General features: G+C 40.2%; 60 protein-coding genes and 1 riboswitch (1 of these 61 running past the window's edge). Of the genes, 10 read left to right on the top strand and 50 right to left on the bottom strand.

What is annotated here, in order from left to right; all coding sequences use genetic code 11:
* A protein-coding gene (locus tag J7E52_RS20695; protein ID WP_286197964.1) for a pyridoxal phosphate-dependent aminotransferase crosses the window boundary here: on the bottom strand, positions 1-593 show its 5' portion. The gene continues 580 nt to the left of window position 1, outside the view; only the first 593 of its 1173 coding nucleotides appear in the window; it begins with the start codon at positions 591-593; the stop codon falls past the left edge of the window.
* 98 nt (positions 594-691) lie between these two features.
* Between J7E52_RS20695 and J7E52_RS20690 the strand changes: the two genes are divergently transcribed.
* The 3 genes from J7E52_RS20690 to mtnA all read left to right on the top strand — a co-directional run bounded on the left by J7E52_RS20690 (position 692) and on the right by mtnA (position 4041).
* Positions 692-1474 carry a carbon-nitrogen family hydrolase gene (locus J7E52_RS20690; RefSeq protein WP_214750327.1) on the top strand — a complete coding sequence of 261 codons (783 nt, stop codon included), beginning with the start codon at positions 692-694 and terminating at the stop codon, positions 1472-1474.
* Between the two features lie 71 nt (positions 1475-1545).
* Positions 1546-1699, top strand: a riboswitch (SAM riboswitch).
* A gap of 78 nt (positions 1700-1777) precedes the next feature.
* Positions 1778-2980: an S-methyl-5-thioribose kinase gene (gene mtnK, locus J7E52_RS20685; protein WP_214750326.1), complete on the top strand. Its 1203-nt coding sequence runs from the start codon at positions 1778-1780 to the stop codon at positions 2978-2980.
* A 14-nt stretch (positions 2981-2994) separates the two neighbouring features.
* Complete coding sequence (gene mtnA / locus J7E52_RS20680) at positions 2995-4041, top strand: S-methyl-5-thioribose-1-phosphate isomerase (RefSeq protein ID WP_214750325.1); 1047 nt, start codon at positions 2995-2997, stop codon at positions 4039-4041.
* A gap of 161 nt (positions 4042-4202) precedes the next feature.
* Here mtnA and J7E52_RS20675 read toward each other — a convergent pair whose 3' ends face one another.
* The 18 genes from J7E52_RS20675 to J7E52_RS20590 all read right to left on the bottom strand — a co-directional run bounded on the left by J7E52_RS20675 (position 4203) and on the right by J7E52_RS20590 (position 21911).
* Positions 4203-5090 carry an LCP family protein gene (locus J7E52_RS20675; protein ID WP_214750324.1) on the bottom strand — a complete coding sequence of 296 codons (888 nt, stop codon included), beginning with the start codon at positions 5088-5090 and terminating at the stop codon, positions 4203-4205.
* Between the two features lie 113 nt (positions 5091-5203).
* The gene (locus tag J7E52_RS20670) at positions 5204-6664 is read right to left on the bottom strand and encodes a lmo1851 family serine protease (protein WP_309476916.1); all 1461 of its coding nucleotides are present in this window, start codon (positions 6662-6664) and stop codon (positions 5204-5206) included.
* 286 nt (positions 6665-6950) lie between these two features.
* The gene (gene deoD / locus J7E52_RS20665) at positions 6951-7655 is read right to left on the bottom strand and encodes a purine-nucleoside phosphorylase (protein WP_214750322.1); all 705 of its coding nucleotides are present in this window, start codon (positions 7653-7655) and stop codon (positions 6951-6953) included.
* A 241-nt stretch (positions 7656-7896) separates the two neighbouring features.
* Positions 7897-8067, bottom strand: a complete 171-nt coding sequence (locus J7E52_RS20660) for a YozD family protein (protein WP_064505166.1) — start codon at positions 8065-8067, stop codon at positions 7897-7899.
* Positions 8068-8245: 178 nt separating this feature from the next.
* A complete protein-coding gene (locus J7E52_RS20655; RefSeq protein ID WP_214750321.1) occupies positions 8246-8953 on the bottom strand; it encodes a hypothetical protein in 708 nt (235 codons plus the stop codon).
* 150 nt (positions 8954-9103) lie between these two features.
* Positions 9104-10870 carry an ATP-binding protein gene (locus tag J7E52_RS20650; RefSeq protein WP_214750320.1) on the bottom strand — a complete coding sequence of 589 codons (1767 nt, stop codon included), beginning with the start codon at positions 10868-10870 and terminating at the stop codon, positions 9104-9106.
* A 14-nt stretch (positions 10871-10884) separates the two neighbouring features.
* The gene (locus J7E52_RS20645) at positions 10885-11127 is read right to left on the bottom strand and encodes a YozE family protein (protein WP_214750319.1); all 243 of its coding nucleotides are present in this window, start codon (positions 11125-11127) and stop codon (positions 10885-10887) included.
* A 435-nt stretch (positions 11128-11562) separates the two neighbouring features.
* A complete protein-coding gene (locus tag J7E52_RS20640; protein ID WP_214750318.1) occupies positions 11563-11838 on the bottom strand; it encodes a YokU family protein in 276 nt (91 codons plus the stop codon).
* 1 nt (position 11839) lies between these two features.
* Positions 11840-13243, bottom strand: coding sequence for a lysine 2,3-aminomutase (gene kamA / locus J7E52_RS20635; protein ID WP_214750317.1), 1404 nt, complete (start codon positions 13241-13243; stop codon positions 11840-11842).
* 118 nt (positions 13244-13361) lie between these two features.
* Entirely contained in the window at positions 13362-14741 is a 1380-nt protein-coding gene (locus J7E52_RS20630; RefSeq protein ID WP_214750316.1) for a sigma-54 interaction domain-containing protein, read from the bottom strand.
* An 82-nt stretch (positions 14742-14823) separates the two neighbouring features.
* Complete coding sequence (gene ablB, locus J7E52_RS20625; RefSeq protein ID WP_214750315.1) at positions 14824-15672, bottom strand: putative beta-lysine N-acetyltransferase; 849 nt, start codon at positions 15670-15672, stop codon at positions 14824-14826.
* A 79-nt stretch (positions 15673-15751) separates the two neighbouring features.
* A complete protein-coding gene (locus tag J7E52_RS20620; protein WP_214750314.1) occupies positions 15752-17023 on the bottom strand; it encodes a peptidase in 1272 nt (423 codons plus the stop codon).
* Positions 17024-17032: 9 nt separating this feature from the next.
* Entirely contained in the window at positions 17033-17698 is a 666-nt protein-coding gene (locus J7E52_RS20615; RefSeq protein WP_214750313.1) for a 3-oxoacid CoA-transferase subunit B, read from the bottom strand.
* Positions 17665-18354, bottom strand: coding sequence for a CoA transferase subunit A (locus tag J7E52_RS20610; protein WP_309476919.1), 690 nt, complete (start codon positions 18352-18354; stop codon positions 17665-17667). The genes J7E52_RS20615 and J7E52_RS20610 overlap by 34 nt, the downstream gene beginning before the upstream one ends.
* Before the next feature lie 23 nt (positions 18355-18377).
* Complete coding sequence (locus J7E52_RS20605; protein WP_214750312.1) at positions 18378-19742, bottom strand: aspartate aminotransferase family protein; 1365 nt, start codon at positions 19740-19742, stop codon at positions 18378-18380.
* Positions 19743-19924: 182 nt separating this feature from the next.
* Positions 19925-20254, bottom strand: a complete 330-nt coding sequence (locus J7E52_RS20600; protein ID WP_214750311.1) for a hypothetical protein — start codon at positions 20252-20254, stop codon at positions 19925-19927.
* 223 nt (positions 20255-20477) lie between these two features.
* Complete coding sequence (locus J7E52_RS20595; protein ID WP_214750310.1) at positions 20478-21452, bottom strand: S66 peptidase family protein; 975 nt, start codon at positions 21450-21452, stop codon at positions 20478-20480.
* A 294-nt stretch (positions 21453-21746) separates the two neighbouring features.
* Complete coding sequence (locus J7E52_RS20590; RefSeq protein WP_214750309.1) at positions 21747-21911, bottom strand: YjcZ family sporulation protein; 165 nt, start codon at positions 21909-21911, stop codon at positions 21747-21749.
* Positions 21912-22214: 303 nt separating this feature from the next.
* Between J7E52_RS20590 and J7E52_RS20585 the strand changes: the two genes are divergently transcribed.
* A complete protein-coding gene (locus tag J7E52_RS20585; RefSeq protein ID WP_214750308.1) occupies positions 22215-23303 on the top strand; it encodes an SGNH/GDSL hydrolase family protein in 1089 nt (362 codons plus the stop codon).
* Positions 23304-23354: 51 nt separating this feature from the next.
* On the opposite strand, the gene msrB is transcribed toward J7E52_RS20585, so the two are convergent.
* Both msrB and msrA read right to left on the bottom strand, forming a co-directional pair.
* Positions 23355-23783: a peptide-methionine (R)-S-oxide reductase MsrB gene (gene msrB / locus J7E52_RS20580; protein WP_214750307.1), complete on the bottom strand. Its 429-nt coding sequence runs from the start codon at positions 23781-23783 to the stop codon at positions 23355-23357.
* Positions 23773-24315 (bottom strand): peptide-methionine (S)-S-oxide reductase MsrA, encoded by a 543-nt coding sequence (gene msrA, locus J7E52_RS20575; RefSeq protein WP_214750306.1) that lies wholly within the window; start codon positions 24313-24315, stop codon positions 23773-23775. Before msrA ends, msrB begins: the two co-directional genes overlap by 11 nt.
* 186 nt (positions 24316-24501) lie before the next feature.
* Here msrA and J7E52_RS20570 point away from each other — a divergent pair, with 186 nt between their 5' ends.
* Positions 24502-25251, top strand: coding sequence for a DUF4397 domain-containing protein (locus J7E52_RS20570; protein ID WP_214750305.1), 750 nt, complete (start codon positions 24502-24504; stop codon positions 25249-25251).
* A gap of 51 nt (positions 25252-25302) precedes the next feature.
* Here J7E52_RS20570 and J7E52_RS20565 read toward each other — a convergent pair whose 3' ends face one another.
* From J7E52_RS20565 to J7E52_RS20515, 11 genes are all read right to left on the bottom strand, one after another.
* Positions 25303-25887 (bottom strand): YpmS family protein, encoded by a 585-nt coding sequence (locus J7E52_RS20565; RefSeq protein WP_214750304.1) that lies wholly within the window; start codon positions 25885-25887, stop codon positions 25303-25305.
* Positions 25884-26726 carry an SGNH/GDSL hydrolase family protein gene (locus J7E52_RS20560; protein ID WP_214750303.1) on the bottom strand — a complete coding sequence of 281 codons (843 nt, stop codon included), beginning with the start codon at positions 26724-26726 and terminating at the stop codon, positions 25884-25886. The genes J7E52_RS20565 and J7E52_RS20560 overlap by 4 nt, the downstream gene beginning before the upstream one ends.
* A 287-nt stretch (positions 26727-27013) precedes the next feature.
* Positions 27014-27604 (bottom strand): SCO family protein, encoded by a 591-nt coding sequence (locus J7E52_RS20555; protein ID WP_214750302.1) that lies wholly within the window; start codon positions 27602-27604, stop codon positions 27014-27016.
* Positions 27605-27757: 153 nt separating this feature from the next.
* On the bottom strand, positions 27758-28600 hold the full coding sequence (locus tag J7E52_RS20550) for a DegV family protein (protein ID WP_214750390.1): 843 nt from the start codon (positions 28598-28600) through the stop codon (positions 27758-27760).
* A gap of 226 nt (positions 28601-28826) precedes the next feature.
* Positions 28827-29072, bottom strand: coding sequence for a DUF2535 family protein (locus J7E52_RS20545; RefSeq protein ID WP_286197973.1), 246 nt, complete (start codon positions 29070-29072; stop codon positions 28827-28829).
* A gap of 154 nt (positions 29073-29226) precedes the next feature.
* The gene (gene tatC / locus J7E52_RS20540; RefSeq protein ID WP_214750300.1) at positions 29227-29973 is read right to left on the bottom strand and encodes a twin-arginine translocase subunit TatC; all 747 of its coding nucleotides are present in this window, start codon (positions 29971-29973) and stop codon (positions 29227-29229) included.
* Positions 29974-30057: 84 nt separating this feature from the next.
* Positions 30058-30249: a twin-arginine translocase TatA/TatE family subunit gene (gene tatA, locus J7E52_RS20535; RefSeq protein ID WP_034307557.1), complete on the bottom strand. Its 192-nt coding sequence runs from the start codon at positions 30247-30249 to the stop codon at positions 30058-30060.
* Positions 30250-30443: 194 nt separating this feature from the next.
* Entirely contained in the window at positions 30444-31712 is a 1269-nt protein-coding gene (gene ilvA, locus J7E52_RS20530; protein WP_214750299.1) for a threonine ammonia-lyase IlvA, read from the bottom strand.
* A 152-nt stretch (positions 31713-31864) separates the two neighbouring features.
* Positions 31865-32350, bottom strand: coding sequence for a dihydrofolate reductase (locus J7E52_RS20525; RefSeq protein WP_214750298.1), 486 nt, complete (start codon positions 32348-32350; stop codon positions 31865-31867).
* Entirely contained in the window at positions 32347-33141 is a 795-nt protein-coding gene (locus tag J7E52_RS20520) for a thymidylate synthase (protein WP_214750297.1), read from the bottom strand. The genes J7E52_RS20525 and J7E52_RS20520 overlap by 4 nt, the downstream gene beginning before the upstream one ends.
* A 57-nt stretch (positions 33142-33198) precedes the next feature.
* The gene (locus tag J7E52_RS20515; protein ID WP_214750296.1) at positions 33199-33909 is read right to left on the bottom strand and encodes an anthrax toxin lethal factor-related metalloendopeptidase; all 711 of its coding nucleotides are present in this window, start codon (positions 33907-33909) and stop codon (positions 33199-33201) included.
* Between the two features lie 212 nt (positions 33910-34121).
* Here J7E52_RS20515 and J7E52_RS20510 point away from each other — a divergent pair, with 212 nt between their 5' ends.
* Entirely contained in the window at positions 34122-34361 is a 240-nt protein-coding gene (locus J7E52_RS20510) for a hypothetical protein (protein ID WP_214750295.1), read from the top strand.
* Positions 34362-34914: 553 nt separating this feature from the next.
* Here the strand turns inward: J7E52_RS20510 and J7E52_RS27490 are convergent.
* The 3 genes from J7E52_RS27490 to J7E52_RS20495 all read right to left on the bottom strand — a co-directional run bounded on the left by J7E52_RS27490 (position 34915) and on the right by J7E52_RS20495 (position 37222).
* The gene (locus J7E52_RS27490; RefSeq protein ID WP_396020300.1) at positions 34915-35106 is read right to left on the bottom strand and encodes a dihydrofolate reductase family protein; all 192 of its coding nucleotides are present in this window, start codon (positions 35104-35106) and stop codon (positions 34915-34917) included.
* A gap of 536 nt (positions 35107-35642) precedes the next feature.
* Positions 35643-36407 carry a TerC family protein gene (locus tag J7E52_RS20500; RefSeq protein WP_214750294.1) on the bottom strand — a complete coding sequence of 255 codons (765 nt, stop codon included), beginning with the start codon at positions 36405-36407 and terminating at the stop codon, positions 35643-35645.
* A 197-nt stretch (positions 36408-36604) separates the two neighbouring features.
* Positions 36605-37222, bottom strand: a complete 618-nt coding sequence (locus J7E52_RS20495; protein WP_214750293.1) for a YpjP family protein — start codon at positions 37220-37222, stop codon at positions 36605-36607.
* A gap of 434 nt (positions 37223-37656) precedes the next feature.
* Between J7E52_RS20495 and ggt the strand changes: the two genes are divergently transcribed.
* Complete coding sequence (gene ggt / locus J7E52_RS20490) at positions 37657-39345, top strand: gamma-glutamyltransferase (protein WP_286197959.1); 1689 nt, start codon at positions 37657-37659, stop codon at positions 39343-39345.
* Here ggt and J7E52_RS20485 read toward each other — a convergent pair whose 3' ends face one another.
* From J7E52_RS20485 to J7E52_RS20445, 9 genes are all read right to left on the bottom strand, one after another.
* Entirely contained in the window at positions 39346-40125 is a 780-nt protein-coding gene (locus tag J7E52_RS20485) for a class I SAM-dependent methyltransferase (protein WP_214750291.1), read from the bottom strand.
* 71 nt (positions 40126-40196) lie between these two features.
* Positions 40197-40634: a BrxA/BrxB family bacilliredoxin gene (locus J7E52_RS20480; protein ID WP_214750290.1), complete on the bottom strand. Its 438-nt coding sequence runs from the start codon at positions 40632-40634 to the stop codon at positions 40197-40199.
* A 170-nt stretch (positions 40635-40804) separates the two neighbouring features.
* Positions 40805-42490 (bottom strand): dihydroxy-acid dehydratase, encoded by a 1686-nt coding sequence (gene ilvD / locus J7E52_RS20475; RefSeq protein ID WP_396020299.1) that lies wholly within the window; start codon positions 42488-42490, stop codon positions 40805-40807.
* 315 nt (positions 42491-42805) lie between these two features.
* Positions 42806-43942, bottom strand: a complete 1137-nt coding sequence (locus J7E52_RS20470; protein ID WP_214750289.1) for a conserved virulence factor C family protein — start codon at positions 43940-43942, stop codon at positions 42806-42808.
* Between the two features lie 130 nt (positions 43943-44072).
* On the bottom strand, positions 44073-45950 hold the full coding sequence (locus J7E52_RS20465; protein ID WP_214750288.1) for an ABC-F family ATP-binding cassette domain-containing protein: 1878 nt from the start codon (positions 45948-45950) through the stop codon (positions 44073-44075).
* Positions 45947-46591: an HD domain-containing protein gene (locus J7E52_RS20460; protein WP_214750287.1), complete on the bottom strand. Its 645-nt coding sequence runs from the start codon at positions 46589-46591 to the stop codon at positions 45947-45949. Before J7E52_RS20460 ends, J7E52_RS20465 begins: the two co-directional genes overlap by 4 nt.
* 53 nt (positions 46592-46644) lie before the next feature.
* Entirely contained in the window at positions 46645-47490 is an 846-nt protein-coding gene (locus tag J7E52_RS20455; protein ID WP_214750286.1) for a DegV family protein, read from the bottom strand.
* Positions 47491-47630: 140 nt separating this feature from the next.
* On the bottom strand, positions 47631-48107 hold the full coding sequence (locus tag J7E52_RS20450; protein WP_214750285.1) for a glutathione peroxidase: 477 nt from the start codon (positions 48105-48107) through the stop codon (positions 47631-47633).
* A 75-nt stretch (positions 48108-48182) separates the two neighbouring features.
* Positions 48183-48719 carry a hypothetical protein gene (locus J7E52_RS20445; protein ID WP_214750284.1) on the bottom strand — a complete coding sequence of 179 codons (537 nt, stop codon included), beginning with the start codon at positions 48717-48719 and terminating at the stop codon, positions 48183-48185.
* Between the two features lie 168 nt (positions 48720-48887).
* Between J7E52_RS20445 and metA the strand changes: the two genes are divergently transcribed.
* Positions 48888-49796, top strand: a complete 909-nt coding sequence (metA, locus tag J7E52_RS20440) for a homoserine O-acetyltransferase MetA (protein ID WP_214750283.1) — start codon at positions 48888-48890, stop codon at positions 49794-49796.
* Between the two features lie 107 nt (positions 49797-49903).
* On the opposite strand, the gene J7E52_RS20435 is transcribed toward metA, so the two are convergent.
* The 4 genes from J7E52_RS20435 to J7E52_RS20420 all read right to left on the bottom strand — a co-directional run bounded on the left by J7E52_RS20435 (position 49904) and on the right by J7E52_RS20420 (position 54173).
* The gene (locus tag J7E52_RS20435) at positions 49904-50599 is read right to left on the bottom strand and encodes an AIM24 family protein (RefSeq protein ID WP_214750282.1); all 696 of its coding nucleotides are present in this window, start codon (positions 50597-50599) and stop codon (positions 49904-49906) included.
* On the bottom strand, positions 50599-51294 hold the full coding sequence (locus J7E52_RS20430) for a class I SAM-dependent methyltransferase (protein WP_214750281.1): 696 nt from the start codon (positions 51292-51294) through the stop codon (positions 50599-50601). Before J7E52_RS20430 ends, J7E52_RS20435 begins: the two co-directional genes overlap by 1 nt.
* Positions 51295-51467: 173 nt before the next feature.
* Positions 51468-51896 carry a transcriptional regulator MntR gene (gene mntR, locus J7E52_RS20425; protein ID WP_063234342.1) on the bottom strand — a complete coding sequence of 143 codons (429 nt, stop codon included), beginning with the start codon at positions 51894-51896 and terminating at the stop codon, positions 51468-51470.
* A gap of 102 nt (positions 51897-51998) precedes the next feature.
* Positions 51999-54173 carry a DNA topoisomerase III gene (locus J7E52_RS20420; protein WP_214750280.1) on the bottom strand — a complete coding sequence of 725 codons (2175 nt, stop codon included), beginning with the start codon at positions 54171-54173 and terminating at the stop codon, positions 51999-52001.
* 212 nt (positions 54174-54385) lie between these two features.
* Here J7E52_RS20420 and J7E52_RS20415 point away from each other — a divergent pair, with 212 nt between their 5' ends.
* Entirely contained in the window at positions 54386-54727 is a 342-nt protein-coding gene (locus J7E52_RS20415) for a ParB N-terminal domain-containing protein (RefSeq protein WP_214750279.1), read from the top strand.
* A gap of 647 nt (positions 54728-55374) precedes the next feature.
* Here J7E52_RS20415 and J7E52_RS20410 read toward each other — a convergent pair.
* Positions 55375-55938 carry a group-specific protein gene (locus J7E52_RS20410; protein WP_214750278.1) on the bottom strand — a complete coding sequence of 188 codons (564 nt, stop codon included), beginning with the start codon at positions 55936-55938 and terminating at the stop codon, positions 55375-55377.
* Positions 55939-56372: 434 nt separating this feature from the next.
* Between J7E52_RS20410 and J7E52_RS20405 the strand changes: the two genes are divergently transcribed.
* On the top strand, positions 56373-56840 hold the full coding sequence (locus J7E52_RS20405; protein WP_214750277.1) for a GNAT family N-acetyltransferase: 468 nt from the start codon (positions 56373-56375) through the stop codon (positions 56838-56840).
* A 299-nt stretch (positions 56841-57139) separates the two neighbouring features.
* On the opposite strand, the gene J7E52_RS20400 is transcribed toward J7E52_RS20405, so the two are convergent.
* A partial coding sequence (locus J7E52_RS20400) for an IS3 family transposase (RefSeq protein WP_214750276.1) occupies positions 57140-57671 on the bottom strand: 532 nt, incomplete at its 5' end.

Genomic DNA, 57671 nt, shown 5'->3' with positions numbered 1-57671 from the left:
TTTGCAAAGGAGACTGTCTCATCAAAGAAACTTTCAGTTGCAGAAGCACCTGTGGGATTATTCGGATAGTTCAAGAACATCATTTTGGCTTTATCAAGAACTTCTTTATGTATGTCACTGTATTTCGGAAGGAAATCATTTTCTTCTGTCAAGGGCATGAGTTCGGGCTTTGCCTGGGCTAAAACAACACCGGAAAGATAATCCGGATAGCCGGGATCTGGAACAAGGATCGTATCACCCGGATTCAATAAACACTGCGGCAGTTCGACAAGACCTGCCTTTCCCCCGAAGAGAATCGCCACTTCACTATTCGGATCCAGCTTGACACCGTATTCACGTTCATAAAAGACGGCAGCAGCATCTTTTAAATATTGATGTCCCCGGAATGGCGAATATTTATGATTAATCGTTTTTTCAGCGGCAGACTGCAAACTTTTCACGATATGTTCTGGTGTCGGCTGATCAGGGTTTCCCTGGCCTAAATTAATGACATCATGTCCTTGCTCCGTGATGGCATTGACTTTTGCGACTAGTGAGGCAAAAAACTGCTTTGGCAGGTCCTGAAGCTGTCCGGATTTTTCGAATTGCACCATATATACACCTTCTCTGAAATTTCTTGAAATTCTAGTCACAAATGATATATGTTTATCATAGTCTTGTAAAGCATTTTTTCATGTGGGGGTTTTAAACGATGAAGTGGAAAATAGCTTGTATTCAAATGGATATAGCATTCGGGCAACCAGCTATCAATTTTCAGGTTGCAGAACAATGGATGGAAAAAGCAGCACGGTCAAAACCCGATATAGTCATTTTACCAGAGCTTTGGACAACCGGATACGACTTGACCAGATTAAATGAGATTGCTGATCAAGAGGCGGAAAAAACGATTGAATTCCTTAAAACACAGGCAAAGAAACACCAGATTCACATCGTAGGCGGTTCCGTTGCGAAAAAAACAAGCAAAGGAATCTATAACACCATGATCATCATCGACAAACAGGGAAATCTCATTAAAGAATATGATAAGCTTCACTTATTTCAGTTAATGGATGAACATCATTTCCTGCAGCCAGGAGAAAAAGATGGTTTATTTACTCTTGATGAAAAAATATGTGCTGGATTCGTTTGTTATGACATCCGTTTCCCTGAATGGCAGCGAGCCCATACCGTTCGAGGCGCCGAAGTTCTATTTGTAACGGCTGAATGGCCAAAGCCGAGACTCGATCACTGGAGGGCCTTATTGATTAGCCGTGCCATCGAGAACCAAGCCTATGTTGTGGCCGTTAATCGTTCAGGTTCGGATGTCAATAATATATTTGCCGGTCATTCCTTAATTATTGATCCATGGGGGAATATCATAAGTGAAGCCGGAGAAGGAAACGAACTCTTGACAGGCACCTTGGACTTCAATAAAGTTACGGAAGCACGTAACAAAATACCTGTATTCGAAGATCGCCGTCCTGATTTTTATTAATTTACCCATTGACAAACTATTTAAAAAGTTGATATTATTTTCCCGAAGATTAAAATTTCAGAAAACATTTACTCTTATCAAGAGCAGGCTGAGGGATAAAGGCCCTATGAAGCCCAGCAACCGACTGTAATACCATTGTGAAATGGGGCGGATTCACCGCCGGATTATAAAATCCACAGAGCACGGTGCTAATTCCACCAGAATTCATTTTCTGGAAGATAAGAGGTCCGAAGCCAAAACTTCTGCCTCTTTCTATATGAAAGAGGCTTTTTTATTCTTATTTTGAATCTGGAGGGGAAAAGAATGACTCAAAACCATTCAAATTTTAAAAGATTGACTAACGAAACAGCTGTAACCCTTGCAAAAAAACTTGGGTTGGTCAATGCGGATGCAAGTTTAACATGTAAAGAAATCGGCGATGGAAACTTAAATTATGTTTTTCATATTACAGACATAGTCACAAATAAAGGAATTATAATTAAACAAGCGGTCCCTTATGCCAAGGTACTTGGCGAAAGTTGGCCGCTGACATTGAAAAGAGCTGCCATTGAAGCGAATGCGCTGATTCATTTCAGAAGTTATTGCCCAGAATTCGTACCGCAAGTCTATTATTCTGATGAACAGCTTGCCATCACAGTCATGGAGGATTTATCGCACTTGAAAATCGTTAGAACAGGATTGATCGATGGCGATTCATATCCATTGCTTTCACAGCATATTGGTGAATATGTTGCGAAGACAGCATATTATACATCCGATTATCATTTAGAACCCTCTGCGAAAAAGGAAGTGGCCCGACATTTCACGAATCCCGAACTCTGCAAAATCACCGAGGTCTTTATTTTCACGGATCCATTTTTTGAGGAACTCCCGGGAGATTTCGAGGTGGAATTGACAGATGCCGCCAAAAATATATGGAATGATCAAGAAGTGATACTTGAGGTCGCTAAGCTGAAACAAAGCTTTGAAACCGAGCAGGAAGCCTTGCTTCATGGAGATTTACATACTGGAAGTATATTTGCAAGTGAAACTGAAACAAAGGTTATTGATCCGGAATTCGCTTTTTATGGTCCAGTTGGTTTTGACCTTGGTCAATACACCGCCAACCTTCTCTTTCAGGCAGTCACACGTAATGGCACTGGAAAGGAAGAGATTTTCACACACCTTCATGAATTTTGGAACGCCTTTGAAGAAACTTATTCCGAATTATGGGAAGCCCAAAATAAAAGCCCATTCCGCCATGTGAAAGGTTATCTGCCTTATTTACTGACAAAATTCAAAAAAGATGCATTCGGTTTTGCCGGATGTGAATTGATCCGGCGCACCATCGGACTTTCCCATGTTGCCGATTTAAACGTCATTGAAGATAAAGAAACAAGAATCGCTGCCAAAACGGCAACATTGGAAATTGGTGCTTTTTTAATTAAAAAACGGGGAGAATTGGATGTTCCAGCTGTCATTGAAGCGTTGAAGCAACGCACTCTGCCATCTTATTCAGCCATTTAAAAGGAGACCTGCACATGACTACACTAGCACCCTTACCATATTCGGTACAATGGGATGATACCCATATTACATTATTAAATCAACAAGCCCTTCCATCCATAACTGAATTTATTGAACTTCATTCTGTTGATGATGTATATGACAGCATTTTGACATTAAAGGTTCGCGGTGCCCCAGCAATTGGACTGACGGCAGCATTTGGTGTTGCACTTGGTGCCAAACAGGAAACAACCGCTGAATTAGGGGAATTCAAGAAAAATGTAACGAAGCATATTGAAAAACTCGCCTCTTCACGGCCAACTGCTGTCAACCTTTTTTGGGCGTTAAAGAGGATGGAGAACACTCTTCAAGCTGCGCAAAGCATTTCAACTGCCAAGGAAGCACTTGTATCGGAGGCTAAAGCCATCTTTGCTGAAGATGAAGAAATGTGCAGGAAAATCGGGGAACATGGTTTATCCTTATTCACTAGAGGAGATTCCATTCTAACGCATTGCAACGCTGGGGGAATTGCCACGGCTCGGTATGGCACAGCCTTGGCTCCCTTCCACCTGGCTAAAGAAAGGGACTTTCCGCTAAAAGTGTATGCATGTGAAACCAGGCCTGTCCTGCAAGGGGCGCGTTTGACTGCTTGGGAATTGATGCAAGCGGGGGTTGATGTCACATTGATTTCTGATAATATGGCTGCCCATACGATTCACCAGAAACGAATAAATGGAATTATCGTCGGTGCCGACAGGATTGCGGCTAATGGAGATACAGCCAATAAAATCGGGACATTGGGATTGGCCATATTAGCCAAGCACTTTGGTATCCCTTTTTACGTAGCCGCTCCATCAAGCACTTTCGACCTTACTCTCGAATCCGGCACTTCCATCCCAATCGAAGAACGGAATGAAGCGGAAATCACCTTCATTCAAGGTGTTAGGATCGCTCCGGAAAACGTGAAGACTTTCAATCCAGCCTTTGACGTTACACCGAATTATCTAATTACAAGCATTATTACCGAAAACGGCATCATAACACCGGATTTCATCAAAAACATTCCACATTTTGTTAAATGATCCAGGTTGCTTTATTAGTGATAAAAAACGAGAAGGATTTCGTATCCCTCTCGTTTTTATGATTATTCTTGCGAGGTCTATAATACAATATTTTTAGTATTTCGAACATATTACTTAATATAAGGATGTTTTCGATAACAAAAGACATTTGAAAATGCTTGTTATTTTGAAAAGAACTCCTGAAGTGCCTTCTTATTTTTAGTGTAGTCCATTTCCAAAACGGCTCCGGACTGGGGATATATTTCATCTTTAAAGCTTCCTTCAACTGGAACCCTTAAGGTTTCGACGGTGTCGGGTGTATGGAAGACGGCTTTTGGACCCATTTCCATTATTGTTTTCAGTCCAATGTCTGTATCCAAGTACGAGAGTCCTTGTTCGATGATACTAGGAAGGTCGGCCATCCCTTCGAAGGATGAGATTTGATTTATAAACGCTGTTTTTAATTGGACCATTACTTCTTGTTGACGCTCTACCCTTCCAAAATCACTTTCATCGTCATGTCTAAAACGGACATATTTCAATATTTCCTCACCATGTAAAACATTTTTACCGACGCTTGCTTGGATGCTCATATCATCAATGATTTCCTGATCCACATTCACCGCTACCCCATCAGGTGCAAGTAAATCGACCATCTTCACGAAGCCATGGAAGTCAATTACCGCTACATGATCGACCTTGACATCGAAATTTTCCTGTATGGTTTTCTTGAGAAGTTCCCTTCCACCATAATAATAAGCTGCATTTATTTTGTCATACCCTGATTTATTCCCGGGGATTTTCACATAACTATCACGCATAATCGAAGCCAGCTTCAGTTTTTCCTGCTCAGGAAAGTATTTTGCCAGTATAATCGCATCTGACCGAGATTTGTCCTCTCCCCTGGTATCCACACCAATTAACAGAAAAGTTTTCACGCTTTCCTGATTCTCTTCTTTGGTTAGTTTTTTTTCCGTAACTGCATTTCCATTTTGTTTGGGTAAAGGGGCATAGGTGCAGCCTGCCAGAATCAGGATCAATAGATATATGAACAATACCTTTTCTTTCATTACCTCACCTCATCGGAAAATTACCCCTATTCTCTGCCTAATATTGGAATCCTATGCATAAACGATAAAAAAAGCCTGCCAACGATAATCGCTGACAGGCTTTTCTGGCAAAATCATTTATTGATTTCTTTCTTTAATACTTCTACCGCCTTTTTCACTTGTGTGTCGTTCTTAAGGATTTTCTCCCGGATGACCTGCATCAATTTCACGGTAGTATCATCTTTAATTGTGCCAGTTTCTTTAATTTTTTGTTCCCTTTGGAATGCTGTAACCGCATTCGTTGTGGCTTCATCAAAGAATCCATCTATCTTACCTGGATCATGGCCTGCTTCCTTCAGCATCTCTTCAGCAGCTTTCACTTCACTCGAAGAATCCGATGCTTTCAATTCCTTATCGGGCGAAATATATGGAAGGCTGGCATAATCAGGAAGCTTCACAGTAATATCCGGCTTGATCCCTTTTTTATGAATCCAATTGCCTTCAGGAGTCAACCATTTAGCTGCCGTATATTTGAAGTTAGATCCATCTTCAAAGTCTTCGACAGTCTGCACAGTCCCTTTCCCAAATGATTTGACACCAATCAATGGAATGTCCGCAGACTCACTGACAGCCGCTGCAACGATTTCAGAAGCACTGGCACTTCCATCATCAATCAACACGACTACCGGGATTTTCAGTTCTCCATCATTCTCCGATTTATAGACCACTTTTTTCCCGCTGCGATCCTCAACTTGAAGGACCACTTTCCCATTAGGTATGAACAGGCTTGCCATTTCTATTGCTTGGTCAAGAAGTCCCCCTGGGTTTCCCCGCAAATCCAATACGAGACCCTTCATATCCTTCTTCGACATTTCTTCAAGCGCCGTTTTCAGCTCTTGAACTGTATGTTCGGAAAAACTGGTCACTTGAATTTTTGCAACTCCATCATCAAGCATTTCCGGATATACCGTTTCAATCGGAATTGTGTCTCGTTTAATGGTAAGCTCAATCGGTTCCGACTCACCAGCTCTTGAGATGGATAAATCCACTTTCGTTCCCTTCTCGCCCCTGATTTTCAGAACAGCTTCAGAAGAGCTTAGTCCTTCAACGCTTTTACCGTCCACACTTAAAATGATATCATTCGGTTTTACCCCTGCTTTTTCTGCTGGGGACCCTTTTATCGGTGAGACGACCATGATTTGTCCATCCTGCTCCTGAATCTCAGCACCGATTCCTTCAAAAGATGAAGAAATGCTCTCATCGAAACTCGATGCTTCCTTTTTATCCATATAAGCAGAATAGGGATCATCCAATGATTTGATCATTCCATTAATTGCGCCGTCAACCAGCTTTTCTTCATCAACCTCTTCATAATAGTCATCTTTTATCTTTTCGTATGTAGAATACAGCTTTTCAAATTCCGCATGCTTATCCGGTGCTAATGACTCTACTTTTTCATCTCCAAAGGTCAAGGCTATTGTAGTAATCCCTGCAGTTAGAAATATGACTAAGAAAATCCCCATAATGAACGTAAACTTCTTTATTTTAATGAACTTCCCTGCCTCTTTTGGCTGTTTTTGATTTTCTTCTTCCACTGAAGCCTCACCACTTTCATTCTTCATGACGATATAAACGATTTCATTCCTATTTTATCAGCTTTCATGCCAATCGAAAAATAATAGTTATCAAAAATAACAACTTATGACCATATGTAATTTTTTTACCCTTCGCAAACGTTAAATCATAGAGAAAGCTCCAAGGACAACAGCTCTCCTGACATTACAAAAATGCGGATACCAAGGAACAAATGAGCCTGTATCCCAACTGCCATATACAGCATCACTTATTCCTGGTCACCCGCCTGTCATTTACATCCAATTATCATTCCTGGATAGCTGCTTCCAATGCCACTTCAACCATTTCGTTAAAAGTTGACTGGCGCTCATCCGACGACGTTTCCTCACCGGTTAAAATGTGATCGGAAATGGTTAATACAGATAAAGCTTGACGGCCAAATTTAGCAGCAAGCGTGTATAGGGCTGCTGATTCCATTTCTATCGCAAGTATTTGGTATTTTGCCCATTTTTCCAAATCACTATTATCATTATAAAACTGATCGGCCGTAAATACATTACCGACCTTCAATTGCAAGCCCTTAGCAGTGCCGGCGTCGTAAGCTTTTCTTAGTAATTCGAAATCCGCGGTTGGGGCAAAATCAACCCCGCCGAAAGTCATGCGGTTCATTTGGGAATCGGTGGAAGCACTCATTGCAAGGATCACATCCCTGACTTTTACATCTTTCTGTATCGCTCCTGCAGTTCCCACTCGAATCAGCTTCTGGACATTATAGCTATTCATCAATTCATTCACGTAAATCGAAATGGATGGGACACCCATGCCTGTACCTTGTACAGAAATTCGTTTCCCTTTATATGTCCCTGTATATCCAAACATGTTACGAACTTCATTATAAAGTTTAGCATCCTCTAAAAATGTTTCAGCAATATATTTTGCACGCAACGGGTCCCCAGGAAGTAAGACCGTTTCCGCAATTTCATTTTCTTTTGCACCAATATGTACGCTCATACGACTATGTCCTCCTTAACTTGTGGTTGAATGATATTCAAAAACTACTATACCATATCAACCACAAGTTAGGAAAATCGAACCTTATCCTAGAACTTGAAAAAGATAAGGAAACTGGAAATCATGAAAAGACTTTGACACCCTTCCTTTAAACCGCAACAAAACGGCGGAGGTCCGCCGTCTTTTTTTAATGGTTAATAAAATTAGGGATAGGAAGCTGCTAACCGTCTTATATGACAGGTTACTCATCGACTTCTTCATCAATTATGCACTTTTCAAGAAGATATTCGAATGTGATGTCAGCAAGATCTTCAACTTCAGCTTCTGTTGGAAGATAGCCCCGTCTTATCAATTCTTGAAAAAAGAATTCCGCTATCTCTTCTGTATCAATAAAAACCTCAATTTCTCGCAAATCATCGCCCCCTTATTTAAAGGTCTATGAATGTGTAGAGACAAATATACCAGTAACGCATCCCATAATGGAAAATCATTTGAAGGGCCTATATTCATCATGATCCATCCGCGTTCAATTTGAATGGAAGCTTCTATAGGAAATTTGGAAATTGCCCTTTAAAAATTTGGGATACCTCTCACTTCGTTTGCTTCTTTTTATGATCTGGATAAATTTCCTCTGCCGCTTTTTCTATTTTAGCAAGGGCGATCTTCATGATGTGACGATATTCATCATCGCCAAAATGTTCGTAGAGCTTACAATAATCATTATATAAATCCAACAGTCCATCAATCATTTCCTTTTTTTCATTTTTTGTCATTGTCATTTCTCGCTCACCTTTACCAGGGTTGTTTTGTTTAGCAATGATAGCAAGCTCATTTTTCTTTTTAGGAAGGAGCAGACCCAACTTTTTAATGATTCCATCTGCACGTTTAGCATCGGCTATCAAAGTCAGTTCTTCCTCATGCGCTTCAAGCCATTCACCATCAGAGATTCTGGATAACTCATAGATTACATCCTCCCAGGCATTTTCCTTATAGCGCCAAATTTCCGTTCGATAGCCGATAATCTTGAAATAATCCTGTTCATATCCATCCACCTGGACCAAGTCACCTAATAAATATTTATATTCAATATCGATTTGTTCTTTTTGATAAAGGATTTCACCTTCATATTCATTTATCGATTGCAATGTTTTTTCGATATAAAGACCTTCACTATAGTTCACTTCATACACATAAGCACCATCGAGAAATTTTACATCGGTTATATTCCCGACTGTCCCATACATTGTTATTACGACTGTATCGCCTAATTTAAATTTCGGCTGTTTTTTTTTGCCCATAAGAGACATCCCCCAATATGGTCCTTATCGTTTGATTAGTAAATTATATGCACAAACAAACATGGAGGTTAATGGAAATGAGGGGGCATTTTGCTCATTTAGCTATGTAACCGGCCCATTTATTAAAGGGCCCTACAACCAAAAACCGCCTCATTTAATGAGACGGTTCGTAGTGGGGATGATGAGCGTCACTTTCGTTCCTTGGTCGCGGACGCTCTCAATTTGGAATTTCCCTTTTAATTCCTCCATTATCTGAATGCACGTCGCCACACCTAATCCGTTTCCATCCGGTTTGGTGGTATAAAAGGGCATGCCGATTTTTTTTAAATTCTCGGAACTGATGCCTTTTCCATCATCGCTGATCACTAATCTTACATATTGGGACACGGAAGTCTGATGCAGTTCAATCTGCCCACTTGCTTCGATGGCTTCACAAGAATTATTCAAGACATTCAAGAGAACCTGCCTTAACCGGTTTCTGTCTGAATAAACAACGACGGAGTGTGTCACTTCATTAATTAATCTTACACGAGAACTCGGAATTGAGGAAGTATAGGTATCTATAATTTCTTCAAGAAAATCCTTTAAATCGATTTTCTCCCATTCCAGTTGATGCGGTTTTGCCAAATCAAGAAGTTGTGTCACGAATACATTGACCCGATCCACTTCATGAAGCATGACATCACTATATTTTTCTATTAATGTTTTATCATGATCCTGGCTCTTCAATAATTGGAAAAAGCCCTTTATTGTGGTCAGCGGGTTCCTGATTTCATGGGCGATACCGGCAGCAAGCTGGCCAACATATTTCAATTTTTCCGTACGTACGATTTCCTTCTCACGATCTTCTATCGTTTCCATCATTCTAAGAAAGGCAAGGTTCAGTTTTTCCATTTCCTCGAAGCTTCTTTTATCGGAAATGATGAATTCCTTTCCTCCAATGAAATCCTCTGTCGATTCGACAAGTTCTTGAACTGGCCGCACAAGGGTCTTTGTTAGTAAATAGACAGCCAGAATGATAGAAACAAAAACGATGCTGTAGATGGTCAGGTACCGTGTTAATAGGTCATTCAAAGGCTGAAACACTTGTTTCTTATCTGCACCCACAACAACAAACCATTTATTCTCCGTTTCTGCTATCGTATGGACAAGCTGGATGGAATATATTTTTTCCCCATTCTCTGCACTGTACAATTCATCCGACATTGAAGCTTCCATCAGCTTATCTTTCGTTAATCCCATTTCTTTCAAGGCAGAATCCTGCATGACGCCATGCGGGTCTTTTTTCGAAATCATGATGCCTTCTTGATTGATCATGAAAAAGTTCACTGGGTATTTATCGCTAATTTCATTAGCCTTTTTCTCCATCAGCTCCCAAAGCCCTTCCAATCGGAAAGCTGGAGATACGACACCGATCATTTTCCCTGCATTATCATATACCGGCGCACTAAGAGCTATTATCGGTTCTGAGTAAGCCCGGGTTTTATAAACGTCAGAAAGGAATTCATGACCCTCTAAGGCCTCTTTGAACCATATTTTCTTCGCTAGGTTGTCCCCGATCATTTTATTGGATGTATCTGCAATGACATTGCCTTTCATATCCAAATGCAAGACACCGTAATAATTTCCTTTGGCATCGATAAACTTTTTTAGTTCATCTGACTTCTCTTCTTTTGAATAGCCAGGATTGATGATTACCGAATTTGCACTCATTAACTTCACATCACTGATCCGTTCGTTCAAATAGCTATATGTTTCATTTACTATATTCAGTGAACCTGCATTCAGGGCATTTTTTGCTTCCTTTTCAAGCAGGGACCTTTGTGATCCATAGGATATGATTCCCAATATCAGAAGCGGAACACTTGCTATAAGTAAAGAATAAAGCAAAATTCGGGTTTGAAGGCTTTTAAGCATCCTTCCGATCCTCCCTATTCCTGATCTCCCAATAGGAGTCCTTCTTCTAGTTGGACATACTGTTCCCACGCTTGATCGAATACTGACATACTTTCAAGATAGTCTGCATTCAATTCTAAATAACTGCTCAGTTCATTATAATCAGTCGATTGTTTTGGGAAGCCATGATCCTCATAGGCATGATTGGCAAATTTAGTGATTGCATCAATTTCCTTTGGTTGTCGAAATTTCATTAAATATAAATAAAATGGTCTCATGATGTCGAGCCCCCCCTAAAATAACTATGATTTCTGCTTTAATATATCGGAAACTTTCGCTTCCGTCCACTTTTTTAAAAATGAATTTGGTTTTTTCTTCCTCATTTTATAGAAATCCACGATATTTCATCAAAAAACGCATTCATTATATTACGGAATTACACTTAAATAAAGTACTCATTCCATGTTAATCCCATCCTTTTAAGACGGAAAATCTTTTTTATTTTATATGACTTAGTTCTTCGTGATTCGATAAGGAACGAAGAGCATCATTCTTGTTTACCCCACTTCTTTCAATGGAATGCACTTCAACAACCTGATTATTTTCTAAAAGGGAAAATCCCCTTCATCTAATGGAAATAGTGGTTTGCACTAATTCTGTTTAAATGAGGGGATTTATTCATTCATATATGGAAACGCAAATGCATCCTGCCGCTAAAAGTCAAAGTAATTACGTTTCAACAGCCTTTTCATGTTCATTAGCTCACTGTACGTAGTTTGTTTTTCAAGCTGTTTCGAATCAATTAAAAATAGTTGATTTTCAATTTCCTTCACTATTTCATCACTTTGAAAAAGCGCATCGCAACTCTCACAATGTGATGAAGGGGTTTCCGTAATTTCAACCGCCCTCGTACCATCCGGCAGTTCCCAATACACAGTCCCCTTTACTGATGCAAGCTTCCCTTTCTCACACCATGGACACGTATCCATGCTATTCATCCCCCTTAGGCGTGCTCTTTTTTTGCTGTGCATGGAATTTCTTTTCCTTTAACAAATCTCGCTTTTCACGTTGGTTCTTCAATGAAGCATGCTCTGGGTTTGTCACGTACTTTTCCCGTCGATTCATTCGCTTCAGTCCTTCAGGCACTAAATTGAATTGCTTGTCGTTCATTAAACCAGATACACCTATATCTGATTGTTTTTCTTCCATATCAGGATATACCCCTTTGAAGTACTCATCTGCAAGTCCCGGTGTATATTGCTCAGGTTCAGGATATGTGGTTATCACACCTTCAAAATTGCGCAGCACCGTTTTTGTTGGAGATTGTGAAAGGATATAATTCGGCTGCAGCGTGATTTTCCCTCCCCCTCCAGGAGCATCGACGACAAAGGTAGGCACAGCATACCCGGATGTATGGCCCCGGAGCCCCTCGATGATTTCAATGCCTTTTGAAATGGGCGCCCTGAAATGACCGATGCCCTCCGACAGATCGCACTGATAAATATAGTATGGACGGACACGAATCTTAACAAGATCATGCATAAGCTTTTTCATGATTGCGACACTGTCATTTATCCCCGCTAAAATAACTGCCTGGTTGCCCACAGGTACACCTGCATCGGCAAGCATCTCACATGCTTTCTTTGACTCCTCGGTAATTTCTATCGAGGTATTGAAATGAGTATTCAGCCAAACCGGATGATATTTTTTTAAAATGGCGCATAAATTTTCAGTGATTCTTTGAGGAAAAACAACCGGGGCCCGCGTACCTATCCTGATTATTTCAACATGAGGAATTTCCCTTAAGTTTTTGAGAATGTATTCAAGGATCGTATCATTGATCAATAATCCGTCCCCGCCGGAAATAAGGACATCCCGAACTGCCGGTGTGTCACGTATATAACCGATTGCAGCGTCCAATTGTTTTTTGGGCACGCCCATGCCAATTTGGCCTGAAAATCGTCTTCTCGTACAATAACGGCAGTACATGGAGCACTGATTCGTCACCAAAAAAAGAACGCGATCCGGATATCTATGGGTCAGACCCGGTACAGGGGAATCCTCATCCTCATGAAGGGGGTCTTCCATGTCATATTTGGTTTTATGCATTTCTTCCGATATTGGGACCGATTGCATTCTGATTGGACACCTTGGGTCATCTTTATTCATTAACGAAGCATAGTATGGGGTGATATTCAATGGAATGGTTTTTGTGGAAATCCTCACACCTTCCTCTTCATCCGGAGTCAGGTTTATCACTTTCTTCAAATCATCAACAGTTCGGATCGTATTCGTCAGCTGCCACAGCCAGTTGTTCCATTGTTCCTCGGTTACATCTTTCCATAGCTCTATATCTTTCCAATTGCGATCTGGCTTATATAAGTCAAATAACATGGTTATACCTCCTGAGTTATGATAGTAGTATTAAATGCAAGAAGGGTGCCAAAATGACCCATTAATTCGAAGGCCCATAAAAAAACCGGACTGCTGGCTGCATCCCGATTTTTTCCATTCAAATATGCTTTTTAATTTTATATTGCAGTGTCTGTCTTGGAATTTGTAATAGCTTCGACGCCTGAAAAACGTTACCATTCGTTTGAAGAAGGGCCTCGGTAATCAATTTTGTTTCCATCTCAATCATGGCCTCACGAAGCGGAAGTATTTTTTCTGATGGGGTGCGCTTTTTTAGAAACTGGGGCAAATCCTCAAGGTTCAAAACATCATTCTCCGTATGGTTCATCATGAATTCTACGGTATGTTTAAGCTCCCTTACATTTCCAGGCCAATGATATTTCCGAAAAAAAACCTTTGCCTTCTCATCCATGCCTTTTATGGACAATCCTAATTTTCTGTTAAATTTTGAGATGAAATGTTCAGTAAGAAGCTCTATATCATCAATCCGCTCCCTTAGCGGAGGCAGCTCGTAGCTCAATACGTTCAATCGGTAAAATAAATCCGGCCTTAGCCTGTTATCCGATACGGCCTTTTTCGGATCTATATTCATAGCAGCCATGATCCTGACATCCACCTGTACACTCTTTGTGCCGCCTATCCTCCTGATGAACCCATCTTCAAGCACACGCAGAAGCTTTGCCTGCAAGTCAATAGGCATCGATTGCAATTCATCCAAAAACAAGGTACCGCCATTGGCCAATTCAAACAGCCCCTGGCGTTCCACAGCCCCAGTGTAGCTCCCTTTAGCCGTACCGAATAGAAGGGATTCCAATAAATTTTCTGGTAGGGCCGCACAATTTTGCGCGATGAATGGTTCTTTACTGCGGCTCGAACCCTGGTGTATGCTTTGAACAAAAAGCTCTTTTCCTACGCCGCTTTCCCCATAAACCAATACCGATGAGGAGGAGCGGGCAGCCTTTTTCCCTTGTGATATCAGACCTTTAAATCCAGCATCAATAGTCAGGATTTCAGTGAAAGAATATAATCCGCCGTTCCCGGGCGGTTTCCTTTCAGGACTTTTGATCGTCATGAGCGAGCTTTCCAGGTCTGCTAACCTTTCAGATAATTGCTTCAAGCTTGAATAATCCTTGGCAATTTCTATAGCACCTATCATAAACCCATCTACATATATGGGGAGCGTCGTATTTAACGTCTCAATGATTCGCCCATGTGCATTTACATACGATTGGCTATAGTTGTAGATTGGTTTTTCAGATTTAATGACACGCAATAAGGTCGATGATTTGTGATTCAAAGAAGGGAAGGCTTCAAGCAACGGTTTCCCAAGCACCTCACTTCTTTTCATCCCATCATGATTGGCCGCCACTTCGTTATAAAAGATGGTCTGTCCTTTTGGATCTATCACATGAATGCCTTCATCAATGGTTTCTAATATTGCTTCCAATACTTCACTTGTATTAAAAAATTCACTTGGCAAGATATCCCTCCTCAAGACCCTCTTGCTAGATGTATATGAGGAAATGCCAAAAACTTGTCATGTACAGCCTAAAATTGAGCATTCAAGTATAATTTTTCACCCAAAGGTTCATGTCTTCAAGTTTATCGAAGATGTAACAATTATTGGCCAAACGTCCGCGATACGAGTATCCATGCTGATGCAATGCAGCATTCATGCCGAATGAGAGCGACCGGGCAATCGAATAAATACAATAAATGCCATGTGAAATAAGATAGTCTTCAAGCGCGGAAATCAAGTGTTTCATCAAGCCGTACTGCCGATGTTCCGGCAATGTCGCACAATCAGTTATTTCTGCATTATGGTAAAAGGAATCAATTTCTGCTGAAGCAGCACTGACAATCCTGTCTTCATGGACATAAATATAAAAAACCGTTCCCATTTCCATGCACTTTTTCACATATATCGGATCATTCATCGGTGTGGGATACACTTGGAAAACATCCCCATACAATTGGGCCAGCTGAAGTGCATCGGTAACTTCCGCTTTACGGCCTTGATAGGCTGACGGCGGATTATCTAATCCGGATTTTATCGGCAGATTCTGAACATCTGTAAGGATTTGATCTTCCTTTTCCCATTCTGCACTGTTGCGCCTTTCATTCCGGTTATATTTAACAAGGAAGAAACAATCGCTTCCCAAAAAGAATTTATCGATGCTTCCTTCATATAGAAAGCCCTGAGCAAGCAATGCCAGAACGTTTTCCTTGCGTGACTTGAAGATGATTTTTTCTGCTGATATGCCTTTAGCCACCTTCAAAGATTCCTCTACGCATTCTTGAAAATGACCTAGATAATCATCAACCCTGATTCGCTTATTAAAATGGTCTATCGTAATATGTATGGTGCACCTTGGCTTTTGAATTCTTTTTTCAATGATTCGGGCCTCCATTTGTCCCGCTCCTTTCACACCTTCAAAAATTGTTGCGAAAGGCCTGACCCTTCCTGGAATCAGACCTCAGGGAAATTGACTATTGCTGGTCCACCCCACACCATTCTAACATGGTCAATGCGATGATTTCCGCAGCCTCCATCATTTTATCCACCTCTATATATTCATTCGAATCATGGGCCATCTTCGTTTCCCCTGGTCCAAACACAACTACGGGGGTATTGCCAACCGATGATAGATACCCTCCATCCGTCGCCCAAGGGGACGCTTCGACAAGCGGTACTTCCCCTACCACTTTTTCATAATATGTGCCAATTGTCTTCATAAGCGGATGAGCTATTTCGAGATTGCCAGGCAGCCATCTGGCCCCAAACCATTCTAATTCAATAGGTTTTTCTTTGAACCATGCATCACTCTCGTTTAAAGCATCTATTCGCTCCATCAGCGATTTTTGTGCCTCCTCCATGGTTTCTGTCGGTGCGATGCCGAATCTGCCTTCCAGAACGGCTGTATCCGGCACGGAGGAAGGCCAATTCCCGCTTTGAATGCTACCTATGTTGATTGGAATGGGAATAGGGACATTTTTATAGAGTGAGTGACGGAGTGACTCATTCCGTTCTTGTTCGAGCATCTTGATTTCTTTCATTACAACAACCGCTTTATCTATTGCACTGACTCCTTCATACCTCGTGCCTCCATGTGCAGACTTGCCTTTTATTTTCAGCCGAAACCACATCGAACCTTGCTGTAAAGGGAATAGTTTCATATTTGTAGGCTCCGGAATGATTGCACCATCAGCTTTGTACCCCCGTATGACTGCCGCAAGTGTGCCGGCACCACCGCTTTCTTCTTCAATCACACTCTGGAATATCACATCCCCCTTCAATTGGATTCCGGATTCGACGATCGCTTCAATGGCCAGCAATAAAGATACATTGCCGCCTTTCATATCCGTCGTTCCCCGCCCGAAAACTTTCCCGTCCATTAACTTGCCGCTATAGGGTTCATCGTGCCATGCTGCAAGATCTCCTTCAGGAACTACATCAATATGTCCGTTTAAAATAAGGGATTTCCCCTGGCCCGTTCCTCTTTTAATAGCCACAAGGTTCGGATTTCCTTTAAAATCCCTGCGGTCGCAATAAAAATGGGGATGTTTTCTTAATTGTTCATCCCCGATCTCCCATAGATCTATTTCTAGACCAAGTTGTCTGCACTTCTCGACCACTATGGCTTGTGCACTTCCTTCTTGCCCCCTTTTGCTCGGTTCCTGAACCAGTTTTTGCAAAAGCTGAACCCCATTCATCCGATGTTCATTCAACCATGTTCTTATTTTTTCCTCATACATATCCATTCTCCTCTCTCATTCTTTTAAAATATGGATGTTTTCAGAGACGGTAAACGAGGCTTCGGTCTGATTCCTGATTTCCTGAACGCTGGACGTATCAAATACATCAGTTAAAAGGAGGCCCTCCGAAGTTACGGAAAACACGCCTAGTTCGGTGATGATCATATGTACGCATTTCTTGGCAGTTAACGGCAACGTACACTTTTTGACTAATTTAGACATGCCCGCTTTATCGTTATGTTCCATCAAGACAATGACCTTTTTGGCCTTTGCAGCCAGTTCCATGGCACCGCCCATGCCTGGCACCCTCTTTCCCGGGACAATCCAATTAGCGAGATCCCCCGCTTGACTTACTTGAAGGGCTCCTAGAATCGTGATATCCACCCTGCCACGCCGTATCATCCCAAACGCAACAGTACTATCGCAGTAGGAAGCCCCTGCTCTAATGGTGATCGGCAGACCACCTGCATTGCAAAGATGCGCATCTTCCTTCCCCGTTTCAGGAGTACTGCCAATTCCCACAAGTCCATTTTCCGCATGAAACATAACTTTATGGTCATTCAAAAGATGATTCGGTACAAGTGATGGAATGCCAATTCCCAAATTGACCAGCATCCCATCGCTTATTTCTGCTGCTGCCCGTTTCGCTATTCTGTTTCTATCTTCTGTTCCCAAACCCATTTCCAATCGACTCCTTTTGATGGAATGATATAATCCACAAAGGCACCCGGAACAATGATGTCCTCTGGATCCAAAGAGCCAAGCGGAACGATTTGCATGGCTTCGACTATAGTGATTTGTCCAGCCGCAGCAACGATTGGATTCGTGTTCCTGGCGCTTTTATCAAATATAAGATTTCCATAAGGATCTGCCATTTCTGCGTAAACAATGGCGATATCTGCAGTTAATGCCGGTTCCACCAGATAATTTTTCTTACCTACCTTTACGGTTTGCTTGCCGTCCCGGACGATATCGGCCTCAATTCCAATATCGGTCAATATCCCGCCTAGTCCCATCCCTCCGGCCCGGATGCGTTCGACAAGCGTTCCTTGCGGAGAAAACTCCACTTCGAGTTCTCCATTGTTCATTAATAGTCCTGCATTTGGATTGGAACCGATATGGGAAACGATGATTTTTTTCGCACGGCGTTGGGTGACCAGTTTTCCGATTCCGATATCGGGGAAACCTGTATCGTTCCCAATCAAGGTTAAATCCTTAATGCCTGATTCCAAAATCAGATTGATCAATCCCGGTGGCGTCCCTATGCCGCCGAATCCCCCAAACAGGATGGACTGATTATCTTTAAAGTGATGGCGGACATCCTCCAAACGACAAATCTTCTGGAATGTATTTTCCACCACTATGACTCACTTCCTTGTTGTGAGGAACGTTTACCTATCGATTCATTAAATTGCCTAAAAGTTATATCGACCCTCATTAACAATTCAGCACACTCCTCTTCCGATATCGTTAACGGCGGGGAGATGATGATGGCTGCCCCGGTTACACCGTCAAGGCCTGCGGCTGCGGGATAGAGAAGTATTCCATTCCTCATTCCCAATTCAATGATTTCATTGGTCACGTCTGCCTCCTTCGGAAATGGCGCCTTGGTCACTTTATCCTGGACGAATTCGATGCCAATCAATAAACCTCTCCCGCGGATATCACCGATAAAGGAATACTTCCCAGCCAACTTTTTCAGGCCCCTAATCAGGTAATTCCCTCTGTCGGCTGATTTTTCGACAAGTTCATTCCTTTCGACATATTCTAAAACGGCCAAAGAAACCGCACACGATAACGGATTAGCACTAAGCGTATGGCCTCCTATAATTGACTTCGAGCCTTTCATTATGGGCTCCATCACGTTTTTGGTCATTACTGCGGCAGCTATCGGGGTATACCCCCCACTCATCCCTTTACCAAATGTTACGATATCAGGTTCCACATCCCAATATTCACAAGCAAGCATCTTGCCGGTACGTCCAAATCCGGTCATTACTTCATCCGCAATGAATAAAATATCATTCTCTTCGCAGATTTCCTTGAGTTTTCGAAAATAACCATCAGGAGGAACGATGGCCCCTCCGGCTGCGCCGATAACAGGCTCAGCAATGAATGCAGCTATATTTTCACTGCCAATACGCCGGATTGATGCTTCCAATTCCGAAGCACAGGCCATTCCGCACGTATGTGAATCAAGTTGAAGTGGACATCGGTAACAATATGGAGGAGATACAGAAGGATATGATTCAAGCAAAGGAGTAAATCGTTCCCGGCGAATCGGATGTCCGGACATTGAAAGAGCTCCCATCGTGATGCCATGGTAGCTCATCCATCTCGATATGATTTTCTGTTTCTTTGGCTTCCCTTTTTCCTGCCAATGCTGAATGGCAATTTTCAATGCCGTTTCAGTCGCTTCGGAGCCGCTGTTTACAAAAAAGCTGTATGTCAGTTCCCCTTTGGTCAATTCGGCAATTTTTCCGGCAAGTTTCTCTGCAGCATCGCTCGTAAATTGGGAACGATACACGAATGAAACCTGTTTAGCCTGTTTTACCATTGCCTCAATGATTTCCTGGACTCCATGGCCAATATTGGCTGTAACAGCACCGGAAGAAGCATCAAGGTAATCCTTTCCATCTTTATCGTACAAAAAAACTCCCTGACCATGACTGATAGTCGGGTAGGCTCCTCCCAGGACCGGTTTGATCAATGAAGACTGCTCCATAAGCCCACACACTCCTTCTCTTTAAAAACAAATGCAATATAATAAAGTGTATGTCCAGATGAAGGCAATCTTGCTAAGGAAATTGGCCTATGCATGTAAAAGGAAAAATTTCTTGGATTCATCGGGGCTCGTCAAAAAAATGGCGACAAAAAAAGTGTATCCGCAAGAGATACACTTTTTTCTTACAATGCGCTATTTAGTTTTTCTTCACGAATTGACTCCAAAAAACTTTCATCCTTTAAAACAGCCAGCACATTTTTATAAAAAGCAGTTTTATCGATAACTGAGGTATGTACATATTCATACTCTTTTAAAGACGGATGACGCAAAACATTTTTCATGCAGGAATGACAAACTTTTTTAGTTCCTAACTTATAGTAGTTCAAGCTACTTGCATCCCCATTAGAAGTGTCTTCGTTACATACGAAACATGTATGGCTCACACGGCCTTTTTTATTATACTCGGCCAAAGCCCCTTCTAAACGAATGGATGCTGGAATTGTTAATAACACATAATCACCTTTTCTATTTTAAATCTCTTAGTATTATATCAGAAAAATATAGAATTTGAACTATTAGACTCATATTCCCTAATAATGCTTGTAAAATAGGAGTATTTTCAGGGCTGACAAGAGGAAAGACTCCTAAAATACACCATAATGCAAAATATATTCATCCACATCCAAAACAGATTAAGACACCGTCCACTTTTTTGAACGGCATCTTTAAACTGTATCATGAAAGGATTTGGATCGTCGCTTTTCCATTCTTCACCTTCATTACTGCTTTTGAACCAACCGGCACCGTTACAAATGGATGTACATGACCGAAGTTGGCATTAGCGATTACGGGTATGCCATATATCTCCTTTTTGGAAGTGATGATTTCCTGCAAGGCATATTCAGTCATTCCTGAATCTTTTTGGAAACGGCCGATGACGATTCCTTTAATCCCATTTGCACCTGGCTGATGGAGCAAGGATTGTAAATCCCGGTCAAAACTGAATGGATGGCTTTCTTCGTCATCTTCTATGAAAAGGATACTGTCCTTTAAAGATGGCATGAACTCTGTCCCTTGTAATAGATTGAGTGTACAAAGATTACCTCCAATGATTGTCCCAGCAGCTTCACCTTCCTGAATGACCATATATCCACCATTCGGGTGGAAAGTTCGGTCATCCTGTTCTAAATGCCAGGAATCATCACTCCACGTTTCACTTGGATCAAGATAAAAGCCTTCACTTTCAATTACAGCCTTTTTAAAATATTCCATCGTATAATCCAGACCAGCCTTCATCCCGAACGTCGAGAAATGAGGACCTGAATATGTAGTTAAACCTGTTTTATTATAAATGGCCAATAAAATTGCGGTTATATCACTATAACCCATCAACACTTTTGGATTTTCCTTAATCAAATCATAGTCGATATACCGTAACAATTGGTTAGCGTTATACCCCCCGATGGCTGTAAAAATCCCCTTCACATTCGGATCCCTGAACGCCTCATGCAAATCCTCAACCCGGTCTTCGATCGAATTCGAGAAAAAGTCATCATGGAACAAAGCCGTTTCACCATATGTCACTTTAAAACCAAGCTCAGTCAACCTTTCTTCTGCCAATCTGCGTTGTTCCCCTTTGACAATCGCCAAGCTTCTTGAAGGAGCGATTACGCGAATTTCATCCCCTGCTTGTAAACGGGAAGGTTTCATATCTTTATCCCCCTAAATTAATTACATTCTGTCGTTATTTTAGCAGAAATGGTCTACAAAGAAAAACCCAGAACCCTTATGGCATGTCATTCGCACAACTTATTCCCTTTGCAGATTGGCATGACGCTATCAGGATTGGAAAAAGGAGTGGTAAACTTTTCGCCTGTCCAACTTGGATTTAACCTGCCTTTTCAGTCAAAAACCATGGAGTCTATAAAGGTCCACCCACAAACCACCCAATTCCTTACATAAAGAAAAAACCAGCTTTGACAGCTGGTCTTTTGGGTTATTGCATTAGCAGCAGAATGAAGCGCCGATGATAATCAATAGAATGAACAAGACAACGATTAATGCGAAGCCTGATCCAAATCCGCAGCTACCGCCGCCGTATCCACCGCCGTATCCACCGCCACCATAACCGTATCCTGGTCCTGCAACATTTCCACCATATCCGTACATTAAGTTTCACTCCTTTTAGAATTCTGATTTCTCTTTACACCTTACCATATGTCAATACGCCCGCCTTGGTCTGTGCATTTGCCTATTTTTCTGGATTTAAGAAAAAACTTCAAGCAACACCATCTTCACCGTTAATCATTCAATGGCTGAAATACCGCGAGTAAACATGAAAAATGTCAAAAAACGTTTCATATTTATTGTGTTACTTTAAAATTGGGATATAATAAGGAAAAACAATTCTTAGCCTCTTTAAGCTATCTCATACCTACATGGATACATAAAAGGCAATACGGGGGAACATAATTGAAAACGAACACAAAATCCTTCATCCCTTTCGCTGCAATCGCCACGATCCTTCTAATCAGCTATATCCTTCAAAAAGTTCCTAAAACATATGGATCAGATGATTCGATAAATGTTTACCAAAAATTCCAATCAGGCCAGCCCATTCAGTATCTCATCATTGGTGACAGTATCGGAAGAGGGTCGGGAGCTGAAAAGCCTAATCTAACATGGTTCAAACAGTTAGAAAATAAGATGAATGAAGCCAATGATATTGCTTTACACGGTGACTACGTGGTCCAAAGCGGAGCCACTGCTTTTGAAGGTCTATTCAAGCTTTCCCATAGAAGGGAGCATGATCATAAAGATCTGATTTTCTTCGTTTTTGGTGAGAATGATCGCAAATATATGAATGTCGATGATTTTACCATGACATATGAAGCGTTAATGAGAAAGGCCAAACGTCTCCACCCTAATGCTGAATTATTCACAATAACAGAGAGTTCCTTGAAATATGAGGAATTTGCGTCAGCCATCGGACTTTTATCCAAACATTACGGTGCAACCAATGTGGATATGCGACCTATATTCAAAGATTCAGGATATACGGAAAAACAGCTGACCAGAGATTTGATTCATCCAAATGGCTTGGGTTATAAATTATATGCTGATGCAATTTATGAACGGTTCCTGGATAACATCAAACGGGAAAAGGCTGTAGCAGGTCTTCCATCTAACTTGCATGCCCGTTCTGGATTTGAATTATCGGAAATTGACCACTATGGAAAAATGAGCGGTTTCCGTCCGAGAGGTGGCTATTTCACTAGCAGTGAAAAGGGCAGTGTGATTGAATATACCTTCAAAGGAAGTATGCTTGGTGTGAAATTGCTTAGAAGTCCTGATGGCGGGGAAGTGAATGTATGGATCGACGGAAATGAAATCACGACTTTAAATACATGGTGGCCATTTGCCCGTGAAAGGTATTTATTTATCACAAATGGGCTCCGTCCCGGTTCACATACTGTCCGTTTTGAAGTGACTGGCAGGACTAAAGCAATGGAACTTACCACCATCCCATATGTCCGGATCGCGTCAATCATCACAGATTGAATATTATCCAATAAAAAACCCCCTATCATTATCTGATGGGGGGTTTTGCATTCAATCAAAAAGCTTTTTGTATTCTCCGTATCCTTCTTTTTCAAGATCATGGAGCGGGATGAACCTTAATGATGCAGAATTGATGCAATAGCGTAATCCCGACGGTCCCGGCCCATCATTGAAAACATGACCGAGATGAGAATCAGCAGTTTTTGAGCGAACCTCGATCCTTCTCATACCATAACTCGTATCGAGGTTTTCGACCACTTCCTCTTCCTTAAGCGGTTTAGTGAAGCTTGGCCAACCGCAGCCTGAATCGAACTTTTCCTTTGAAGTGAAAAGAGGATTGCCTGAAACGATATCCACATATAATCCTTCCTCCTTCAAATTCCAATATTCATTGTTAAATGCTGGTTCCGTTCCATTATTTTGCGTCACTTCATATTGAATCGGAGTGAGTTTCTGTTTTAATTCTTCTTTACTTTTCATTTTTTTCCCCCCAGTGATGTTGTATAAATGCTTTCCGTCCTGAACCAATCGAATATCTTTCATAATGCTCAGGTTGCTTTTTATAATAATGCTGGTGGTATGTCTCGGCTGGATAAAACGTTTTGGCTGGTATAATCGGCGTTACGATCGGTCCGGAAAACTTCCCGCTCGCCTGCAACTTAGCTTTGGATGCTTCTGCAATTACACGTTGGTTTTCGTCATGATAAAAAATGGCCGTTTGATAAGAACTTCCCCGGTCATAAAATTGCCCGCCAGCATCTGTCGGGTCAATTTGCTGCCAGAATAACTCGATTATCTCCTCATATGGATATACGCTTGGATCAAAGGTGATTTGAACAGCTTCATAATGTCCCGTGGTTTCAGAGCAAACTTCTTTGTACGTAGGGTTTTCCGTAGTCCCGCCCGTATAGCCGGAGATAACGGATTCGATGCCAGGCTGCTCATCGAATGGTTTCACCATGCACCAGAAACATCCGCCTGCGAATGTTGCCTTCTCTAATTGCTTTGTCAAATGAAAATCCTCCTTTTTTACAAACAATCCATTGAATGAATTTTAACGCTTTTATATTACCCTGTAAAATAATATGCCGATCGACCCTTTATACCAAAATCGTCCCTTCGCTTTTTAAACGGGAGACACACGCCCAAGCATGACAACATATGATAAGAACATACTGGAAAATGAGAGGTGTTGGAAATGAGCGATAAACAATCATATTCACAAAAATCTATAACTTATGATTTACTATCGTCTTATTATAAAAACAGCGATCCGCAATTACATGATTATTATTTCCCTAAGCATTTGAAAAGTCTCGAAAAATCAACACAACAATCGAGATATGAACAAATGAATGTCCTACCGCCTGCACAAATTCGCTTTTTACATGCTGCCCCAACAGTTCCTTCATTTGATGTTTATATAAATGAATTGCGTATCATCGAAAATTTCTCATATAAAGAAAACAATGGTTATTTACCACTGCCCCCCGGCAAGTACCAATTGGATATATACCGCAGCGGGCAAAACTCCTCACCTCTATTAAACTGTAAAGTGGCTCTTGAAAGCGGGAGTTCCTATACCATTGCTCTAGCACCTGCCCAGGCTGATGAATCGTTGAAAATGTTATCTTTCGAAGATAATCCATTTGTTCCTCCAAATGAAGCAAAGTTCCGATTCATACAGCTTTCACATGATTTACTCACGGTGGATATTGCCGTCAAAGATGGAGATGTCGTTTTTGATCAACTCCATTTCAGGAAAGCAAGCGAATATCTTAATATACATCCCATGATCGTAAATTTCGAAGTGAGGATAGCTGGGACAAAAGAGATCGCACTCCCTTTGCCAAACAAGGCCTTCCAAGTAAATACTCCCTCAACCATTTATATAATCGGATCGAATCGGAAATCATCCTCACTAGAAACCTTGACGCTATCTCCATAAATGGATAAAAAACCAGGATGCATCGATCCTGGTTTTTTATCCATATCACTATCACTGTAAGGATGATGGGACGGTCAATAAAAATGAAATGTCATCATTTTTCAGGTCGAATTCTTTCGCCTTAACCCTAATATCGCTTTTCAGTTCCATATCCTGTAATGACACATAAATACTTTCGTCATTGGGACTGATGCTAACCCAATCCGGCATATTATAACGCTCATTTATTAAATTCATTACATATGAAACAGGAAGGTTCATTTTACCGACGGCTATTGATTTTTGCTTCAGGATCAAATCCCCATTTTTTTGGGCAATTGGTTCAAAAGTCAATTTCATTTCCACTTCACGATTGAAAAATGGCATTGTTCCATATAACTCGACTTCATCCGTTAAATACACTTCGTAGTGAATGGATCCCGTCAATCCCTCTTTATCCAGATACTGGTTGATTAATCTTGTTAAATCTTCCCGATTCGTATGAATTTGAAATTGGATATCTTCTTCGTGGCTTACTTTTGGTATCAACTCTTTATCTTTAGTCGGCAGATTAACTAAAATCGTTACAAACAGGATGACCAGGATGTTTAGGGCTAATAGGGAAATAAACAAAGTCTTCCATTTGACGTTTGTCATTCTTGGTCATCATCTCCTTTGGCACTCGCTTCCAATGTGTCCTTTCCGATAGTGGTAATATCCATATCATTATAGATTCTTGTCGCGATTAATTCATATCCGCGGTCATTTGGGTGAAAATAATCCTCGGCATACAGCAAATCTTCTTCGGAGTTCTCAAAAATGTCTGCTATTTCAATAAAATAGGCTGAATCATATTCTTCAATAATCTCTTTTCCGCTTTCATTCCAATCATTCATGATCATATCAAGTTCATAAAAATCTCCGAACCATTTGGAAAATGGATTATAGACGCCCACAAGGTAAATTTGAGCAGTATCATTTTCGGAACGAACCTTATCAAGTATCTGCCTTAATCTTTTTTCATACCCTATTTTTGCCGAATCAAACTGATTCAGTTCCAAGTTGGAGAAATTCTGTTTAAAGACCTTCATGATATCATTTCCACCGATTGTGACCACAATCGTGTCAGCTTGCTTTATGTCTTCTTTAATCCTAGTTTTATCCAGTCTTTTCAATAGTTGGTCGGTCCTATTTCCACGTATGCCATGATTAATCATCTCAACTGAAGTAATCGATGGTTCTTTTTCCAGCTTATTTTGTAAATAAGGCAGATACCCGCCATTATCTTTACTATCACCGACACCTTGTGTCAAGGAGTCGCCAATCGATACGATTTTCACAGGGTCCGGAAAAAAGCTGGCAGGAATGGTTTCCTTTTTACTCAGCTCAACTATGCTTTTCTGCTGAACAGATGGCTGATTTGAGGCTGTTTCACTTTGACTGCAGCCTGAAATCCAAACTAGGCATATGAAAAGACAGGTGATTTTGTACCTCATGACCCTCACCTTCCTACCCATATATTATATCATGCAGAAAACGAAAGATTGCAAACAATATACCTTCATTGTACTTCCAGAATTGAGCATTCCTTACTATACAATATGAAAAATGCAGAAAATTAAAGCTAGTCCTATAAAAATTAGCATGTACTGAGCATGTAAAATCATTCTTCACTACCGCTGTTTCTTCAAAAACTTATTGCTCATGTTCACCATCGTTAAAGCCCTATTGAAATCATAATAAAGGATGAATGAAAACAGAAAGAACAGGTCATTTAACCTGTTCAATAATTCTGTAAAATTTTAATATGCTTAATGATTTCATCAAAGGGAATATCCTGAAGGCCTGTATAATCCATGATGATCTTTCCTTCTTGATCAATTAGAAAAAAGCTGGTCCCATGAATCACCTGATCTTCTGCTTCTGGTTTTTTGACGATTGTTTTAAAGTTATCCAATGCAAACTGCTCAATTTCTTCCTGACCATAACCGGTCAGAAAGTGCCAGTTGCCGTAATCCACATTAAATTGGTCACCATACTTTTTTAAAACATCAGGTTTGTCAATTTCCGGATCCACGGAAAACGAAACGAACTCTACATCCGTAATACCTTCATCCTTCAATTGCTGCTGCAGCTTCGTCATATTCGAAGTCATGGGGAGACAGACCGTCTCACAGCTTGTGAATATAAAATCCGCTACCCAAACCTTTCCTTTAAGATCGCTTTTTGAGAAAGGTTTCCCCTCCTGATCGATGTAACTGAAATCTTCAAGGTCCCAATTTTTTGCATCAGGTACACCATTGGAACCGCATGCTGTCAACAGCAAAAAAATTGATGCTCCCATAGCTGCCATAAGCAATTGCAGCTTTCTCATCCCTACCCCGTCCTTTATGTATAAAATATTCTGTTACTTCATTAATTCTAACAGACCAATCGGGATGAGAACAGCAACTATTTCTACGAATTAAAGACAATTGTAAAAGTGACAAAACCGCCGCTAAACGCAGTTTCATCTGGTTTATCCATATCAGTCCCAATAATACATGATTGCCATGGCTCCTTCACCCGTATGAGTACTGACAACGGCAGTCGTTGCTTCTATCTTTATATCTTGATATCCTGTTAAGTCTGCAATGGCGTGGCGGACTTTATCCGCTATTTCAAGACCATTCGCATGTACAAAACCAATGCCTCTAATTTTTTTGCCTTGTGTATCTTCTTTGAATTTCTTGATGATGAACTTCACGACCTGTGACTGGCTCCTAGCTTTGGATACAGGATTCAGTACACCATCATCCAGAAGTGCAATCGGCTTTATGTGCAGCAATGAACCGATAAAAGCAGAAACTTTGCCAATCCTTCCACCCTTAACAAGGTTATCAAGTGTTTCTATGACAATGATTAAACTTGACTGCTTTTTAATATGTTCCAGTCGATCAATTATCTCAGCTACGGATTTACCTTCTTTCGCCATCTTCGCTGCCTCGATCACCTGGAATGACATCGCTTTTGAAATGAATTTCGAGTCAAGAACGGTAACCTTCGCTTCAGACATGCTTGCTGCGCTTTCCGCTGAACGAACTGTACCGCTCATGCCACCTGTCATATGTATGGAAATAATCTCGCTGCCGTCTTTTCCAAGTTCATCATACACCTCCACAAAGGTACCTATGGCTGGTTGTGAGCTTTTTGGCAGTTCTTTTGACTGGTTCATTCTTTTCAGGAATTCTTCTTGTTCGATTTCAACCTTATCCAAAAAAGTCTCCCCATCTATAAAAATCGATAAAGGAACCATTGTTATATCATAAAATTCCAGTTCCTCTGGTGTCATATCTACTGTCGAGTCTGTTACGACCTTTACTTTATTCATCATTACACATCCCTAAATTAACATATCTATTGTATTATACCTATTCAAGGTACGCATTAAAACCAAAGGTCTTCTTTTTTCAAGTGAAGAGATACTTATCTTTTGAAATGATCACAAAAAAAAGACCGTCCCATGAGCTAATCTGAACACATGCCGATTTATTAGATATTGCATGGCATTCGTGTCATCTCTTTTAACGGAGAAGTTAGCTATGGAACAGTCCGCATTAAGCATTATTTAGTAAACTTTCAAAGAAAAGCTTGTTATAAACGGGCCATTTGAGTACGGAAGCTAAATAATGCTTAAATGAGTAATTTTCTTTATGATCTTTATTGGCAAAAACCTTTTTTACGAACACTTCCAAACGCACGGTCAACATAAAAAAATTCGGATCACTAGGCAGTAAGACAGGTATTTCTGAAATTGTGACTTTATGTCCAAAACAATCTTTGAATTCCAAGCATTTGAACATCAAAATATCAATCCTCATTTTTAACCGATTACTTACATTATACACAATAAATCCAAAAGTATAAATATTCAAATGTGCAAAAAAACAGACAAATCAGATTTTATTTCATAAAAAAAAAGACCCATAAGGACAAAATGCCATTATGGGTCTCTTTTTATAAACCTTCCTCGTAGGTGTCTTCCCGCAAGCTTTCACGTTTCACCCTTCGTTTATAGACGACTTTAGATAAAGAAATACTGATTTCGTATAATAAAAGCAGTGGAACCATCACCATAAAGTCTGACATAAAGTCAGGCGGCGTAATCGATATCGCTATGACAACCAGTACAAAGTATGCATACTTCCTTAACTTTTGAAGCACATAAGGATTAATTATGCCAAGGGAGGTCAAAAACATGGTAACGACAGGAAGCTCGAATAAAACAGCAAAAGGTATCGTCATATTAAATACGAATGAAAAGTACTTATCCGCTGTAAAACTGGTTATGAACATCCCATCGCCCAATTCAATCAAAAATTGAAGAATGGTCGGGAAGATGACAAAATAACCGAAAGCAAGCCCTCCGATAAAAAGCAGGAAAAGTGCCGGAATATAGGCAAGGGTCGCCCTTACTTCATTTGGCATCAAAGCGGGCTTGACGAATAACCAGATTTGCAGAGCAATTACCGGTATCGTTGCCGCAATGGCTACGACGCCTGAAAGCATAAAGTAAATCCAGATAATATCGCTCGGTCCCAATACCATCAGTTCAAAATCGAGATCTTTCACGAACCAATTATAAATCTCCTCAACATAAATAAAACTGGCGATAAAAAAGATGACAAAAGCAACAGCAGTAATGATGAGCCGTTTTCTCAATTCATCGAGATGATCGATGATATTTAATTCCTTATCTTCCAAAGTTGATCACGCCTTCATCTGAAAATCCGTATCTTGTTCCAGCATAAAGGCGCAAGACGATTCCATCTTACGCCCAGCATTCAATCATTCATGATTTTTTTGTTGCAGCTTCTTATCTTCTTCATAATCACCTTTTGTTAAATCACTCGTGGACTTTTTAAACTCACGAAGCGTTTGTCCAAAAGCACGGCCAATTTCTGGAAGTTTCTTCGGACCAAAGATAATTAAAGCCAATATTAAGATGAGAATTAGACCAGGTACTCCAATGTTCGACATGGATACATCCCCTTTGGTGTTGTAATTAGACTTACTCCGATTATAATACCATTTCCAACCAATTGAAAGGGAACTGACAATTCGTCATAGAATGGTAACAATTATCGACAGTATGCCCATATACGATTGGGCCGGCAGAATAATATGTAAAAACATAGGTATCATTCTATCCTAATTTAACATTTTGTCCATGATTAAATCAATAAGTGAAATAAATTACTGTCTTTATTGACCTCTACAAAAGAGAATCCTTTCTTGTTCATCCTTTGAATGAGCCCCTCATAATCATTTTTATCCTTTAGCTCTATACCAACCAAGGCCGGCCCGCTTTCTTTATTATTTTTCTTCGTATATTCAAAACGGCTTATATCGTCATTCGGTCCTAACACCTCATCAAGGAATTCCCTTAAAGCTCCCGCACGTTGTGGAAAATTCACGATAAAGTAATAAAGCAGCCCTTCATATAATAAGGATTTCTCCTTAATTTCCTGCATACGCCCTATGTCGTTATTCCCTCCGCTGACCATGCAAACAACCGTTTTGCCTTTGATTTGTTCTTTGTATAAATCCAACGCGGCTACAGATATAGCCCCTGCCGGTTCAGCGACAATCGCATGCTGATTATATAAATCGAGAATCGTCGTACAGATTTGGCCAGAAGGGACGACAACGATATCTTCCAGGTTTTCCTTACAAAGCTGATATGTCAACTGTCCCACACACTTGACAGCTGCACCGTCAACGAATGTATCTATGTTTTCAAGTTCAGAAACTTTTCCTTCCTTGAAAGAGTATTCCATCGAAGCAGCACCTTGCGGCTCCACTCCAATGCATTTCGTTTTTGGGGAAACCGATTTGAAATAACTTGATACTCCGGCCATTAAACCGCCACCGCCCATAGCGGCAAATACATAGTCGATTCCATCTTCACAATCATTCAGGATTTCTACAGCCGTTGTACCCTGCCCGGCGATTACCTTTTCATCGTCAAATGGATGGATAAAGGAACGCTCTTCCTTTTCACAGCATTCCATCGCCATGGCAAATGCATCATCGAATGTATCCCCGATAAGGATGATTTCGACATTATCCCTGCCGAATAACTGAACTTGATCGACTTTTTGCCTTGGAGTTGTAGCAGGCATATAAATTTTCCCGTGAATACCCAATTGGCTGCAGGAAAAAGCTACTCCCTGTGCATGGTTTCCTGCACTGGCACAAACGACTCCATTCTTCGTCTCTTCCTCGGTCAGGCTTTTCATTTTATAGTAAGCCCCTCTTAATTTAAAGGAACGTACGTGTTGTAGATCCTCACGTTTTAAATAAACATTACAATCATATTTTTCAGAGAGTCTCTGATTTTTTTGTAAAGGAGTATGCAAAACGATTTCTTTCAGTTCTCTATAGGCAATTAGAATATCTTCCAATTGAATCCCCCTATTCTTAGATGCAGTCTGATTCATAACAATCCCTCATTTCCTTCCTTAATGAATTCAATCATTATAGCACTTTACTGTTATTAATGTAATTGATTTTTCTAAAAATTCTTGCTTTTGTTTGTTCCATACCAAAAAAAAACCGATTATGGTCATTTCCCCATAATCGGATTAGCACTTTATTTTTTTTGTAGAATAATAAAATCATGAGCAAATCGATTTTTTTCATCGATGCTGCCTGGGTTTGAAGAGATTTTATCCCATTCATTTTCATCGATCACGGGAAAGAAAGTGTCACCTTCAAAGGTTTCATGAATTTCCGTTATATACAGGCGGTCGGTAAAAGGAAGGATTTCCTTGAAGATTTCAGCTCCTCCAATCACGAAGACTTCCTCATCTCGGTTATCTGCAAACGTTTTGATTTGTGCAATATCATGTAATACTATGCAGCCTTCCGCTTTAAAATCCTGATTACGGGTAACGATGACATTTTCGCGGCCAGGCAGGACCCTGCCGATCGATTCAAATGTTTTTCGGCCCATGACGATCGGATGGCCCATCGTCACTTTTTTAAAATACTGCAAATCTGCCGGTAAATGCCATGGCAGTTGATTGTTTTTACCTATCACACGATTTTGATCCATTGCCACTATCAACGATATCATATGCTAACCTCACCTTTTATATGGGGATGTGCTTCGTAATTTTCCAAAACGAAGTCCTCGAAGCTAAAATCAAAGATATTTTTCACATCCGGATTGATTTTCATGATTGGCAATGGTTTCGGATCACGAGTCAACTGCAGTTCCACTTGTTCAAGGTGGTTAGAGTAGATGTGGACATCCCCGAAAGTATGTACAAATTCGCCAACTTCCAAATCACACACTTGGGCGATCATCATCGTTAAGAGCGCATACGAAGCTATATTAAAAGGAACACCTAAAAAGACGTCCGCTGAACGTTGGTATAGCTGGCATGAAAGCTTACCATCAGCGACATAGAATTGAAAGAAAGCATGGCAAGGCGGCAAGGCCATTTGGTCCAGTTCCCCAACATTCCAAGCACTGACTATCAGCCTTCTTGAATTTGGATTCGTTTTGATTTGTTCGATCAATTCACTGATTTGGTCGATTTGCCTTCCATCAGCCGTTCCCCAAGAACGCCATTGATGGCCATAAATCGGACCTAATTCTCCCTTTTCATCAGCCCATTCGTTCCAGATGCGCACGCTATTTTCCTGAAGGTAGCCAACGTTCGTATCACCCTTCAAAAACCACAATAGTTCATGGATAATCGCTTTTAAACTAACCTTTTTCGTTGTAAGTACAGGGAATCCATCTTTTAAATTGAATCTCATTTGATATCCAAAGGTACTAATCGTTCCTGTTCCCGTACGATCACCTTTTTGCGTTCCATTTTCGAGTACATGCTTACATAAATCTAAATATTGCTTCATGATAAACCACCTTTTCTACTTTCATTCTCCTTATTTTAACGTATTATTGCCTAATGTTTAATCTAATTGTTTAATAAAATTATAAGTCTCGGGTGCTTTTTGTTTAAGCAATTGATTTTGTTCAATGTTCACATAAAACATGGCAAACGTTTCTGCAAAGTATTCCTCAGGGTAATTGGAAAAATACGGCTGTCCAGGAAACAGCCCATCCACTTCCTTACCCCAAATCTTCAAATAATCCATGTCTTCACGGATTCCATCAAACACTATATTATCAATAGAATGCCCCAGCTCATGCAGTTCCAAATTAATGGAGCCATGCCCATTGCCCTTGTCACTTGCCCCGATTTTAACCAATACCCTATGTGATCCGCCCATACCAGGCACATCATCCCAAGTTGTTTCTTTATTCAAATAACCACGCGGGGTTTTCCCCTTTAATTTTGCCGCGGATTGATTTTCTGTCAAATCACCATCGAATAGTTTGATCCTCACACCACTTTCAGCAGTTTTCACCAAAAGGGAATGAGGCAGTTTATTAATGGTACCAGCAATTTTAAGTGCTTCCCTTTCATCATACTCCTCTTCTGGAAATAAAAATATTCGTTGCAATTCTTTATTTCCCTTAAAAAGTTCAGCTTGTCTTAAAAGATTATCTTTGGGTAAATTCCGCCATTTCACCCCTTCATCCTTCGCTAATGAATAGGAGATGATTGAGAGTAAAAAGACAAATAATGCAAGTATGGATAACCATTTCTTCCTTTTCACACTCTTCTCCCCTTTCTTCATTCCTCATTTATCGTTAAGAAAATATATGTTATTTAAAATCTCTAAATCTCTCATACTATTATATTAGTATAACATATTGCCCTAATGTAAAAACTCCATGTTTTTTTGGTAATTTCGGTAGCACAAGAACCATTAATCCGCGCTTTTCATATATCAACAGTATATAATCGTAAAAGGTTTAAGGTGATCGCATGAAAACCAATAATAAAAAAGCCATTTTGAATGAGCACCGTGAACTTGCTGAAGAAGTCCTTGATATTTACAGTTTAAGAGTGTTCATCATTCTCGACCTTTTTCTGTTCTCCATTTTATTCGGCATACTGCTGCATCCGCTACTGACTTCTCTTTGGCTTAACTTTTTATTGCCTTTGCTTTTCTTCACTACATTTACAGCCCTTCTTCTATTACTTGATATCCAAAATAAAAGCTGACATCATTTTTGATGTCAGCACAGACTGTAGGCAACCTCGATGAAAATCGAGTTTGCCTACAGTTTTTTTTATAGGTGTACAATTTAGACGTTGATTTCCGCTCCAGGCACTCGCTTTCCGCGGGCGGTCCGGGAGCATCCCCTGGACTCGCTTTTCTAGGCAGGAGTCTCGCACACCCGCTCCAATCAACTTTGTTTTATCTTTTAGATAGAACCCTTTTTTTTGCCTTAAGTCTTTATTGTTTTAAAATAGAATGATTAAAACTTGAGGTAATGAGGAGGCTTTCTAAACATGATTCTATTCAGCGAGATCAACTTGAAATGATTTTCAAAAGGGGTTCGGAATTTTTTAATTCCGAACCCCTTTTGTCTACAAACTGAAGCACCGTTCTTTAAACTGTGCTCTTCCTCATATTTATCTTTATTAACTAATTGTGTTAAAGCTCATCGTTAGTTATATAAACATCCTTTAATTTTTCGAACGGTTTTCAATAAAAAATGTAGTTGAAATGGTAAAAATCTTCCCCTACTAAAAAAGGGAAAGATGATGAAAATTATTTTTTTATATAATGAAGCATAGCAAGTTGACCTAATTTTTCTACTTTGGTTAATGTGTATTTTAAAGTAATATCATCTCCAATATAAAGGGAGATTCCTTTTCCTAAAATAATAGGTGCAATGGCTAGTTGGAATTCATCAATTAAATTTTCTTTAAAAAATTCACGAGCTAAGTTTCCTCCACCAATTAACCATATATCTTTACCAGGCTTTTTTTTATATTTTTAATGAAAGTTTTAACATCTTCATCAATAAATGAAGCGTATTCATCCGATCCACTAACAGATTTAGAAAATACATAATTTTCATAATCACTATAAGGATAATTCATATCAAATCCACGAATGACATCATAAGTTCCTTTTCCCATTATAACAGTATAAAATAATGTTACGCTGTTTTTTCATCAGCCAACAGATCCCCCTCGGAACATAAACTTGATATTTCTTCATATAAACCATCTTGTAATTCCAGTGATACTTCCTCCAGCTAAGATACCATTTCTAACAAGATTAATTCTTCACTAAATTTGATTCTCCTTCTTTCACTAATCTATGATGTTAGTTGAAGAAGATAGATCGAGAAATGGTAAAAATCGTAATTGGGGAATTCGAATTAAGAGAAATAACAAAAATCATGAAAGAGCTTCGGGATGAGGCCATTCCGAAATCTTTGGCGACAAAAAGCTGACATCATTTTTGATGACAGCTTTTTTAAATTGAGCTCAACCATGTTCCTTGAGCTTATTCCCTTTCTTCAAATGAAATACGATCGTGGTACCGAAAATCAGCAAAATAAAGGCAAAAAAGATCGCAGGCGGAATTTCGATCCCAACAACGGCAATTAGCATTTTTATAGCAATGAATCCGATAAGGACATATGCGGCAGTTTCCAATTCAGGAACCTTATCAATTAATTTTAGAAATAACCCCGCCACTCCCCGCATCATCAAGACACCAATCATTCCGCCTGTCAAAAGCACCCAGACTTGTTCACTCACCCCGAATGCGGCCAAGACACTATCGACGGAAAATGCTATATCCATCAATTCCACTGCCGCAACCGTCCCCCATAATGTACCAAACATACGGATCAGGATGCTGTTTTTATTCATTCCCTGTATATCTTCATCAGCTTGTTTTTTTCTTTTATCCCTAAAGTATTTAAATGAGAGCCAACCAAGATAGACGGCTCCAATCACCTTCACCCACCAAAGCTTAATGAGGAAAACACCGATTCCAATCGCTATAAATCTAAAAGCGTAAGCACCTAATAAACCGTAGAAAAGTGCTTTTTTCCGTTGTTTTTCCGGAAGGTGCCTGACCATTACAGCTAATACCAAAGCGTTATCCGCTGATAGCAATCCTTCCATTAATACGAGCGTTCCAATCAATCCCCAGCTTACCGGGTCGGATAAAACCTCCCCCCACATATGCCAGTCAAAAAATTGAGCATACGTTTGCATTATGTTATTTAACAACTCTGACATGATAAAGACTCCTCTGCTACTAATAACAGCAAAATTAGAAAACCTTTTAAAATAACATTATTCCCCGTTATGATAAAAACTCTACTTTTATTTAAACACAAAATAAATACGTTGCATGACAACGTATCATTTCGATGCTTATTTGAAATTCATTTCATCATACTCTTACACTTAAGTAAAATCAACGAAACCAACCGCTATGAGATCCTTTGTTTACTCGTCCACTCTGGCGGCGTATTTTTATCCCAATATATTTTCCCTATATTATAATGGGTGGCAAATGAATCATGATAGGTATGATAGTGAAAATCGAACCAATACCCTTCCAGTGGAGGATTTTCCTGCCTGACATGGAATCTGATGATATCCTTGCCGCTGTTTGAATCATAAATATGAAATATTTTTTCGGCCCTGCCCGCGCTTGGCTGCTCAGTGATGGTTAATTGCTGTAATTTTTCATCTGGAAATTGGGCAGCCATTTCGGTAATGGCTTCTTCCATTTTTGGTAATATGGCCATTTTGAATTCATCGCCAATTTTAGGATTGATTTTATCGCCAAATTTCATAAATGCGTTTTCTTCTGCCTTATTCAAAATGCCCGATAAAAATTCTTGCCGGTTGAATTCCTCTTCTAGTTCAGTCGAATTTTGCGAAGGAAGATAGGCTAATCCCTCTTCTTCCACTATGCCTTTTTTAGTGTCCTTTAACGAATCGGCTTCCGCAAGCCACGCCAGATCTGAAGGAGTGACAAGACCAAACGTCAAAACGGATACTAAAATGACGAGACTTTTCCTGAACCAAACCGCTGCTTTCAAATCACACTCCCCCTCCTTTTTTGTATTGTCTTTATATTTAGTATACTTTTATTTTTTGGTAATTACGAATATATAGTTACCCATGTTTAAAAATTTAAAAAAAGGAAAAATACCTATATAAACTTTATGAACCCGAATTTTTTATTAAATATCAATAATTTTACAACTAAATGAAGGATTTTGACGATTTTTGGAGAACTTAATTAGATTCAAGTCTTTTTAAGGAGGGGTCTTATATGGTTTCGACTGCCATGGTGGCTTTATGTCTTGTAACATTAGCATTTTTCGTATATTTATCATTTGCTGATTAAGAATAAATGAATACCTACGAAAAATCTCCTTGTCATTTATCTACAATGACAAGGTTTTCTTTTCACTAAAAGCATATGCTCACCTTTTGGCAGATAAAAGGACTGGATACTGGAGGAATCATTTTGGAAAACAACAATGAAATCATTAGAGATAAGGATTACAAAAGGGAAACAGATACAGGGAACGCCGGGATGGTCGTAACAGCTCATCCTGTAGCCACTTCCATAGGGAAAAAAATATTACGTGAAGGTGGAAATGCGGTCGATGCGGCTGTCGCCATCCAATTTGCCCTGAATATTGTGGAACCCATGATGACTGGTATCGGCGGAAGTGGTTTCCTTATGGTATATAACGCTAAAGATAAAGAAACGAAAATATACGATGGCCATGTAAGGGCACCTAAAGCCGCACATCGAGACATGTTTCTTGATGAAAAAGGGGAAGTCATCCCATTTAAAGAAAGGTCAATCAAAGCTACAGCGGTTGGCATTCCCGGAATACTGAAAGCCATGGATGAAGCACTCAACGAAATTGGAAGCAAGCCATTAGCTGACCTCATCGAGCCATCCATTGAATTTGCAGAAAAAGGAGTTCCCGTCAATTGGGTTCTTTGCGATGCTCTTAAAAATTTTGAATATAGACTGGGCGATGAAGCGCGTAAATTCTTCATGCCAAACGGAAAACCCTATCAAGATGGCGATTTGCTGATAAAAGAAAAACTGGCGAATACCTATCGGATATTACAGCGTGAAGGAATTTCCGCATTTTATGATGGTGAAATCGGAGAGGGCATCATTTCCTGTATACAGGAACAAGGAGGGTTCATGGAGCTTTCTGATTTAAAGGGCTATAAAGCTACAATCGATGTTCCGTTGTATGGGACATATAAGGATTATCGAATTGCATCATCAAATGCCCCAAGTGCTGGCGGATTCACGGTCATCCAAATCCTGAAAATATTGGAGAGCTTCCATATAGAACAATATGACACCCGTTCTTGGGAAAAATATTATTTAATTGCAGAAGCGATGCGTCTGGCATTTACAGACAAAAAGGCATTTCTTGCTGATCCCGAATTTGCCGAATTGCCATTGGCGGGTCTCATGCATGATAATTATATAGCTAAACGCCGCTCATTCATTAATTTCAAAACAAGAAATAATGCCATTGACTTCGGAAACCCTTGGATTTATGATTCCGTGAAACAAAGGGAAGTCATTCCACAGCCTGATAACGAGGATATCAGTGAAACGACACACTTCACTGTCCGTGACAGATGGGGTAATATCGCAGCATGCACTTCCACAGTGGAACATCCATTTGGATCAGGCATCATGGTTTCCGACTATGGTTTCATGCTGAATAACGAACTGACTGATTTCGATTCCATTCCAGGCGGGATGAATGAAGTGCAGCCCAATAAACGGCCCGTCAGCTGTAAAAGCCCGACCATCATCTTTAAAGACGGCGAGCCGATTTTGACACTGGGTTCACCTGGGGGACCAACCATCATCAGTTCTGTCGTACAAACGATCATCAATGTACTCGATATGAAAATGGATTTGAAAGCAGCCATCGAAGAACCTAGAATTTTCACTCCTATGGGCCCTCATATTGAATGGGAGCCAGGAATGGATATGACCAGCAAAGGCCACTTGGAAGCAATGGGCTTCGCCTTTAATGAAGTTCCCCACTCTATAGGGAATGTCCAAGCGATTCAAATCAACCCTGATGGCTCTAACTATGGTGCTGCCGATTCAAGCCGAGAAGGCTGTGCCATGGGTCTGGACGAAACTGATTATAAATCGTGATCACTGGATGGAAATGAAGCCAAAATGAAATTTGGATGTTTTTCTCTTTATTACCTCAAATCCAAATTCCTCAAAGCGGGAGCTGCGAAAATGGTCTTTCAACACGACTCTCTTTCGCGCAACCCGCTTGGCTTCTTTGATTATTTCCACAGATAAATCCTTACCTTCCGCAAAATGAGTCAGTCCCCTGATTCCATTCGATTCCTGAATCGTTTCTTCAAACATGGGATCGAAATATACGATATCAAAATGATTATCCGGCAATGTTTTCAAAATTTCATAATGATCACCTTGGATGACCTCTATTCTTCTCATCGCAGAAGTCATTTTTTCTTCTGCATCCTCCCAGGTCATCATCCCATGTTCCACGAGCAAGGCCAAATATTGATTTCCTTCTAACGCGACAACCTGTCCATCTTCACCCACTGCAAAACTTGCGACAATTGCATCAGATCCCAAACCCAAGGTACAGTCAAGCACAGAATTCCCTTCATTTATATCTCCGGCTATGAGAAATGGATCGCTTTCGCCGCGAATTATTCTTTTTAGACGGATCATCGCTAGGTTCGGGTGAAAAAAGAATGGTTCTTTTTCCTGGTATCGATATAACTCCATCCTCTTTTTACCAAAAACAAGGCAATCATCTTCATTCTGTTCCGCTTGAATATCTCTCACCGATCGTTTCCTTCGGGCTATAAAGGGGATATGTAATTCTTCAGCAAACCTTTTGGCTAATATCATCGTTTCTTTATCGGCTCTTCCTACTGTTGTGACAAACATGAATCATACCCCTTCATACTCTCTTAAATTTGAAAAGAATGCCCTGTTTCCAGGACATTCCTCCATTTCACTTATTTATTTATTTGACTGAACGCTGCCAATAAATTTTCCATGATAGCTTCCATTGGCTGTCCTTCTATATCATGGCGAGGAATGAAATGTACGACCTCTTTGCCCTTTAAAAGAGCCATGGATGGTGAAGAAGGTTCAATTCCATCGAAGTATTCACGCATTTTAGCTGTCGCTTCCTTATCTTGGCCGGCAAATACAGTTACCAAATGATCTGGCTTATTGTCTGCTTGCAGTACGGCTTGAGTAGCAGCTGGACGGGCTAACCCGGCAGCACAGCCGCAAACTGAATTCACGACCACAAGTGTCGTACCTTCTACCGATTCCATAAAGTTTTCAACCGCTTCAGCGGATTCCAACTCATTAAAACCTGCTTGCACCAGTTCCGCACGCATTGGTTTCACCATTTGTTTCATATATTCATCATATGCCATCGACATAAAAAAACCCCCTTGGTTACAATTCTTCAATTAGTTTAATCATACTATATTGTTAAGTGCATATGCAAAAATGACGCTTAAAGCTTTGTAAAATTCATTGTTCCTCACAAAGAAACATGGTGACAGAATCCACTTTCATTCTGCCACCATGTTTTAGTCTTCCTTTTAACTTAAACTTTCATCACTCCGCCTGAGCTGGCATTCGTCACAAGTTTGGAATAACGTGCTAAATAGCCTGTCCTGACTTTTGACTCGAAGCCTTTCCAATTTGCTTTGCGTTTTTCGAATTCTTCATCGGAAATTTCCAATTGGATTTTACGATTATTCAAATCCAATTCGATGATATCTCCATCTTCAACAAAGGCGATCGGCCCTCCCTCAGCTGCTTCAGGGGATATATGACCAATGCTGATGCCTCGAGATGCGCCTGAAAAGCGGCCATCAGTGATCAAACCGACTTTCGCTCCAAGTCCCCTCCCGACGATTTGGGAAGTGGGTGCCAACATTTCCGGCATACCTGGCCCACCTTTAGGTCCTTCGTAACGAATGACCACTACATCTCCTTCTTTAACTTTTCCAGTAATGATCCCGGAAAGTGCATCTTCCTGGGAATCGAAACAAATGGCAGGACCCCTGTGGTAGCCACCAACTGATTCGTCAACCGCCCCCACTTTTACGATGGAGCCTTGAGGAGCAAGGTTACCAAACAATACCGCAAGCCCGCCACGCTCAGAATGCGGATTATCCAACGGATGGATTACATCCTTGTCCAATATTTCACAACCGGCAACATTTTCGCGGAGCGTTTTACCTGAGACAGAAAGGCAGTCTCCATTAAAGGCACCTGGTTTTTTGAGTAACTCATTAATGACGGCACTTACACCACCGGCATTATGTACATCTTCAATATGATAATCGGATGCCGGTGCGATTTTCGCTAGATGCGGTACCCGGTTAGCTATTTCATTTATGCGTTCCATTGGATATTCAAAACCTGCTTCATGTGCCAATGCAAGTGTATGAAGAACGGTATTGGTCGAACCGCCCATCGCCATATCCAATGCAAATGCGTTATCAATTGCATCAATCGTTACGATATCACGAGGCTTGATATCCTGTTTGATTATCTCCATCAACTGTTTAGCGGATTTCTTAACGAATTCCTTACGTTCTTCTGCTACTGCCAAAATCGTTCCATTTCCCGGAAGCGCAAGTCCTAAGCCTTCAGCCAGGCAGTTCATGGAGTTTGCAGTGAACATCCCTGAACAAGAACCGCAAGTAGGGCATGCAACTTGTTCGATTTCCTGCAAATCCTCTTCATTGATATTACCTGCTTGATAAGCACCCACCCCTTCAAAAACGGATGTTAATGAAAGAGATTTACCGTTTTTATCTTTACCTGCTTTCATGGGTCCGCCACTTACGAATATTGTAGGAATATTGACACGAAGTGCTCCCATCATCATTCCCGGTGTTATCTTGTCACAGTTTGGAATGCAAACCATACCGTCAAACCAATGTGCTGATACAACAGTCTCCACGGAATCTGCGATGATTTCACGGCTTGGCAAAGAATAACGCATACCAATATGACCCATCGCAATTCCATCGTCTACCCCGATCGTATTGAATTCGAAAGGAACACCGCCTGCTTCGCGAATCGCTTCCTTCACTATTTTTCCGAATTCCTGAAGGTGGACATGACCTGGAACGATATCGATGTATGAATTACAAACCGCGATGAACGGTTTACCGAAATCTTCTTCTTTAACCCCTGCTGCCCGCAACAGACTTCTATGTGGAGCTCGATCGACCCCTTTTGTAATCATGTCACTTCTCATATTTGATGTAGACATTTGTTGTACCCCCAATTTTCACTAAATGTTTAATGATTCAATATAATATAATTTTTAGTATACTCTAAAAATTCTAACATATTTATACACAAATGCAACCATTCAACACTAAATATCTACAAAAATCATTTTACTAAAATAATAGAGATCCAATTTATATCTTAAAAACTTATGTATGACAAAAAATTAACCATTTTGAATGTTTTGGAATACGACTTGTGGGGAATTTATGTCGAACAACTGGAAATGACCGACAAAAATAAAAAGGCATGCGGATTAAATCCTCCGCATGCCTTTTTCCTTGGTATTTCCAAATCACTTGTCATTCGCTTGTCTTGATTCTGTCATTTGCTTCCAAACCGAACCTTTTGCTTCTTCCCCATTTTCTATACGGTCAATGGCCATCTTGACCTGAAGGGCCACTTCGAATTCAGGGTCCTGTTCCGCTTGCTTAAGATAAGGGAGGGCCGTTTCATTTCCCACTTCGTATAAAAACATCGCCGCCCTCCATCTAACCAATTTATTTTTATCCGAAAGTGATTGAGACATTTCCCCCATCGCTTCTTCAAAGCCAAGATCTGATAAACAATCACCAGCCGTTCGTCTTACGGCCGCACTTTTATCTTTCAATGCTTTATACAAACTCGGGAGCACTTTTCTATCCTCGATCATACCCAAGTATACGACCGCGAGCCTTCGAATGGAGACCTTACTGTCGGAGAGTGCCATGTCCAATACAGGAATATCGTCAACCGTTGGATCTACCATTTGTTCTAATGCCTGATAACGCTTTTCCCAGCTTTCGTCATTCAGCATTTCTGCCGTCAGTTTAATTTTTGGTCGTTTCAAGAATGCTTCCTTCGAATCCACCATTTCATTTGCAGCGGCCACTAGCCGATTAATTCGTTCTTCTGGATAAGCTGCAATCAGCTCATCCGATACTTCCTTCACGATATCTTCCATATCACCATATCTTACGCCATAATCCTTCCATTTTCGAAGCAGGACTACATTGTCATCTTCTTTTTGGGCAGCGGCAATACCCTTTATGAAATAATCAGGTAAGGCAAAACGTTTTTCGTGTTGGCTATCGCTTGCTTTAATTTGCATCGGAATGCCCTTGAATTGTTGAATGGCGACAGTTACTTCACCGTAATGTTCATTTAATGCCGTTTGTTGATTTTGTTCTTCGGTTTCTTCCCCGAAAACCTGACGGATTTGGACCAGGATATCTTTCCAATCATATTTCGCATTTCGCTCAACGGCTAAGAAGTCCGCAACATGATATACTCCTTTCACTCCCTCTATCGTAAATAAATCTTTGATCAGCTGAGGTGCCTGATCAGCTTGGTCTTTCTTATAATTATTGCTTTTACCAGCTAATAGCTCTTCAGTTAAATTGATTTTCATTGTATTCGGACTTGGTGTAGGTTCTATCGACTTAATTTTCAATGCATTTCTCTCCTTTAACAAGACGTTTCCATGTACTAGATATTATCACATCGGCAACAGATTCTCATGCAATTGAGATTGGCTAAAAAAAGACCGGTCCAAGTTTGTTCCCTTGGACCAGTCTCCACGCTCATTCCTCTTCCAATTTTTCCGCTAAATACGTCCATCTTTCCATCAAATGTTCTAATTTATCCGTTAGTTCCTTTTCTTCTTCAAGGAGAAGGCGGACTTTTTCAAAATCGCTTCCCGCTGCTGACATTTCTGATGTTATGTCTTTCAGGCGCAGCTCGGCCCGTTCCATGTTCCCTTCTATCTCTTCCCATTCCTTACTTTCCGAATAGGTCAGTTTTTTCTTTTTCTTTTCGGTCCGGTTCATCTGAGGTTCCGGTGCTTTTACTGGTACGGCCTCTTCCGTCTTATCTTCCAAGAACTCTGAATAACTGCCATAATAGAAATCAATTTCACCTTTATTCTTGAAAACAAGAAGCTGATGGCATGTCTTATCCAGGAAATACCTATCATGTGATACGGTAATGACTACACCTGAAAACGTTTCTAAATAATCCTCCAGAACGGTCAAGGTTTGCGTGTCCAAATCATTCGTCGGTTCATCCAAAAGCAGGACATTAGGTGCCGACATCAATATGTTAAGGAGATACAAACGCCGTTTCTCCCCTCCGGAAAGCTTGCGGATTGGCGTCCCATGTGATCCCATTGGAAACAAGAACCTTTCTAGCATCTGCGCAGCAGATATGAAACTGCCATCTTTAAGGGCGATGGAATCCGCCGTTTCGCGAATATACTCTATCATGCGCAAATTCTCATCCATATCGACGCTTTCTTGTGTATAGTAGCCTATTTTCACGGTTTGCCCTTTTTCCAGGTTTCCTTCATCTATAGATTCACGTCCGGCCAGGATATTTAACAAGGTTGACTTTCCACTGCCATTATTACCGACGATCCCAATCCGATCACCTGGTTTGAAGAGGAAGGAAAAATGGTTGATGATGTTTCGATCACCGAAGGATTTAGAAACATCCTGCATCTCAAGCACCTTTTTCCCAAGACGGGCACCGCTTAATTCCATTTCCAGGTTCTCTGTTTTCTGCTTATCCTTAACACCTGATTCCAATGTTTCGAAGCGTTGGATCCTGGCCTTTTGTTTCGTTGTACGGGCCTTGGCACCTTTACGGATCCAAGCCAATTCTTTTTTGAATAGACTTTCCTTTTTCGTTCTTTCAGCCGATTCGTTCTCTTCACGGATGGCCTTGGATTCTAAATAATCCGCATAGTTTCCTTTGTATTCGAAAAGCTGCGTTTGGGCAATTTCCCAAATCTTATTGGACACACGATCAAGGAAATATCGATCATGGGTTACAAATAAAACGGACTTTTGATATTTCCCCAAATATTCTTCAAGCCATGTGATGCTTTCGAAATCGAGATGGTTCGTAGGCTCATCCAAAATCAGTAAATCAGGGGTCTCAATCAAGGTTTTTGCCAGGGCCGCACGTTTTTTTTGGCCACCTGACAGTTCGCCCAATTTCCTTGAGTGATCAGAAAGACCAAGCTTGGTCAGAATCGTTCTGGCATTGGCACTTGTATCCCAGGCGCCAAGCGTGTCCATATCCTGTTGCTGTTTTAACAAACGGTCCTGTATTGCGCCATTCTGCGGATCTACCTGAAGTTGAACGAGTGTCTTTTCATACTCTTTAATCAATGAAAATACAGGAGTTGAACTTTCAAACATATATTCCATGATCGTCAATTTCTCATCAAAATGCGGGTCTTGGGATAGATAGGAAATCGTGTAATCATTCGGGTGATCCTTCGTTCCTAAATCACTGTCTTCCAACCCTGCGATGATATTCAATAATGTCGATTTACCGGTGCCGTTTATTCCAACGATCCCGATTTTTTCCCCTTCGGTAATGGAAAAAGAGACATCTTTAAAAAGCAGCTTTTCCCCTTGGGTTTTCATTACATGTTCCATGCTAAAAACTTTCATAATCGTACATCCCATTCCTTATTAAATTCCTCTAAAAATCCAACCATATATTCATGCCTTTCACTTGCAATCTTCTTGGCTGTACAAGTATTGAGCATATCTTGCAAACGCAATAATTTTTCATGAAAGTGATGGATGGAAGAGCTTTTGCCATTCCTGTATTCCTTCTTGGTCATGTTTTCCCTTACGGGCAATGAAGGATCATACATAAGTTGTCCCTTTTTTCCGCCAAATGCAAATGTCCTGGCTATGCCAATGGCACCAATAGCATCCAAGCGGTCCGCATCCTGAACAATTTCAGCCTCAACCGAAGGAAGCTTCAACTGCCCTGCACTATATGAAATCGTATTGATGATCTGTTTGATGGCATCCACACTATCAATATCCAACTTTATTTCATCAAACCAAACGTCAAGCTTTTTCCAGCCTCCATCGGCTTCCCGGTTTAGTTTATCGTCAGGGATATCATGAAGCAGAGCCGCCAATTCAATGATGAACTCGTTTCCTTTTCGTTCTTCTTTTGCAATATGTAAAGCCAGCTTACGAACCCGATCGATATGAAACCAATCATGGCCGCTGGCATCAGAATTCAATTGGTCATATACATACTTCTCCGTTAATTCAATCACCGTTTGTTTCATTTCACCACTCCATGTCCTTTCTATTTTACCATGCTTCTCAATAATGGTGTGCTTTAATCTTCATTGAACCAACTGAGTCCAATCGTCTGTTCACCGGTATGCACACCGATGGCACTGCCCAGTGGGGATACATGTGTCAACACATGAGGAAATTCTTCGGAAATCATCTTTTTCCATTTTTGTGCCAGTTCCGACACTGCACCATATAATATGGTGCATTCTTTTACTTTTCCCGCTTCGACTGCCCTGCGAAAATCTGTGAAGATCTGTTTTTCCGCTTTTTTAAGGTTCCGGGGTTTAGATTTGGTTTGAAGCACACCGTTTTCGATTGAAATGATGGGTTTAAAGCTCAATAGGCTTCCTAGAATATACTGTGCGTTTGTTAATCTGCCGCTGCGATGCAGTTGATCTAAAGAACCTATTAATACATAGGTTTCATGGTTATCCGCATACATTCTCGTTTTGACGAAAGCCTCATTGATGGAATCGCCATTATCAATATAATGCATGAGCCGTTTCAAGATTAATAGCATTGGAAAGGAAATAAGTAAAGTATCAAAAACGTCAACGGGGATCGTAACCATTTGTGCAGCTTGCCTGCTCGCGGAAACGGTGCCGCTCAATTCGCTTGAAAGGTGTACGGCTATGATTCGATCATAGCGTTTTTCAAGCTCCTTATATAACTCTTGGAATCTGCCGACCGAGGGCTGTGACGTAGTGGCGGTGATTTTTTCCTCACTCATCCGCCGGTATAATTCCTCAGGTAATAGGTCGACGCCATCTTCATATTCCTTCCCATCGATGATGACGACCATCGGAACGACGTATACATGTTCATTCATTGATAATTCTTCGTCTAAAGTTCCCGTACTATCTGTTACCCAAGCTATTCGTTCCATGGTTTCCCCCCTCAAATGTGTCTTCTATTATATTCAACATCCCAACCATCTGTCCCCTTTTAAAAACGGATGCATGCAATAAATATCTTACCTTAAAAAAAGAGCCCAACTGAAGCTTCCGTTGGACTCGATACCATTCTTCATAATAATTTTTTTAAATCCTCTTCCATATCCAGAGGTTTTGTTTTAGGCGCATACCGACTGACGATATTTCCATCTCGGTCAATCAAGAACTTTGTAAAATTCCATTTTATCGATTTGGACCCCATCACTCCAGGAGCATTTTCAGTCAGATAGCTGAATAAGGGATGGGCTTCCTTTCCTTTGACATTCACTTTTGCAAACATCGGGAATGTTACACCATGATTCAATTTGCAGTATGAATCGATTTCCAGATCATCACCAGGCTCCTGATTCAAAAACTGATTACACGGAAAACCAAGCACGACTACCCCATCCTCTTTATATTGCACATACAGGCTTTGCAAATCATCATACTGTGGCGAAAAACCGCATTTGCTTGCGGTATTCACTATAATCATAACTTTCCCTCTATATTCCTCAAGCGAGATGGTTTCTCCATTGATTTTATTGACTTCAAATTCGTAAATGGACATGTATGATCTCTCCCTTTAGTATGATGATTCATTTTACCGTACTTAAAGGTACGTTTACCAACTTTTATCCTTTTCCTATCCTCCCGGAATCTTCACTGCTTGGATGGATTGAATCAAATACTCTACCATGTCTTCCAAATCATCCATTTGCTCTTCTTTTACAAGCCTTCCAAATGAAACTTTATATATAGATGAAGTAACGGGTTGCATTTTTTTACTGACCGTATCGCTGGTCGTCACTGTAATGATTCTCTGATCTCCCCAAATTTTTTCCAGGTCGTTCCACAATTGTTCAGCATTCACTTCATCAAGCTTCCTGGGAAAAGAAATGAAAATATCGACCGTGCAGCCCGAATGCGCATCATCAATAGCTGCATCGAGTAACTCCGAACTTAGGTTCTTGAGCGAAGCGTGTAACTCGATGGCACCGCTAATCGAAATGGGCGCCATTGTTTTTTTCAATTCCATCTCAATCTTATATGATCTGGACATGGTTGAGAGATTCACGATATCATCACGGTTAATGACCAATATATCTCCAATGAAGTCACGATCGTAAACCGCACCCTCCAATACCACTTTCATGTTCTCAAATGCTGTAGGATCAAACAATCTCCAAACACCTCTCCAACTTATAAGTTTATGTATTCATGATCTTCCCATTTTACCATTCCCAGGCCATTTCCTTCGGGATTTACAAGAAATTATTAAAATAGCTTTTCTATTCGATAATTTTCTATATAATTAAAATATTATGATTTTTGAAGAAGGAGGCTAATCATGCCAATCAGAATTCCGGAACAACTGCCAGCAAGGGAAATATTAGAACAGGAAAATATCTTCGTAATGGATGAGGAAAGAGCCACGAATCAGGAAATCCGTCCATTGAATATATTAATTTTAAACCTAATGCCAGAGAAAGAAAAAACGGAGGCCCAGTTACTGCGCTTTCTTGGCAATACTCCCATTCAAGTAAATATATCATTCCTGCGCTTGAGTACACATGAATCAAAAAACACAAGTAAATTTCATTTAGATCAATTTTACAAATCATTTAATGATATTCGCACGAAGAAATATGACGGCTTGATCATTACAGGCGCTCCAGTAGAAAAGCTGGAATTTTCAGACGTTAATTATTGGGAAGAACTGCAGAATATCATGAATTGGTCAAGCGAAAATGTCACATCCACCCTACATATCTGTTGGGGGGCACAAGCTTCCCTGTACCATCATTATGGAATAGGCAAATACGAACTTCCAGAGAAATGCTTCGGCGTATACACCCATGAGGTCCTTGAACCTAATGAAAATCTAGTCCGCGGATTCGATGATTATTTTATGGCCCCTCATTCACGCTATACGGATATTGACTATCAAAAATTAGTTAACCATCCTGAATTGAAGGTTCTCGCACAGTCCGATCAAGCTGGTGTATTGATGGCTGCTTCGGTTGATGGAAAAAGAATTATGGTTACCGGCCATTTCGAGTATGATGCCGATACCCTAGGTGAAGAATACAGGCGCGATAGGGAGCGTGGGATCAATACGCAACTCCCTGAAAATTACTTTCCTGATAACGATCCGACCAAGGTACCTCTTCACCGCTGGAAGAGTCATTGCAGCCTGATGTTCTCGAATTGGCTGAACTATTATGTCTACCAATCAACCCCTTATGAGTGGGATTGAAAGGGTAAGAGGAAAGAAGCTTTCACTTTTAAGTGAATCGTTTTTTTGGGCAGTCACTTCCGATAATATAGGAAAACAACCTGAGTTTCTGACTCAGGTTGTTTGTTTCATGATTCTTTATTACCGAAGTATACCTCTTCAAAGGGTTGGACGACCACAAATCCTTGACCTTCGAACTTCATTTGAACGGATTCGCCGCTTCCCCTTCCAAAAAACGATTTCAATGAAACATCCGTTACGAATTCAGGCTGCAATTCCCCTGACCAAGCTACTGTGGCATTCGGGTCCGTATAGACCGGATTCCCAGGTTCCACCATTAAAGTAAGCGGTTCATAATGGGAAGTGAATGCGACCATGCCTCTCCCCTCGAGCCTTACGTTGAACAATCCCCCAGCCAATAACCCGGCAATGCGCCGCATCATTTTTATATCCCATTGAATCCCCGGCTCAAATGCAAGTAAATCATTACCGTTAACAGAGATTGATTCACCATTTAACTGTAAAATAGAAATCTTCTTCCCTTGATCCGCGACGTATAGCTTGCCGCTTCCGGTCGCTTTCATCAAGGATGCACCCTCACCAGTCAAGGCTTTTTTGAAGAGTTTACCAAGACCATGCTCCAAGATGCCTTCCCGCTCGAATTTAATATGGCCGCGATAAGAAACCATCGTCCCCATTTTTGCCCAGATCTGCTGTTCCAAATTAATCTCCAGGATTCGTTCCGTTTCAAGTTCGAATAAGCCTTGCCCTTTATCCTGCTGTTTCGTCTTTTCAACGAATTGATCGATTTGATACTTCTCCATCACTGTCCCACCTCTTTTTGCAGGAGGAACAGCCACATGAACGATACAGCTTGCTTTAGTTCCTTGGAAAAATGTCCTAGTTTTGTATAGTCCACCCCTCTCTTTGCAACGCCGGTATCAGCCACTGCCCTCCATCCCGTTTCTGTTGCCATTTTTTCAAATTCCCAAGGCTGCATTGTATTCATGATGACTTTATCTCCTAATAACCGTTGAAAACTGAATTTTTTTCGTGGTTCAGCGGTTGGACCAAGTATCCCAAAACAGACATAACCGCCAGGCTTTATTACCCGTTGAATTTCCTTCATCACCGTCAATGGTTCACCCGTATATTCCAAAGAATTGATGACCATTGCCGCATCCATTTCTTCATCTTTGAATGGAAGATTATAAAAATCTCCTTGCAGGAAAGAAAGTCCTGGTTGTTGAGCGGTTTTTCCCTTTGCAAATTCAATCATCACATTGGATAAATCAACTCCGGTTACTTCAAATCCCGCTTCGGCCAATTTCAAGGAACCAACTCCATCTCCACAGCCTATGTCAGCCACCTTCACTCCCGAAGGTACATGTTCAGAAAAGAAAGGAACAATGTTTTTCCGGCTCCCCGTTTCCCACATTTCTTGTGAATTCTTCACCCACATAGGTGCAAAAACATCCCATTCCTTTTCCGACTCCTTATGCCATGTATGTAAATTCATCAGAAATTCACCCTCCCCATTTAACCCCTAACTAATTAAGTCCTGAAAAATAGTTTCCGGAAATCAAAATACGGGGCTTCCCTATAGCTATTCTGCTCATAATTCAAAAATCCTCTTTTAAACGCTGCCCCCTAGTGATTTTCAAATACATAAAAAAAACTGCCAGCGGCAGCTTATTTTGAATTTTCTTCATTTCTTTTTTGTATCTTTCGTAAATCCTCGACACGGTCAGGAGATTCTTCAAAGAATTCAACCAGGTCTCCAATCCTATCGATGGCATTCCAACTAAGGTGGTGTTCGATCCCCTCTACATCATGATAAATATTTTCTTCCTTGACCCCAATCAACCTTAGCATCTGTTCTAAAAGTTCATGACGGTATACGAGCCTTTTACCAACCTTTTTCCCATTTGCAGTTAAAACGAGACCCCGGTACTTTTCATATATCAAATATTTTTCCTGATCCAGTTTTTGTACCATTTTAGTAACAGAAGATGGGTGGACGGAAAGATTTTCGGCAATATCGGAAACTCTTGCATATCCTTTTTCTTCAATAAGTAAATAAATTTGTTCTATGTAATCCTCCATGCTCGGTGTAGGCATTCGGAATCCTCCCATTCAAACGCATATCTAAAAATTTTACTATATAAATGACCCCGAAACAAGAAGATATAAGTCTCAGGGCGCCTTTAATGGTGTTTCTTCTCAAGTTTGCTTGACGTTTTGTTCTGTTGGGAATGTAAAACTGATTTTCTTTTCAGTATCGGACCACGATAAAATGGCATCAAAGGTCTTTTCCCCTTTTTTAAAACCGCTTATCAAATCCGTTTCACCGCTCGCCAACAGCTTTTTTATATTTGCTTGACTGATTTTCTTATTAAGGATTTTTTTGGAGATCGTGAAGTTACACTTTGTTTTTTGATAACTTACACATCCATAGAATTCCCCTTTATCAACAATCTTAGAACCGCATAGTTTACAGCTGCCCACAGATGCCGAGCTTCTTTTTTTATGGCCGCTCCGTTGAATCGACTCGGTGTCCAGCCCTTGAAAATCCCAGCTTTCCGATGATTCCACGGCATCACTGATGATTTTTGCTGACATTTTTTTAACAGCTTCCATAAAGCCGCCAGCTGAAGCCTTCCCTTCACCGATTTCCCTCAAACGCTGTTCCCATTTGGCTGTCATTTCAGGTGAAGCCAGGATTTTCTCCCCGATTGCTGTAATCAGCACTTTCCCTTTATCTGTCGCAAACACCTGATTTTTTTTGACATTGATGTATTTACGGTCTTTGAGCATGGTTATGATGCCAGCCCGGGTTGCTTCGGTTCCGAGACCCTCGGTTTTCATCAGCACCTTTTCTAACTCTTCATTATCCAGATGCTTTCCGGCAGTTTTCATTAAAGTGATCAGCTGACCTTCTGTATAGCGCTTAGGAGGCTGGGTTTTTCCTTCTTTCACCTTTATATTGGCGACCTTTCCAGAATCCCCTTTGGAAACGGAAGGCAAAATGATATCATCATCATCCTTGTCATTTTGGAAAATCACTTTGCGCCATCCCTCTTGAATCTGCTGCTTGCCTTTAGAAATGAATTCGGCACGCTTATCGACAAGCGTTTTAATCGTGGTGTAATCGAAAATGGCTTTCTCATAATGGGCCGCAATCAACCGGCGTACCACCAAGTCATAAATATTCCGTTCTTCGGCGGAAAGCCGCTTTGGGTCAGTTACCTGCTCCGTCGGGATAATTGCATAGTGATCAGTCACTTTTTTTTCATTTACAAACCGTTTATTATTCATGATGTTCGGTTGTGGCAACGGAAACAGGGATTCATATTCCGAAAATCCGCTTAGTTTTTGCAAAATATCGGGAAATGTTTCGGCCTCCCCCTCCGTCACATAATTGGAATCTGAACGTGGATAAGAAACGATCCCTTTTTGATATAAACTTTGTACAATATCAAGCGTCTGTTTCGGTGAATATTTATAAATCTTGTTTACTGTCGCTTGCAATGACGATAGATTAAATAACAAAGGCGGCTGAAATTCTTTCCTTTCCGTATCCATTTCAGCTATTTCAGCTTCCTTACCCTTGCAAAAGGCGGCAATTTTATCAGCCATTTCTTTTGTCTTGATTCTCGGGTCATTGTTCTGCTGCCATTTTCCCTGATATTTCTTTCCATCCATCTTGAAGTCAGCGAACACTTCCCAGAACGGTTCAGACTTGAATTGCTCAATTTCCATTTCCCGCTTCACTATCAAAGCAAGAGTCGGTGTCTGAACCCTTCCAGCTGAAAACACATCCGAAACGCCCCTTTGTTTCAATAAAATGCTATACGCTCTCGACGCATTCATTCCCACAACCCAGTCCGCGCAAGCTCTTGTATACGCTTCATAATAGAGCGGCCTGGTTTTTTCCTCGCTCTTCAGATTTTGGAATCCCTCATAAATCGCTTTAGGGGTCAAAGAGGAAATCCATAAACGTTTCATCGGTTTATTGACATTGCATAGATTAACGATATTGCGTACAATCAATTCTCCTTCACGCCCGGCATCACCTGCATGAATGATTTCATCGACTTCCGGTTTCCTAAGCAAAGTCTTCACAACATAGAATTGCTTTGCCTTTTGTCGGGTCACTTCATATTGAAATTTCTCAGGAATCATCGGCAACGTTTCCATCGACCATTTTTTCCATTTTGAATCATAGGTTTCCGGCGAAACAAGTTGACATAAATGCCCAACGGCCCAAGTTACATAAGCTCCATCGGGAAAAAGTTCATTCGGCATGATTTCTATATAGCCTTGCTGTTTCTTCGTTTTAAATTGAGCTGCTAGCGTTGAACCTTGATCTGGTTTCTCCGCAATGATTAGCTTCATGATCATCTTCACCTAATCCGTTACAAAATATCTTTCCCCTATCATTATACCTTAATTATCACAATCGGCTAGATATGACTTCGTTTTAACTGAACTGTTCCGGGAAAGCATGAAATGACTGCTTTCCTGCCGTGAAGATTGGGAATTTCCGGCTGATGATAAAAGCCGTCAAACTATAGGCAGATTAAATTGCAAAAAAACAAGCTTCATTAATGGATGGACAACATAGATTAGGAGGAATTGAGCTATATACAAAAACAACAAATTCAATGTTAAATGTTCCTTTTCTTGCCTTCCATTGGTTAGATGAAGATGAGGAAATTAAATTTTTTGATATTATTAATACAAAAGCTAAAGGTATAGGTACTTCGTTAAGTAGATTTTTAAAAAGAGAAAGTGATAATCTTAGTTGGATTGCAACACAGCTAATTATTGACCCTAACAGCCCCTTGTATAATAAAGGAACGTTAATTGGCAAAAGAACTAAAGAAAAGCATATTACTTTACAAAATGTATATAACTTTCTTTTGTTATTAATTAAAATACAAAGATAGCCGAATTACCTAAGGAAAAAATACTTAATATAACTCTTACTTATTTTAATTGTATAAAAGAGTTGTTACCTGTTGAATGGAGTGATTATAAGCAATATAGACTAACTCATATAGTCTGTTTAAATGCTTTTGCTATAGCCGGCGGCAAAAAAATTATTCCTTCAAATTATAATTTTGTTTCCAACCAGTTAAACATTAAAGAAGTAAATAAAAGAATGAGCAGTATAAAGATATTTGATTGGTCTAGTGAAGGGACATTGAAATATCTAAAAGGTGCTAGTGGTTCTAAACTCTTAGCTGAAGACATCATTGCATCTGTAGAGAAATAATTCTTGAATCCCCCATTTTCAAATATTAAAATGGCCGAAAAATCAATTGATTTTCGGCCATTCTTATTCCTTATTCTTTAGAGGGAACTTTCCAGCTCAGTTCATGTATGTATTGTGCTAAAGCATCTGTTAAAAAAAGAATCCACTGTAGCTTTGAAATAAAGATTGATCAAAAGGTCCTCCTGAACCCTCATATTCGTAAATAAATACAATCCATTTTGAAAAGAGATTGATCAAAAAGGGTTCTTTTCTAGTGATTTAGTATACTTAGTGATCATTATAGAACTAACGCACCCGTTAGTTCTATAAGAATCCTCTTTATTCGAGTTTATTCCAAGTTACAATCTCCACATCATTAATTTCAACCTCTCCAAGACTTAATAAATGTGGTATGTATGGAAAAAGACCAAATCTGTTACCCTTCTCATTTTCAATTTTGTAATATTCTACTGAAGCTGAGGGTATTTCTTTAAGTTCTTTATAAGTCTCAATATTCAATAGCTTAATTTCATCTTCTTCAATATCTTCAGCAGGACCTTTGTATTTCTCTTTTGTGTAAAGATATATAGCATTCATATTACTTGTTAGTCTTTCAATTGGGATTTTTAAAAATTGTTGTTCTACTTTAGTTTTTATTCCTAAGCTTGTGACAGCTTCGTAAACGTAATAAGGATGTAACGGTAGAAAATGAATGACATCATTCCATAAACAATTAAGTTTAGGTATTTGTTTTTTCAGCAGTTTCGGTCTCTCAGGGTGGTCATAATACTTTTTCGTATATTTCTCATACAAATGAGGATAGATCTTACCTAAAGCATTCAATGATATAAGTTTGTCGCCAATCATCTCTTTAGGAACCGTATGATATATATATTCTGGCATTGTGGCACCTCCAATTCTAATTATATACCCTTCAACAAAAGATCAACATTCTCCTCTTAATCTCCGTTCGCTTGTTGAACTAACCTGCCCCGTTAGTTCCATAAAGAAAAAGCTGCCTTAAAAACAGCTCTGATCTTCAGCTAAAGCACCCGTTAGTTGATTAAGGGTACCACCAGCATGACGCGGATTTACAACGTTAAGGGCATCTAGATATAAAAATAGCCGGTTTTCACCACGATAAGGGTGTAACCGGCATTATTGCTAGCATTTGTTTTTTGGAAAGTATTACAAGATGCATAACATGCATTTTGTAATACATTTTATGGAAATTAACTTTATAATTACTAAAAACAAGAGTGGACAATCTTGGTATGTTTTTTGCATTAACAAATATGGAGAAAGTAACTATTTTTATAAAAGGAGTGAAAATTTGAATGACCACAAACAAGTTAAGTACAATTCAAATTAGAAAAGTAGAGAAGGGAGACATTCCGCAGTTATTACCTTTAATATTCAATTATATTGTTGATTTTTATCAATGCCCTCGCCCTAGTGAAGAAGCTCTAACTGAATTTGTAAACGAAATTTATAACGACTCATCAAAAGGATTACAATTCATCGCAGAAAAAGACAAGAAAATTGTTGGTTTTGCTACACTATACTTTACTTACAATACACTTGAGGTAAAGAGAATCGCTATACTACATGATTTATTTGTGATTCCAGAGTGCAGAAGAGAGAATGTAGGACAAACTCTATTTGAATCATGTCTTACTTATATTCGAGAAAACCGATTTGCATATATGTTATGGGAAACAGCCCAAGACAATGTTAAAGCCCAAACACTATATGATAAGATGGGTGGACAGAAAAATTCTTGGTTACAATACCAAATGAGTTAAGTTAAATAAAATAATATTCTTTCTAATCAAAATGAAAAAAGTTCTTTAATAGGTAAAAGTAAAGAACTTATGTTTTGAGATGCGTTGTTTTTTCTCTTAATAAACCCTTTCGGGGGGATATGCAAAAATACCCTTGATGCTCTTCGGTCTTAAATTCAACTTCATCCCCCCAATTATTTTTAGGTATAGTTTCTCCAAGTCAATTATAACTATCCTTATTGAAGTAACCTGCCCCGATAGTTCCATAAAAAAAAGAGCTGATGATGAAGTGAACCCAAAAAGTTAGACACTTTATTTACTTAGGCAGCCTTGAGGGCATGAACCCGGTAATCTACCGGGCTCATGCCTTTTAATTTTACCTTGATTCGTTGATGATTGTAGTAATGGATATATTCTTCTAGTTCTTGTTTGAAATGCTCCATGCTTTCAAATTCTTGAAGATAGAGTAATTCGGATTTTAATAAGCCAAAGAAGTTTTCAATGACCGCATTATCGAGACATTTTCCTTTGCGGGACATGCTTTGTGTAATGTTATGTTTTTTCAAATCATGCGAGTATTGTTTCATCTGATAATGCCAGCCCTGATCTGAATGGAGAATGGGTGAATCTTTCGATTCCAAGCGATCAAGGGCTTTATCCAGCATTTTGGAAACGAGCGGATAAACAGGCCGAGATTCGATATTATAGGCGATGATTTCTCCATTAAACAAGTCAAGAATGGCCGATAAGTATAGTTTCTCCCCAGCTAGATGGAATTCCGTGACGTCTGTTACCCATTTTTCATTGGACTTTGCCGCCTTGAAATCACGTGCTAGAATGTTGGGCGCAATC

Source organism: Bacillus sp. ISL-34, assembly GCF_018613325.1.
In the GTDB taxonomy this organism is placed as follows: Bacteria; Bacillota; Bacilli; order Bacillales; family DSM-1321; genus Peribacillus.
Note: the sequence above shows the minus strand (reverse complement) of the source record. Positions and strands in the feature narration are given on the sequence as shown.

Coding starts and splice junctions, on each gene's coding strand:
- deoD (WP_214750322.1), bottom strand. CDS start 7,655: ATGAGCGTACATATTGGTGCAAAAGAAAATGAAATTGCGGAAACGGTC.
- J7E52_RS20415 (WP_214750279.1), top strand. CDS start 54,386: ATGGATGGACAACATAGATTAGGAGGAATTGAGCTATATACAAAAACA.
- J7E52_RS20640 (WP_214750318.1), bottom strand. CDS start 11,838: ATGGATACGTGTCCATGGTGTGAGAAAGGGAAGCTTGCATCAGTAAAG.
- J7E52_RS20655 (WP_214750321.1), bottom strand. CDS start 8,953: ATGGGCAAAAAAAAACAGCCGAAATTTAAATTAGGCGATACAGTCGTA.
- mtnA (WP_214750325.1), top strand. CDS start 2,995: ATGACTACACTAGCACCCTTACCATATTCGGTACAATGGGATGATACC.
- J7E52_RS20460 (WP_214750287.1), bottom strand. CDS start 46,591: ATGAAACAAACGGTGATTGAATTAACGGAGAAGTATGTATATGACCAA.
- J7E52_RS20410 (WP_214750278.1), bottom strand. CDS start 55,938: ATGCCAGAATATATATATCATACGGTTCCTAAAGAGATGATTGGCGAC.
- J7E52_RS20650 (WP_214750320.1), bottom strand. CDS start 10,870: ATGCTTAAAAGCCTTCAAACCCGAATTTTGCTTTATTCTTTACTTATA.
- J7E52_RS20520 (WP_214750297.1), bottom strand. CDS start 33,141: ATGAAGCAATATTTAGATTTATGTAAGCATGTACTCGAAAATGGAACG.
- J7E52_RS20485 (WP_214750291.1), bottom strand. CDS start 40,125: ATGTTTGTCACAACAGTAGGAAGAGCCGATAAAGAAACGATGATATTA.
- J7E52_RS20560 (WP_214750303.1), bottom strand. CDS start 26,726: ATGAGGTACAAAATCACCTGTCTTTTCATATGCCTAGTTTGGATTTCA.
- msrB (WP_214750307.1), bottom strand. CDS start 23,783: ATGAAAAGTAAAGAAGAATTAAAACAGAAACTCACTCCGATTCAATAT.
- J7E52_RS20645 (WP_214750319.1), bottom strand. CDS start 11,127: ATGAGACCATTTTATTTATATTTAATGAAATTTCGACAACCAAAGGAA.
- J7E52_RS20435 (WP_214750282.1), bottom strand. CDS start 50,599: ATGGAGAAGTATCAAATCGATCAATTCGTTGAAAAGACGAAACAGCAG.
- ablB (WP_214750315.1), bottom strand. CDS start 15,672: ATGGAGGCCCGAATCATTGAAAAAAGAATTCAAAAGCCAAGGTGCACC.
- J7E52_RS20510 (WP_214750295.1), top strand. CDS start 34,122: ATGAAAACCAATAATAAAAAAGCCATTTTGAATGAGCACCGTGAACTT.
- J7E52_RS20550 (WP_214750390.1), bottom strand. CDS start 28,600: ATGAATAAAGTAAAGGTCGTAACAGACTCGACAGTAGATATGACACCA.
- J7E52_RS20605 (WP_214750312.1), bottom strand. CDS start 19,742: ATGGAGCAGTCTTCATTGATCAAACCGGTCCTGGGAGGAGCCTACCCG.
- mntR (WP_063234342.1), bottom strand. CDS start 51,896: ATGCCTACACCGAGCATGGAGGATTACATAGAACAAATTTATTTACTT.
- tatA (WP_034307557.1), bottom strand. CDS start 30,249: ATGTCGAACATTGGAGTACCTGGTCTAATTCTCATCTTAATATTGGCT.
- mtnK (WP_214750326.1), top strand. CDS start 1,778: ATGACTCAAAACCATTCAAATTTTAAAAGATTGACTAACGAAACAGCT.
- J7E52_RS20420 (WP_214750280.1), bottom strand. CDS start 54,173: ATGAAGCTAATCATTGCGGAGAAACCAGATCAAGGTTCAACGCTAGCA.
- J7E52_RS20615 (WP_214750313.1), bottom strand. CDS start 17,698: ATGGGTTTGGGAACAGAAGATAGAAACAGAATAGCGAAACGGGCAGCA.
- J7E52_RS20570 (WP_214750305.1), top strand. CDS start 24,502: ATGAGCGATAAACAATCATATTCACAAAAATCTATAACTTATGATTTA.
- ilvA (WP_214750299.1), bottom strand. CDS start 31,712: ATGAATCAGACTGCATCTAAGAATAGGGGGATTCAATTGGAAGATATT.
- metA (WP_214750283.1), top strand. CDS start 48,888: ATGCCAATCAGAATTCCGGAACAACTGCCAGCAAGGGAAATATTAGAA.
- J7E52_RS20555 (WP_214750302.1), bottom strand. CDS start 27,604: ATGAGAAAGCTGCAATTGCTTATGGCAGCTATGGGAGCATCAATTTTT.
- J7E52_RS20455 (WP_214750286.1), bottom strand. CDS start 47,490: ATGGAACGAATAGCTTGGGTAACAGATAGTACGGGAACTTTAGACGAA.
- ilvD (WP_396020299.1), bottom strand. CDS start 42,490: ATGTCTACATCAAATATGAGAAGTGACATGATTACAAAAGGGGTCGAT.
- J7E52_RS20620 (WP_214750314.1), bottom strand. CDS start 17,023: ATGGATATGTATGAGGAAAAAATAAGAACATGGTTGAATGAACATCGG.
- J7E52_RS20450 (WP_214750285.1), bottom strand. CDS start 48,107: ATGTCCATTTACGAATTTGAAGTCAATAAAATCAATGGAGAAACCATC.
- J7E52_RS20480 (WP_214750290.1), bottom strand. CDS start 40,634: ATGTCGATGGCATATGATGAATATATGAAACAAATGGTGAAACCAATG.
- J7E52_RS20430 (WP_214750281.1), bottom strand. CDS start 51,294: ATGAATTTACATACATGGCATAAGGAGTCGGAAAAGGAATGGGATGTT.
- J7E52_RS20405 (WP_214750277.1), top strand. CDS start 56,373: ATGACCACAAACAAGTTAAGTACAATTCAAATTAGAAAAGTAGAGAAG.
- J7E52_RS20675 (WP_214750324.1), bottom strand. CDS start 5,090: ATGAAAGAAAAGGTATTGTTCATATATCTATTGATCCTGATTCTGGCA.
- kamA (WP_214750317.1), bottom strand. CDS start 13,243: ATGTTATTTGACTTATATAAGCCAGATCGCAATTGGAAAGATATAGAG.
- J7E52_RS20500 (WP_214750294.1), bottom strand. CDS start 36,407: ATGTCAGAGTTGTTAAATAACATAATGCAAACGTATGCTCAATTTTTT.
- J7E52_RS20545 (WP_286197973.1), bottom strand. CDS start 29,072: ATGTTCAAATGCTTGGAATTCAAAGATTGTTTTGGACATAAAGTCACA.
- J7E52_RS20690 (WP_214750327.1), top strand. CDS start 692: ATGAAGTGGAAAATAGCTTGTATTCAAATGGATATAGCATTCGGGCAA.
- J7E52_RS20565 (WP_214750304.1), bottom strand. CDS start 25,887: ATGACAAACGTCAAATGGAAGACTTTGTTTATTTCCCTATTAGCCCTA.
- J7E52_RS20465 (WP_214750288.1), bottom strand. CDS start 45,950: ATGAAAGTTTTTAGCATGGAACATGTAATGAAAACCCAAGGGGAAAAG.
- J7E52_RS20595 (WP_214750310.1), bottom strand. CDS start 21,452: ATGAAACCTTCCCGTTTACAAGCAGGGGATGAAATTCGCGTAATCGCT.
- J7E52_RS20590 (WP_214750309.1), bottom strand. CDS start 21,911: ATGTACGGATATGGTGGAAATGTTGCAGGACCAGGATACGGTTATGGT.
- J7E52_RS20525 (WP_214750298.1), bottom strand. CDS start 32,350: ATGATATCGTTGATAGTGGCAATGGATCAAAATCGTGTGATAGGTAAA.